This is a genomic window from Legionella maceachernii, assembly GCF_900167045.1.
Classification (GTDB): Bacteria; Pseudomonadota; Gammaproteobacteria; order Legionellales; family Legionellaceae; genus Tatlockia; species Tatlockia maceachernii.
This window is the reverse complement of sequence record NZ_FUXJ01000005.1, coordinates 1-57,671: the sequence shown is the minus strand read 5'-3', so window position 1 is coordinate 57,671 and position 57,671 is coordinate 1. Positions and strand designations below refer to the sequence as shown.

Below are 57,671 nucleotides of genomic sequence, written 5' to 3'. Positions count from 1 at the left end.
GGAAGATCTCGAGTTTTTAACCGTAGAAGGATTTTCAACTGGAGCACTGGTTAAAGCGAAAGTGGATGGTAATCATCAAGTATTAGGACTTAGCTTTGATCCTTCCTATACCGAGTGGAATGATCAAGATAAAACTTGTCGATTGATTGTCGAAGCAATTAACAATGGATTATATAAAGTTGATCTCGCCATAGAAACTGAGATTTCTACCATAAAATATGAATATGTGGGCGAAGTTATCCGCGCTATGGAGAAAAAGAAAGACTAATTCTAAACTTCAGTGGCGCATAGCGCCACTGAGTGTCAACTACTGCAATTCGATCCTATAGAATTTTTTATTTCCAATTCATCACAAAATAGCCTATTTGTGCAAATTTGAGCTATACCTTATATAAGCAATCCCATAGTAACACGATCAAGGAAATATCATGAGAAAAGCTCTGCTATGGATGTTAGCAGTTACTTCGACCTGTTTTTCTCTGTCCACTCATAAACATTTGCACGAAAAGGCGGTAACTGATAAAGATAGCGATAGAATTATAAAAATAATAGCGATGATTAGCCCTGAGCTTATTTCTCCCCAAACAACCAATAAAACCATGGCAGAAATAGCCAACATGCTTATGGCAAGTACATTAAATACCCCTGTCATCGAGAAAGTATTAAAAACGTTAAAGTGTGCCAATGAATACAATGTCATTCATAACAATATTTTAACCATTATCGACTATTCACTGCCTTCCAGTGAAAAGCGATTGTGGGTGTTTGATTTATATGAAAAAAAACTGCTGTTCCATACCTATGTCTCGCACGGTATTAAATCGGGAACCCTACTATCAACAAGTTTCTCAAACAAATACAACAGCAAATCAAGCAGTATCGGAGTGTACAAAACTGAAGATACTTACTACGGCCGCGATGGTCTTTCTTTAAAATTGGATGGGCTTGATGCTGGCTTTAATGATAATGCCTCTAATCGATCTGTCGTAATGCATGGCGGATGGTATGTAAGTGAAGATTTCATCAAAAAATACGGCAGAGCAGGCCGCAGCTGGGGATGTCCTGCACTACCTCTTGCTCTTACCTCAGCCATTATTAATACGATTAAAGGCGATTCGTTGTTTGTCATTTATTACCCAAGTGACAAATGGTTCCTTAAATCAAAATTCCTCAATTGTGATAATCTGTCGCCTACTCGATATGCTGCAGTTGTCGATACAGAAATCAAATCGGCAGAACAGGAGCAAAGAGAACCGGTTCTTTTTGCCAATATTAATAGCAAAAATTTAGGTACCGAACCAATCCTTGTCATGGCAGCGGTTGATTATGAGCGTGTATTTCATACTAAAGCACCTTTAGGTCGAATGCTTCGACGTCAAATTAACAACATGGAATACATTGCGCTGAGTAATACAGAACTTGAAAATCTAATCATTAATAATAACAAAGAGGCACTCAATACTGTGTATTTTGTTATCCCAGTCGTTAAAATGGTACGAGGGTATTACGCAACAGAAATGCACATTGTTGATTTAGGAAAAATAAAAGAAGTCAGACTCAATATAGAGCCCTCACAAAACCTGGCCTCCGTAAAAAGTTATACCGTGGATTTTGAAGCCAAACCATCCATTAGGCTTCGAGCAACAAATGAATTTATTCGCTGGTTAGGATTGTAATAATGAGCAATAAAGCCAAAACAATTTTAATGAAGATTCAACAAGAAAAACCCTTCTTATTGAATATTATTAATTACTATCCCATGGATCTGATTGCAAGTGGATTACGCAGCATCGGTGTATTTCCATTAATGAGCAACGCCGAACAAGAAATTGATGAACTTCTTGATTTAGCGCGTGCGGTTGTAATCAATTTGGGTAAACTGGACGATAGTTTTGTTGAGCTCTGCAATCGCATTTGTCAAAGTGCAAATGCAAGTAGCAAGCCGATCGTCCTCGACCCTGTTGGTGCGGGTGTAAGTCGTTATCGAACGGATGTTGCACTGAATTTTATTAAAAATCATAACATTTCGGTTGTGCGGGGCTATTCAAACGAACTTGCAAGCCTTTTAACTGAGAAAATTACGGTTCCTAATCAGAAAATTTCGGATGATAATTTAGTCATAGAAAACGCGAAAAAATTATCGGAAAAATACAATATTGCCTTAATAGTCAGCGGAAAATTTAACACCGTTATCGATGGAAATAAGATGGATAAATTCAATTTTGACTCCTCTTTGCTACAAAAAGTAGCAGGCATCGACAGTCTTCTTTCTGCTATTATTGGTGCCTTTCATACCGTTGAAAGCGACAGGTTTACAGCAGCTCGATCAGCCATTGGATTCTACGGAAATTGTGTTGGTTCCGTCACTTGCAGAGCACAAGGTCCAGCGTCTTTGAAAACAGCCCTTATTGATAAATTATACACTAATGCTTCGCAAGTAATGGAGTGGTGACAAAGTAAATTCAAACCAATCACTTTCAGCGAACAACTCATTACCCTAAATGATGTTCTTCTTTCCATGATTTAAATAAATTAATCATTCCTTCATTGAAGAAAGGGATATCGTCCGGTTTACGACTAGTGACTAGATTTTCATCCAAAACAACAGGTTCATCTACCCATTTTGCCCCCGCATTGATGAGATCAATTTTAATGGATAACCATGACGTAACCTTATGATTTTTTACAGCATCAGCATTAATTAATAACCAAGGGCCATGACATATTGCAGCAATCGGTTTTCTTTTATCATTTATTTCCTTCACAAAATTAATGGCTTCAGGAATCGTTCGTAATTTGTCTGGGTTTATCACTCCACCTGGTAACAATAAAGCATCATAATCTTCAGCACTGGCTTCTTTTAATGGCACATCGACTGTAAAGGTATCCCCTACTTCCAAGTGATTCCACCCTTGGACAAATTCCTTTTCTGGAGAAATTAGAAAAGTTTCAGCACCTTCTTTTTGCAACGCTTTTCGTGGCTTTTCCAGTTCAACTTCTTCGAAACCATTAGCTGCTAAAATTGCTATTTTTAATCCATTTAATTTGTTCATTATTAATCTCCTTTTTATACTTACGTATTCATAACAATGAAATATTTTATGGTTGGTAAATTAATTATTCTCATCTATAGTTTATAGTATACTTTATAATGCAAGGATAACATTATGCCTAATCAAAGGAATGAAAATAATACTGAAAATCTCTCATCCGCGCTTCAATCCTTGATGCAACTTAACCTTCAAATAATGCAAAATATGTATCAAATTGAAATAATGGACTTCATTAATAAACCGGAAAAGCTGCTCGAAAATCAGGTCAAATTGGCGCTAAAAAATAACCTTCTTTTCATGGAATACGCGAGAAAATCTTTCGATATTTTTTCAAAAATATTACTGGAACAAAATCCGGCTTTTTCTAATCTTCAACAGGGAATGAATTATTTGAAATCCGCTACTACAGCACTATCAACACCGGATATAGCGCTAGGAAATGCCACTAAATCCTTATTCTCTCCTTCTACCGATATGGATCCTCTTGATATAGCTCGATCAACCGCACAAATGGCGCTAAGAAGTCCCTCTAAAAATGAAACAAAAACAATAAAAACCAAATCCCAGAATGACATGAGAAAGGCGAAAAACAGTAAAAAATAAGTCGTTACGAGAAGCTCATCGCCTTAAGATATCGCGCGTAAAGCGCGATACTCAAAGGTTTTAATTTCGTGTGGAACTCTTGCGGTTGTCCATGTGCGTGGATATCGATTCAAGAGGTAGAATGGATGACTGTTACAGCTTCCCTCTTTTACCCTGCTCCCTCGGTTAACCTTGGGAGCAGAGCAAAGTCAAAAACACTTCTGTTACAGAAATTTGATCAGCTTAGTTTTAATTTTCTCGTTTGCAGTGCATTCCCCATTTAGCACCTAGACAACAGAAAAGCGCACCAATAAAGAAGAAACCAAACACAAGAAACGCTCCCCAAACTAAGGCGCTAGAAGAGGTGCGCACTACGATCACTTGGCTTCCTTCTGTTGTTAAGGCACTTGGCTGCACGGTTAATGGAGAAGCCGTCGCTGTGTTGGATGGCGCATTGGTTGGATTAGCCGTTGAATTGCTCGCTCCTTTCGAAGTTGATTGAGGGTTGGTTACTGAAGCTGTTGTTTCCTGAGGAGCTACAGAGGATTGCGAAGAACCTGTTGTATTCACTATTGGGGGTGATGCAGGATTAGAATAAGTAGAGACGTAAGCACTCATGTGGGTTGTGAGTACAGCGCTGAGTATTAAAATGATTGCCCAGGTCGTAAAGCCATACAGGACACCCAAATTCCGGCGAGGACAGTACAATCGACCTAAATAGCCAGCAGTATACCCTGCAACTAACATGGAAATAATAATGCTAATTAAAACGCCAATAGAGCCACTTAAAGCCACCATACCCATTCTATTAGCGCCCATATTGACCATGCTAAGACCTATTGCAGCACCTAAAAGCCCTAAAAGAAAACTCAAACCCACTCCCACAATGGCACCTGTAAAAATGGCTGTCCAGGAGATGCGCTTAGCTGCATTGAAGTTTCCAACATTCAGCGTTGTGGAAACAGTTTCATTTTCGATTGTCATGATAAATATCCTTATATTGCTTTAAGTTCCTTATGGACAAAAGATGAGATCTTTAAGTTTATTCATTATGGCCTTGTATTTAATACTAGTTTAACGATGGAGTTCTTTCAAATTTGTTGTGTCTAAAGCTCTAAACGGACAGACACCTCCTGCTCTTTTAGCCGACATTCAACGTTATGCTTAATGACAGCAACTAAATCGATTAATCCAGCTCTCTCAAGCGATTGATAAAAAATAGAAGCTGGAGGCGTTTGGCCAAAATCCGTTTTATAGAAATTCAAACCGTTTGTAGGTTTGGAGGCGTACACGATGAAACACATGACTGATTCAAAAGCTTCATCCCATTGCTTATTTTTATGATGTTCACTCAATTGAAGCCGTAATTTGGTTAACTCTGCTTCCTTTTGCTCACTGTTACTTACCTGAAAATTCAAACTGTCACAGGCCTCATTCATTGCAAGCATCACATATTCACAGGTTTCTTCATTCAATTTTTCCACGCCTATGATTTTATTTTCTAAAAGCGTTTGAAGCGTCTTATAACCAGTTGAACTGATACAAACTTCACCGATTCGTCCATCACAATTCAATAAGGTCACGGAAATGTGGTTCATTCTTAGAAAAGAAATAAGATCAATAAATGCGCTACCCAATTCGCCCGTTTCTCTCGTTACCCTTAGAATGACGCTATCTTCCTTTTCTTCGACACGCAAAAGATCAGGATTGCTTACGAATTCGTTGAGCCAAGATTTTGCTGCTTCAAAAGGCGGAGGTTCGACAGTTAAATTAGCTTCATGGTCATGCAGGGCAGCAAAATAACCTGGATTAGGCTCTACAATAGGACGATACCTTTGCAAATAGCGATAGGCCTGCACAAGGCTGACCCCATAAGTCTCCATCATATAAAGAATAGCCAAAGTGGCACTTCGTGACATTCCCATTTGGCAATTAATTAAAACTTTTTTCCTAGCTTCTCTTGCTTGATTTATTTTTTTAAAAATGTCTTGAGAACGGATTTGCTCCACCAATTCTGGAAAATTCATTCCATTGTCTTCAATGGTAATCGTATGGTGATGACTATCCAACTGGATGAATTGATTGTTTTTTCTAAACTCGGAAAGATCGATAATTAAGTCATACTTAGGGTACTCGTCCCCTCTATCGTAGTGACCGTATAAAGAATACACGCTTCCTATAAATAAATTCTCTAGGAATTCTTGGGCCCACGCGGAGGGGCTACTCACATAATGCGTGATGCTTAGTCGCTCTTCACCGTAAACAAATGAGGTATCGGTGAAACGCATCATGCATAACCTACTGAAATTTTCACTTATTTCTTTGCTTAAAGACCAAGGCGTTCGTTGAATAATTTCTTTCATTTTTAACCTTTTTATTTCGACTATACAATGGATCTAAATTTAAACAAAGCGACTATGCTTTATTATGGTAAAATGAATCTCTACGAAATTTAAAATGCATTATGAAACCCAATCAAACGATAAAAAACCGTGGAGCACTGAGTAATCCTGAAGGTCGCTTTGAAATCACTCAACATGAAAATGTTGATGATGGTTGGCCTATTGAGGAAGAAATACTTCCTCCTTTAATGACTGAATTATGGGTTGAAAAAGCAAAAACGATTATCAGCCACAACGACTCTCCGGATTTGGGCTTCGAGCAATCGATTAATCCCTATAGAGGCTGTGAACACGGATGCATCTATTGCTACGCAAGACCAAGTCATGCTTACCTGAATTTATCTCCTGGCTTGGATTTTGAGACAAAAATTTTTTATAAGGCTGATGCTGCCAATCTGTTGGAAAAAGAACTCAATAAGCCTCGTTATGTGTGTAAACCCATCGTTTTGGGAGCAAACACAGATCCTTATCAACCTGCTGAAGCCAAACTCAAAGTGACCCGTAGCCTTTTAGAAGTCTTACATCAGTATCAACATCCTGTATCCATCATCACTAAAAATGCATTAATAGAGCGTGACCTCGATCTTCTAGTATCCATGGCTCAGCAAAATTTAGTAAAAGTTGCTGTTAGCCTTACCACCCTTTCGCCACAGCTTAAACACATTATGGAACCTCGCACAACGACGCCTGCAGGTCGATTACGAACAATCAAACACTTATCTGAAAATCAAATTCCTGTTCGCGTTATGACAGCACCTGTGATACCTATGGTTAATGACATGGAATTGGAAAAAATTCTGCAAGCAGCAAGCGAAGCAGGTGCTCGACATGCCAGTTATGTACTCATTCGCTTACCTCATGAAGTCAAAGATTTATTTAAAGAATGGCTCACGCAACATTTTCCACAAAGGGCCGAACACATCATGAGCATTATTCGCCAAATGCGAGGAGGAAAAGACTATGATTCTACCTTTGGTAAGCGAATGCGTGGGGAAGGAGAATATGCAAATTTATTAGCGACGCGGTTTCGTTTGGCGTGTAAGCGATTTAATCTCAATACCCTCCCATCGACTGAATTAGCACTGGATAAATTTAGAAAAAAAGAATCCGTCGGATTTACACAATTAAGCCTATGGGATGAAGAAATGTTTTAATTTTTTGCAATTTTTCCTTTTAACTTGCAATTTTTTTTGATACCTTAACCCTTTTTCAACTCATTAGGTAAAATCATGCGCTCTAGAATCGCCTATACACGAGAACAACTTATCGCTCTCAGAAATGCTGAAACAGGAAATCCACAATTTAGAAATGCCTATAATCCTACTATATTTAGACCTGGCGCTTTTGCGTGTGTTCCTACTAAGCCCCTTGATTCTCGTGATAATAAATCTGAGCCGGATGATTGTGCACCGATGATTTGTATATCCTAATTCCACGCGATAATGAATAAAATTTTTGCCCAGTCCTATACTTTAATAACACTCAAATAACGAAAAGGAATCGGATTATGGGTAAATTCGTTATCCGTTTGCTGCTTTTGTTATTCGCTCTTTCATCTTGGGCAGCAGAGATGACTACCGAAGAGATTCAAGATCAGCAAAACGATCAGCAATTATGCGAGCAGCAACGCGTTAATCAATGTTTGACGACCTGTGAAAAAGCCAACGGTAATCATTGTATGCAAGCATGCGAAGAAAATGCTAAACACGAGTGTCGCCAAGCGGGCGAATAATGGCTTTTTCGTTATTAACGGATATAACGTTTTAATCGATGGTTTTATAGCCTCTGCGAATAACTCTTTCTTTTTTCTCTTTATCACTTTTTTCAAACTCAGAGCCTTCTAAATTAGTGGGTTTTGGTTTTACACAATGTTTATTTTCCCTTTCAACAGCAGAAGGCTGAGGATTTAAATAACTTTTTGTGCCCATTGCGAAACTCCATTTGAACTTTAATAGAAGTATAGAGCATCCTTTTGGGGTTAATGGCTCTCTTTTTTGATTGAGCCAACAAAAAGGAGCATCTCTTAAAATTCTTTCATGCGAGTAGAGACCTAAGGACCGACATTTTGTCCCACTTGACGCGTACCTGTTCTTCTAACATTAAAGCGATTATTCCTTTGAACTATCGAACTGGCATTCACAGGCTGAAGAATGCCCCAAGCGCTCGCGACACCAAAAGAAGCAATGGATTCCACATTAAATCCTCCTCTTTCGCCAATATTATTATCTACCGCACTTACCGCAGGATTTATCAACCCAGGATTAGTGGCATTGTTTATACCAATCGCTGTAGCGGAAGCATTTAAACCTAACTGTCTATTTGCATTCGTTGCCTTAATAAAAAATGCGGAGCGATTCACGATACTTCGAGAAAAATCTTTTACCCAAATGCCCTGCGCTGTTACATCACTGGCCAGGCTAGATTGATTAGCAAAATTGCCTCCTATATCCAATTCACTGCGCAAGAACCATAGTGTGCTATTGCTGTTAACCTCGACTCCTGTTGCAATCGTTTGTGCTGCGCTGTTTGGGTCACTGTTTGCCCGTACAGTAATAAACGAACCATCAATATCGACACTGCCCATTCGCGTGACTTCAACACCTGTTAGCTTTCTGACATTATTATTTCCCACAAAAATCCGAGTAAAAGCTATCCCTGCTTCTCTTGCTCCTGCGACGGAAATGCCAGTAATATACCCATTCGAATCATTTGGCCTACCGATAGTAATTTCGCGAATAATATGATTATTTCTGCGGATAGTTAATGCAACGGTCTGACTCGATTGAGGAACGTTACTAGGAGAGAATTCAGCAGTGAATGAGCGGAATAGATTCTCATCGACGGACTTATCGATAGCCACATCTGCTAGAAGGTTATCGCCATTCATGTCAAGTCCCCCAATGAGCAGAGGTTTAAATTTGTCCTCTAGAGCTGGTAAAAGGTATCCATCCTCTCGCCCTTCAATAGCCTGCCCAGGATTCATACTAATTCGCTCACTAGCTCCGGGATCTAATACATAAATCCCTGAAGCGAGATAAAGATCACTCGTTGGATCTAACGCACTGATATTATCCACTACGGCTTGCGTTAGCTGTGTATTGTCACAGGGGTGTTCAGCGGTGCAATTTTCTAATTCTTTCGTTACGAGATAACGCTCGCCGCCAGGTTTAAAAAACCAAAGATGATCTTTCTCAACTAAAGATTGCCCATTATCCAGCCACCCTCTTTCATTGGGAATACTTGTTCCATTGTCGATTGTTGCCAGATTTCGTCGAATGGGCTCTAAAAGACGAGTCTCTATTCCTCGGGTAGAGGGTATCTCTCCAAAGCGTAAGCGCACTGAAAACATACACGTATTACGACGCACATTGTCATAGGAATCCTGTAATAAAAGCGTAATCCGTTGATTTAATGGATACTCAACGGTCCCTATAATCCCATTCATATGACCTAAGTCATGAAAATCAAAATAATACCCTCCTAAAGCAAGGCGCAGTTGGTTTTCTGAGAATAAGTAACCTAATTCTGCATCTACACCTTTTCCAGCAATCTCCGTGTCCACGAACAAATGATCAAATTGTTTATGCCCCGAAAATTTCACATAGCGAACATCACCCAACTCATCGGCCCATGCACTTTTTAAGGCTGAATGGCGTTTATTCGCAGGCAGATAACCGTTCACATGCCAATCCCAATGAGAATAAATTCCTTCTATCCCCGGATTAATTGACCAATAATTTTTTTTGTTCTTTGTCGTGTTGGTATCAAAAAATAAATAAGCACCCAGAACATGCTGAGCATTTAAAACTTGACGTGTCCCTGCGCTAATTCCCGTAAACCAACTCTGATCGCGCATGTATTTTGACTGAGCATTCGTGTAAATAAATCCGCGTTGATTGGTATAAAGAGGCCACATAAAGTCGCCATTAAATCCAGTTGTGGTCCCTGTTGTTCCCGAAGCCAATAGGCGTGCAGGAAGATTTAGATTGACTTTTTCTGCAAAAGTACCTGTGCATAAAAAGGAGGAAAGAGCCAGAAGCACCAAATATTTCATTATTTTTTTATGTAGTCTAAAGACTTAATATCAACTAAAAAACAACAATTAGTCAACTCTTTAGCAGACTTTTTTGGGATTAAAATTTTGAATGAAGCCTTAAAAGGAAGGGGATTCTATAAGCTTCGAGCCCTCTTTTTCTGGTGTATCTAACAGTGTTTGAGGCCGCGAAAACTCATTCGGTCGCTTTTTAAAAAAACCAACCAGAGCGCTAGTGGCACTGTATGCTCCTAACGCCACTCCATTGGAAGCGACAACTAAAGTCGTCTGAATCGTTGTTTCTTTGAGAAGCAGTCTAAATCCTCTAAGCACAAATTTTCCTTAACAACATTTTTATTTTCAATTTTATTCTATCTTATCATCGCCACTAAATATACCTTATTGACCAGAATTTAATCTATGTTTAAAAAAATCATTTATCTTTAATATTTTCTTAACATTTGCCAGCTATATTCTCTGCCGAATTTGAATTAACAAAACAGTAAAGGCATGAAAACAAAAACCGATTCCAATACTACAACCACTCAACCCATTTCTCCGAACACTTCAATGCCAGTAAGTGGCCCAACAGCAAGTTATCAATTAAGCCCTTCACTGTGGAAAATACTTAACTTTACAGTCGTCACCGGAACAACTTGTGGGACAGTGGTGCTATTTCAAAGCCCCATTAGAACAATACTTACCCATCTCACGATGCAGGGGACTTTGCCCCAATATTCCATGAGTTCAATTGGAATATTATCAGCTCTCCGTGAGCTGTATAAAGGGACTTTCTCATCGTTAACAGGCTCGGCAGCCCGAACAGCTTATGTGACCACCACCCGAAACAATAGACCCACTGAAGTTAAGGAAAATACCGCCTCTGAAGAGAATATACCCGGAATTCAATTTAACAAAGCGGGCTATGTCATGTCCGCTGCAGTGGGCGATTATGTTATTACACAAATCCCCAAATCCCTTTCACAATTGAAAAAAACACCCAATCTTTTACCCCCAGAGTTCAAATGGTGGTCAAGAAATAACCTTCGTCAGCTCTTTCTTGGAGGAGCTCCTGCAGAAATTGTTGCAGGAATAACTAATTATGGGGCCCTGTGTGTTCTCGAAGATGAACTCGCTAAAAGGCTACCGTTCGAAGACGGCAAAGTACGGCATTTAGTAGCAGGCGCTGCCAGTGGAATGTGTGCAGGAATTATTTCTTATCCGTTTGCCGTATTTAAAGATTATACGTTGGTGAATGCCACAGTCACTAACGGTCAATTGAAAATCGACAGTACTGCTACTATGTTCAAGAAAATAGCAACAACTGTCATGCAAAATCCCCAAGAAGCGATATCAAGCTTTTTAGCCAATTCCGCTAAGCAAGTATTTATTCGCTCACTCCTTACTGGAGGGGTCTTTTCGACCGTGGCTGTAATGGGTACAGCCTTAGGCACTGAGCCTTTAAGTTCAATTATTCCAAAACGCTTTCAGCCGTCTGGAACGAATTCGCAAGGATTTTTTTGTAATCGCAAAACCATTTCTAATGAACCCCCTTCTCCACAAGAGCATCAAGAGACGCAACCTCCCCCAACGGCAAAATAGCCAACCCAATTAGGTCATTTTCACTCTTTGTGGGAATGATCATTTTTGACGCAAATGGCAACAAGCTTTATATAACGGACTGATATCACTAGCATTTTTCAGATTTAAGATGAATGGTGGTCTGAGAAAAATGGTGTAGCAATCGAAAAAACAGGGAGTGATTTTTAACCTTAGGAGTAACTATTTTCTCTAATTGCTACATAGGAAAATAATATCATTTCAAAATTAAATAAACATTAAGCAATTTGTTTATTTTTAAATCAATTTGAATTGTTTGATTTTCCTTTATGACTTAATATTATTGTCACTCACACCAACCGAATTAGTTCTCGTGTTCAACGGTATCGCACATTCCCTAAACAGTTCTTTTTATCACTTAAGCTCAACAGACTGCAAATAAAAAGGCACAACACATTTCCAACCGAATTGCTTTTCAACCTTTTGCTTAAAGGCTACCGAACTTTGGGCTTGACCATGAGTAATAAACACTGTTTGCGGTGGCCGCTTAAAATGGGATAACCAGGTTAATAATTCTTGGTAGTCCGCATGAGCGGAAATACTGCTTATCACTTCCACCTGAGCCTGTATAGGAACCATTTGCCCATGAATTTTCAGTTCACGTTCTCCTTTTAGCAATCGCGCACCTCGAGTGCCACCTGCTTGATAACCGGTAAGAATAATGGTGTTTCGATGATCAGGTCCAAAGACTTTTAAATGATGCAAAATGCGTCCTCCCTCAAGCATTCCACTTGCGGAAATAATGATTTGCATTTTTTTTTGATAATCAATTTGTTTGGATTCTTCTGGCGTATTCACGTAAGTGGCCACAGAACAGAGTCCTTTGCACTGCTCAATGTCTAATCGGTGATCTTCCCTGTAGGTTCGCAAAATTTGAGTGGCATTAATGGCCATGGGGCTATCTAAAAAAACTGGAATATCGGGGATTTTTCCGCTTTTTTTAAGCAGATAAATGTAATAAAGGAGTGCTTGAGCCCGCCCTACCGCAAATGCAGGGATAATGACACTTCCGCCTCGCTGGGTGGTTTGGTTAATGATGTTGCCAAGCTGTAATAGCGGATCCGTTGCATCATGCAGGCGATCACCGTAGGTTGATTCCATGACTAAATAATCAATTTCATCAACCACCGTGGGTGCCTGCATTACAAGATCATGAGGACGGCCAATATCACCTGTGAATAGAACCGAAGTAGCGTCGTTTTTTATTTTGACAAAGGAAGCCCCTATGATATGCCCTGCGCGACTCAATTCGAAGGTACCCTGATTTAAGAGTGGATAAGAAATCCCAAAGTCAACGACTTCAAATTGCAATAGTGCTTTTCTTGCATCTAACTCAGTATAAAGAGGCAAAGCCGGTCTATGCTTAGAGAAACCTTGTTTATTGGCGAATTTAGCATCTGCCTCCTGAAGGTGCCCACTGTCTGGAAGCAAGATAGAAGACAGTGCCTTCGTACCCGGAGTCGCATAAATGGGTCCTTTAAATCCATTTTTTACGAGTAAGGGTAAATAGCCAGTGTGATCGATATGCGCATGCGTGACAATGACTGCATCAATCTCTCCAGGGTTAACAGGAAATCTTTCCCAGTTGCGAAGACGCAATTCTTTATACCCTTGGAAAAGACCACAATCAATCAAAATGACTTTAGAACCCATTTCTAATAAGTACTTTGAGCCCGTAACTGTCTGCGTCGCGCCTAAAAACGTGAGTTGCATCGCCCCTCCATGCATGTAGTATATTCCGTCATTCAATGATCAAAGGCGATCAGTTTAAGTCGTAAAGTCGCTGCTATTTTTGGATGATTTCGATGTAGTGTATATCAATGCCAAGATACCAGAGCAATACCCACCTGACTAGTATCCCACCCTAAACTTGAGCGTAGATAAACGGAAAAAATAGGCCCAACACCTCCCTGTATATCGGCAATGTAAAATATCATTAAACTTAAAGCGAGCAAGCTTCGACACGGTAGACTATCCATTCAATTACTCTTCTATAAAAAATAAGCATAAACCAAAATGGGAACTAGCGTTAACGGTGCACCCAGTTCTATAAATTCTAAAAATCCAAATCCCCTGACCCGCCGTTTTTCACTATTTTGGATAATGATGATGTTACTTGCTGCACCTAAGATCGATAAATTACCAGCGATTGTGCTTCCTACTGCCAATGCTAAAAGATGAGAATCTGGCAGCTGATGATGCAATAGCAACGGTAAATACAAGGCAACTAAAGGAACATTGGAAATAAATTGACTAAGAATAATGCTGATAATCAAAATCACAGGGATACGCGTGACAGTAAAATGAAAATGATTAATGTTCTCTTGAAAAAAACCACTTTCCCATACTGCTTGCATCAGCACAAACGTACTCGCAAAAAAAATGAGTGTTCCCCAATCGAGTTTTTTGATGAAAGTCCAACGCTGGTTACTTAACAACAGAGGTAATGCCGAGAAAAGTGCAATGTAACTAAAATTAATTTGTGCGTTTGTTTGGATAAAATCCATTGATATTTTGACGAACACTAAAACAAATAGGGTCGCTAAACTTAGTTTAACCAGAATAACTACACGAGGATTATTAATTGGTGCAGAAGGCGTTTTTTCAATACGCTCATTTAAGGTGTTCCTGAATTTAAAATAAATCAGTAAATAAATAAGGATAAGGCTAAGCAGCGTCGGAATGATTAAAGGACCAATAAAATCAAGAAAAGGAGAAGCCATTTCTCCCTTTACCGCAATCAGTAAATTTTGTGGATTCCCTATTGGACTAAGTACGCTTCCAATGGTGATTGAAAACGCTAAGGCAAATAACAGTGGCTTAATTAACTCTTTGTGGGCTTTACACAACTGTAAGATAATGGGCGTGCCAATAATTGCTATTGTATCATTCATTAATAGTGCTGCACTTAATCCTAGAATGAAAACAATAATCGCTAACGCTTGTTTCCCTGTATGCGCGTGATGAAAAATTCTATCAGTTAAATGCGCTAAATAACCACACTCTTCCGCAGCCTGCGAGATTAAGAAAACCCCAAATAAATAAAGCATTACCTCAGGCTCTATGGCATTAAGAGCGCTTGACGCGGTGATTTGCTGGAGTAATAAGACCGCCACGGCACCCACAGTCATCATTGTCCAAATAGGAATGACCACCCTAATTAATCGGCGCAAGGCAATAGCAAACAACACCATTAAAAGAATGATGACCGCTATAGGCATTCTTTTTTATCCCTTATATTCCTTATCTCATCGCTGTAATAATGCGTTTAACACGCTGAACAATCAAATGGATTTTTTAGAAATAAAAATCCATTGATCATCAAATGCTTTCTGATTCAGTTCACATCAGCTGAAGTATATTAGACGATGACTAATGGATTAATAAAATGCAAATTAATTCTTTAAGCCGAGAAGAATTGCAAGAGGCGATTCTTCAACTTGAGCAAGCACTTTATAACCATCAACAATGGCATAACGCCCTTATTCGTTCTCTTACATGTCGACTACCTGCGGATCAACATGACATGAGTCAAGACGCGCACAAAGAATGCCGATTTGGGCAATGGTATTATAGAAGTGCATCTGAGAAATTGCGCCAACTTCCTGGATTTTCGGCTTTAGGCGAAGAACATCTTAAAATGCATAAAGAAGCAACCAATTTATTATCTGCAATCGATAATGGCAGAACAATACAGCCTTTTGATTATGACAATTTTTCTAACGCCTTGGAAAAAGTGCGACTTGAAATATCCGCTTTGCAGCGAGAACTGGGTGAATTACTGTATAACCGTGATGCGCTGACTGGTGCAATTAACCGTACCAGTATGCTTGCGGTATTGCGAGAACAACAGAATTTGGTCAAGCGCAATATACAAGCGTGTAGCATCGTCATGCTGGATTTGGATCACTTCAAGAAAGTGAACGATCAGTACGGACATACTGCAGGGGATTATGTCCTAGCATCAATATCCCGGTTTATCATTGAACACTTGCGGCCCTACGATAAATTTTTCCGTGTGGGTGGGGAAGAATTTTTAATCTGCCTACAAAATGCCGATGCAAAATTTGCCTTAAAGATTATTAAACGCCTAGGCGAAGGAATTGCTTCGATGAAAATTAATGTCAATCAGAATGAGGCCATTCATGTTACCGTGTCTTTTGGAATAGCAGAGATTGAAAACGATATTACTGTTGAACAATCCATAGAACACGCTGATCAGGCTCTGTATAAGGCGAAAGCCGAAGGAAGGAATTGCGCACGAATTTGAAGCTAGTCTTTGATAGCCTCAAGCTGTTGGCTTTAGCCGCCACTGTATCGATATCTTTGCCAAACAAGACTAATATTTAATTACATACCACTAAAAACGATTACGAATATTGGCTTCGTAAAAATCTAAGGTTTAAATATGCCAAAACGAGTCAGTAAAATGGAATCTTACGAACATTTTGAGCAAAAAAGACTTGATGCTCTACAAGGGCTAAAGATCCTGGATACAGCACCAGAAGAAAGTTATGATCGACTCGTACAACTTGCCATCGATTTATTTCAAATTCCTATTTGTTATATTGCCTTTCTTGATGAAAAAAGGCAGTGGTTTAAATCAAAGCAGGGGTTAAAACAAAAACAAACTCCACGAAAGATTGCTTTTTGTAATGAAACCATCAAAGGAAGTAAGCCACTGATTATTAACGACACCTACCTTGATGAACGATTTGCTAATAGCCCTCTTGTACAGCATGATCCGCGCATTCGATTTTATGCTGGGGTTCCTTTGACCGACCCGCAAGGTTATAACGTAGGTACTTTCTGTTTGGCAGACACTATCCCTAAAAAACTAAGCGCAAAACAACTCGACCTTTTATTGAATTTGGCAAACATAGCCAAAGAACAGCTCAGTCTTCGTAATGCTAATCTTTTATTGCGAAAAATAAAAAAACAACTTGAATTACGTAATCAATTTATCCGGAAAGTATTTAGTTTTTACATGTCTGATGAGGTGGTGAATACTATTCTGCAATCTCCTGAACATCAGAAATTAGGCGGTCAAGAAAACAAAATAACGATTATGTTTAGCGACCTAAGAAATTTTACTCCTTTATCTGAGACACTTCCCGGCGAGAAACTGGTTGCTCTTTTGAATACCTATTTTACCAAGATGGTTCGGGTTATCGAAAAATATCAGGGAACAGTGGATGCCTTTATTGGGGATGCGATCATGGTTATTTTTGGTGCTCCCCACTCTTCTGGAAAGGACTCCTTGCGTGCTATAACTTGTGCTTTAGAAATGCAGCGCGAATTAAAAAAACTTAATTCTTTAAATAAAAAACTTAACTTACCTCATTTGGAAATGGGTATAGGAATTAATACAGGGATTGCTGTAGTGGGGAATATCGGTTCAAAAAAGCGCATGCAATACAGTGCCATTGGCTCTTCAGTGAATTTATCTGCGCGTATCCAAGAGCTCAGTCTTGGAGGCCAGATCTTGATTTCTGAATCGACCTATCAAGAGGTGGCAAAAGAAATTGAAACCAATGGACATCTACGGGTAAAAGTGAAAGGAATTGATTCACCAATCACTATCTATGACGTGGCTCGATTAATCACTTAGTGCTACTTGGCCACAATTAAGTGCCCATTTGCCCAAAATTCACGTCAATTAACCTAAATTTTTTGCGATCAGAATAAGACATAACAAACTGATAAAAGATTATTCCCTATGCGTTACAAGAAATCTCTTGGGGTTTAGAGCGCTTATTGCTTAATGTACTCTTACTCTGAAACCGTTAAAGTATAGGTATTGGGAGTTGCAAATTTCCAGAACATGGATTGTTCGAAGATGGATCTTGCGCAGGGATGCACATGCTCAGGAGGAAAATTTGCAACTCACCAAACTACGTAAGTCATAGTCCTTTCAGAAACCATGTGCTCTATTGATTTAGCCTTTTCTATAATAACTCATTAAAATCCTCAAAGACATATCTTAATCAGCAGACCCTTCACTCAATAAATTTTATCTATACTTGTTACAGACGCTTAATGGATTTTTCCAGAAAAAAAATGCTACACGACTACACCATCGAACGCATGAGCAAAGAGGAAATCCAGCTCGCGATTGACTGGGCTGCAAAAGAAGGATGGAATCCGGGTTTGCATGATGCAGAGTGCTTTTACGAGGCCGATCCTAATGGCTTTTTTGCAGGAAAGTTAAATGGCAAGATTGTTGCGATAGGCTCTGCTGTGATTTATGACGATTCGTTTGCATTCTGCGGTCTTTATGTGGTTGATGCACATTATCGAGGTCAACAGTATGGGCTGGCATTAACCAAACAGCGCTTAGCTTATATAGGAAAACGCAATGCTGGCTTAGATGGCGTGATTAACATGACGGATAAATATGCTCGTCTAGGCTATAAAATAGCACACCATAACATTCGCTATCGTGGTCAAGGGATTCAAACCCTAGCGAAACCCAATAGCGCGATTCAATCTCTGACGAAAATCAATTTCAATTTACTCGCCAACTACGATCGCCAACACTTCCCAACCTCAAGAGTAAACTTTCTTAAATGTTGGATTAATCAACCTGAGGGAGCCAGTTTAGGCTATTTTAAGGACAGTAAATTGCAGGGTTATGGAGTAATAAGAGCATGTCGCAAAGGGTATAAAATCGGTCCTTTATTTGCAGATAATGAAAAAATTGCCGACGAATTATTTTTAGCCTTGATAAAATACGCCCAAGACGATTTCTTTTATTTGGATATCCCAGAAAATAATCAAAATGCCCTCGCTCTGGTGAAACGTTATCGCCTTGAAAAGGTATTCGAAACTGCACGGATGTATTTAAGAGGCGAGCCTAAACTTCCTATTGAAGAAATTTACGGCATCACTTCTTTTGAGTTAGGATGAATCATCATGGCACGAATGCTAGTGGGTTACGGTGGAAACACGCCACAAATTCAATGGCCCCATCAAGCAAGGATAGCAATCAATTTTGTAATCAATTATGAAGAAGGTGCTGAGTTATCCCCTATTAATGGTGATAATTTTGCCGAGACATACGGTGGCGAATTTCCGCTCGTTCACAAAGCTGCAGGCGTACGCAGTCTCAGTATGGAATCTCTCTTCGAATACGGAAGCCGTGCGGGCATTTGGCGGTTGATTCGGCTGTTTGATGAAAAGAAAATTCCCGTCACTTTTTTTCTTACAGGTTTTGCCCTAAGCCTCAATCCAGCATTATCTGATTACCTTCGAAAGGCCAAACATGAGATCGCAGGGCACGGATGGCGATGGATTGATTATGAAACACTTTCACGTGCTGAGGAAAAAACCCATATCTTGCGTTGTGTTGAAACCTTAGAAGAACTGACTGGCCAACGCCCCAGAGGTTGGTATAGTGGTCGCCATAGTCAATATACGCGCGAATTATTATTAGAAATTGGCGGCTTTTTGTATGATTCGGATAACTACGCAGACGATTATCCCTATTTTGAGGCAAATCACCTCATTATTCCCTACACTTTAGACTGTAATGACTTTCGCTTCGGTACCACGCCTGGATTTGTTACAGCCGATGACTTTTTTAATCACTTAAAAAATACGTTTGATTATCTCTATCAAGAACAACGACAAACGATGATGTCCATTGGCCTACACCCGCGATTTAGTGGCCATCCTGGCCGTTGCATCGCGGTTAAGAAATTCATTGATTATATTAATCAATTCCCAGATATTTGGATTGCGCGTCGTCTCGATATTGCAACTCATTGGCATAGAACAGGGTGTGTTTAAAAGTCCATTTGCTCGCAAAACGCGGATAAATGCCCCTCTTTGCATCGCGCCTCTTGTATTATATTCAGTTAGAATCTATCGTATAGCCGATAGTAAATCTCAGTGGTAAAATGCCAATCCAAAGCCAAAATTTAAACAACAAGCCCTGGATTTCAATAGATGTAGCACTTAAAATCGCATGTTCGGATAGCGCAGGGCCATTTTGCTAAAATGGTTTATAATTAACATTAAATGTACACTTATAGCGAAAAAAGAGCATGCGGATTCCATTGACCGAGCCTAGATCATCGAGATACCTCTACATTAATCCTAATAACAATCGGGTACATCTTCGGGTGCCTTTTATTGCAGGACAGAACATCAGCACAGACAATACCTGTAAGTCAAATGTGGAGTTAAAAGCGTTTTTTGAGGATGGCGCCGCTTACGAGGAATTGGAATCTTATAAAAGCGCGCTCGAATTTGATATGTCATTGCTGGAAGAAGGAACCTCCCTACGTCAAGTGAAAGAGGAACGCTTGGCTCAAATAAACACCTACATGGAAGCCGTAATAGCGATGAGGGATAGCTATGGGCAATCGGTCATTCATTTTCTCACCAAACCCTCTAATTTATACAGCATTCAATTGCGACCTCGCGTGCAAGACCCTTACTCTGTGGTGGTGAATCCAGTATTTAATGTAAATCGGCGCAATGATGGGGCAGGAAATCCTCTATCTCCTTTGTACAATAGCATGCATCGTATTTTCCCTGAAGTGACGTTAGCACGCCCAGACCCACGCACTCAGTTAATTGGCTGCGTGTTGATAGCCTTACCAGAGGGTGCCGCATTTCAAGACATTCTGCGTGTTTTAAAAGAGCAGTGTCAAACACTATTTGGAATCGAAATTGATGTTCAGAACTATTTTAAACGCACCCTTGATGGGACTGTAAAACAAGAAATCAATCAAGCGCATATCAATGCGTTAATGGGATTTGGTGGAGATGCCACCGCAAAAGATTATATCGAGGCCCTTTTGGGTGTTTGCGCACCGGACCTTTCGACGTTACTTCAGGGGTCGCCGTTTTATCTTGGCACCTATACTAAAAAGGAAGAGAAAGCCGAGCGTTTGTCCATCTTGACGCAATTTTACTTAGGTGTGATGAATGTGTATTGCCGAGCACAAGGCATCAGTGATAAAAATTTCGGGATGATTCTGGATGCATCCCCTCAATTAAGCCAAGAGTTGGTCGAAACTGTGTCGCAAGCCTTAAGTGCGGGGGATGATGTGGAAGAAGCGCTTTGTGTTTTTTTCAACCTTCATGCAAGTAAGTTCGGGCTTTCTCATTCGTTAAGCGCAGAAGATAAAGATGCCATTCAACAAAAATTTGAAACAGGTTTTCGAACCGTCACGGCAACCAAAGAAAACCCACACATGGATGACTTCATGATATTAGACCTTGACGCCCGCGGAGAAAACGCAAAATTCATCACCCATCAAGGTTTAATTTGTACGGATTTTGCTAACATCGTGGACCCTACCTGTGCAAATCAAAAATACTTTGAGCAAATTCGAAAAGATGCGGCCATTCATCCTGAAGTCATCACACCCAAAAATGAATCTGTTATCACGGAGGTTGATATCGAACCAGAAGTGCTACTGGATAAATTGAGCGATGTCCAATGGGAAAGACTACCCAAAGAAGCCAAAGAAGCATGTCAAGCTTTACCGGGCTTCCAAGTCCGTCAAATCCTGGATGATGTGGCAAAAGGCAAACAAGACGAAGCCGATGCTATTTTGAAAGCATCCTCAGATATTCAGGCCCTTCTCAGAAAGTCCGGTAAGTTCACTGATTACTCCGGAAGAACCTTTCACTGTACCGCTTATGAATATGCCTATTGGGCGAAAGACACACACATGTGCCGGATGTTAGAGCGCCATATGGATGAGGAGACCAAGGCCCATCTTTTAATTCAGATAGAAAAGATAGAAGAAGAAGGATTAACTTACCAGCAGCATGGCAAGACCCTCACACATTCCAAACATTTTGATTTAACGCCGCTCATCGAAGCGCTCGAGCACTTTGTGAATAATTTTGATGAATGGTATTCGGCTAAAAATTGGCATGAGATAGATACTGCGTGGATGGCCGTGGGCAAAGCCCAGCGTGAAGTTCCTGCGCATGTCGCACAAGAATACTGTAGAAAAGACCGCTCTTTTGAGCCGAAACCATCTTTTAAAGAGGGTACATTCCCTAGGTCGTTGACTTTTTCTAATTATTGGGTGACAGGTACCAAAAAAGATTCGTGGTTTCCTTTGGCCTCTGCTTCTACTTCTGGTCTTGGTTTCGATTTTGCATTAATTCGGGGTGCGGGGCGCGCGCACGTTGGTCGGCCCCTTGAGTTGGTGGGACGGGGGCGGTGGTCGAGTATTGATTTGACTGCAGTCCGCCACCTTGATGAAGTAAGATCAGCCGAACTCACGCAGCTGCGTGAGAACCTAAGCCAGCAGGGTCGAACCATGGGTATGTCTGTGTAATATCGTAAAACAATTCAACCGCATAGGCCGATATTTTGCGATCTCGACAAACGTCTAAAAACCATCCCAATAATTCTTCATACTCCCAGCCTTGAGCCGACCTACCTCACCACTGATGCAAGTAACGCTTGATTCGGCCAGGATAGACCTCAAAGTCCACCATTTGTTTAACCTGCTCACGGGCATTTCGCAACGTCCGAAGGTGCGGAACGAAGTGCTTTTGCTCAAGTACTCATTGATCAATACTTGCCTAAACAATCTAATATCATCCGTTGTGATGAAATAATATTCATAATGAGATTGACCCACTTGATCAGGTGATACTTGTGTGTCGTTGGTGCCATCCAGAGGTTGCGTCTCCAGATTGTTGATGCCCAAAAAATGAAAATCTTTATCGATAGCGCCTATGCGATTTTTTTACGGGATAATCGTAGCCGTCTTTCGTGTAAAACATCCATTAACCGCTGCTTGCAGCCTTGCAGTTGGCGTTGGTTTTACAGAGGACAATAATGTCATCTTGATAACGAGATAAGTCACGTCCATCGTATCAAATGCATCATCCAATGGCTTCAGGTAAAGCGCAGTGTATAGGTGCCATTAATAATGGATTGAACACCTTCGGTTAACCAGTCTATCAACCGCAATTTCCCAAGTGTGACAGCCTATCGAATTATTTTTCAATTGGGTAAACGAAAAAACAGGAATTCAGATCGCGAGTAAAGTTCGATCTTATCAAGGCTTGATGGTTCATGTGTTTGGAAAATTAGCCGCAGCTTTGTTCATTATGCGAGAGCGGATGATGGCAGGTGTTTAGATTTTGGCTTGAGATTGGCATTAAAGATCATTACCATGAGTAATACTCTAAAAACGAAAGGAATAATTCATTATGTCTTGGAAACAAACAATTACACTCAGGCAACTCCAACAAAAAGGACGCCACTGCGAGACCATTGATGGCCATAAGATTTTATTGATCTGGAATAATAACTCAGTTCATGCCATCGCCTCCCAATGTCCACACTTCAAATTACCTTTGACTAAAGCCGTGATTACGGATGAAAACACTATAGTATGTCCTTTTCATAAAAGTGCCTTTAATCTTGAGTCAGGTAAACCCGAATGCTGGTCCCCTTGGCCACCCGCCCTGGGCACTGTACTGGGTAAGATCAGCAAGCCTAAAAACTTAAAAGTCTATCCTGTCCGCATTGACGAAGATATGATTACGGTGGATGTGACCTAACTTAAACTCCGAATAAGCGAGTGCAGACTGAGATAAAACCTACAGATACTTGCGCATAAGTAGAGTTTTACCCGACACTCGCTTGCGGCTCTTTTTAATGCCCTATCGCTTTTAAAAAAAATAGTTGTCCACAATCAGAGGTCGAATCATTAATTCCTAAATTATTTAAATTGACAATGAATTTTAAGCAAGAAATAATGGTTTTTTTAGATTGGAAAAGAGGTTGATAATTCCACAAAATGGACAAAGAAAAAGCAGTAATTATAATTCCTACTTACAATGAAGCAGCCATTATCGAAGAAACTATCGAAAAAGTTTTTCAGGAAGTCTCTGCTATTTCAAATTTGGATGTTCACTTATTAATTTTTGATAGTAATTCGAATGATGGTACCCAGGATATTTTGTATCAGCTGCAAAAAAAATATTCTAAGCTGCATGTAAAAACAGAGGAATCAAAGTCGGGTTTAGGCTCTGCTTATTTTCAGGCAATGACCCATGCCTTAAATGAATTGCATGCCGATATTATTGTAGAATTTGATGCTGATTTATCGCACCAACCCATCTATCTTCCTCCGATGTTTGAAGCTTTGCAAAACTATGACGTTGTCATTGGCAGTCGTTATATCGTTGGTGGTAGTATTGCAAAAAACTGGTGTTGGAATCGAAAAATTTTGTCCATTTTAGGTAATCAGATCGCTCGGTTAATATTAACAAGGAAATATAAAGACTTTACTAGTGGCTTTAGAGTAACGCGTAAAAATGCTTTACTTAAAGCATTACCTTCCTCGTTTATCTCTCCTAACTATGCTTACAAAATAGAGCTTTTATGGCTATTACACAAAAACAAGCTCGCTATTTTAGAGTATCCGATTCATTTTATTGATAGGCAAAAGGGAAAAAGTAAACTACCTGCTCACAGTATATTTGATTCAATTAGGGTGCTTTGGAATTTACGATTTAACGAACTAAAGCGCTATATACCCAAAATACTCAGAAATGCTAGTGTGTCGCAGTAATTTATGAAACTCCATTTTAAAGTTCCTATTATTCTTATAGCAGCTTCTATTCTGCTGAGAATTTTTTTTATTTTAAATACCAATTTATTGGTACAGGAAGCCTATTACTGGAATTATTCTAATCACCTGGATTTCAGCTATCTTGATCATCCTCCCATGGTTGCTCTGTTAATTAAATTGAGCACATTCATTTTTGGGGTGAATGAATGGGGAGTGCGATTTGCAACCATTCCTTGCTGGTTCCTAACGGTGTTTTTCAGTTACAAATTAGCAGAGTTAATTCAGCGAGGAACGGGAAAATATTCCATACTTTTATTATCCCTTCTTCCCTTTTTTTTCGTTCATTCCTTAATTATTACACCTGATATTCCTCTTATTCTATGCTGGGCTGCAACGTTATATTACCTTTATCAAGCCCTCATTTTGGAAAAATCAAATAGCTGGTATTGGGCTGGATTGTGGATTGGATTGGGGCTTATATCGAAATACACGATTGCCCTGCTTGGTTTTACAACATTTATTTATTTGATATTTTTCTCCCCCAAGTGGTTTAAACGCAAAGAACCTTATGTTTGCGCATTCATTGCGATTTTGCTTTTTTTACCTGTTATATACTGGAATTGGACTCATGAATGGGCTTCTTTTTTATTTCAAAGTAAACGAAGGTTGCAAAATCATTATGTTTTTTCTTTTCATGCATTAGTCGGATTACTTATCGTTTTTCTAACGCCAATAGGGATTTGGAATGGCTGGCAACTGATTTCCGATAAATACTCACAGGCTATAAAAATAAGCACTCAAAATAAGTGTTTTTTAAAGCTTTTTACTTTTATCCCTCTTCTCGTTTTTGCATCATTTAGTTTGTTTCATGAAATTAAATTAAATTGGATTGGCCCGAGCCTTTTGGCTCTTCTTCCTTGGATTCAAATCGAGATCCAGGAGCATAGGAATAAGAGTTGGACTTTTATTTTAGGTGTATTGTTGTTTGTTTATGCAAGCATTATCTTTTGTCTTGTCTCTGGAAAACCTCAAGCAATTTATCAATATGCTTTTGCAAAACAATTACCTTGGGAAAAGCTCACTTCGCAACTGCAATTGATTGCTGAAAACATAGAATTTAATGCCAAGAGCGCGCCGATTATTGTTCCTTTAGACACCTACAATATTGGCAGTGAATTAACTTTTTATCAGAAAAAATTTTTTGACCATGGGCAAACAAAAACCAGTTATCCCATTATTGGCTCGCATATTTTTGGCACTAACAGTTTAATGTATAAATATTGGAGTAATAGTAAAGAAACAGAGGGAAAAATTCTAATTTTAGTTGCCAAAGAACCCTACCGATTTAACAACCTGGAAATTTGGCAAAAAACGACTTTTCTTACACCTGTTTTAGAAATGAATATTAATAATGAATTAAATCCGGCTAACGATAATAAAATCTATTACCAAATCGTAAAAAAAGCATAGAGTTAATTCGAAAAAATATGGTTTCTCTTAAGAATAATATCCTTTCGCAATTGATAATTAAAACAAGAAAGAAAATACTGCTGCAAATTGGGAGGTAATACGCCGTTTTCAAGGTTTATTCCGGCAGGATTAATTTGAATTAGATTTTTTTTCGCGCTTTGATTCGTATTCATTGGGACTATTATCATTTGCAGGTTCATGCTTATCCCTTTTATTATTTCAGTGGCTGTAAACGGTAAAGGGCAATTTTGTGGCGGTTCGCCTGCGGCTAATTGCTCCAACAGCTGCTCAGGAATAGTGAGGTTTGCTTCGATAGGTTGTCCAGTATTGAGATTGAAATCGGCTTGAATCATACCGGTTGCATACTGGATCTGAATGGGAGCAACGGTTAGTTGCTGATTACTTCCTTGCAACATTGCCTCCATTAGAATGGGTAATTTCTGTGCACTAATTCCTATTATCGACTCCAAGGCCTGGGGATTGTTAAACGTCGCCTTTATTTGGCCATTCAGATGCTGTTGTTGATAGTGAGAATTCACCTCGATTTGATTATTTGCAAGAGTAAATTTCCCTACAAAATCGAATAACCCTTTTTCAAAACGCAGTGTCGCATCACCTTGTATGAGTTGATCTTTGTACGCACTATTCACAGCGATTTGAAATTGCTTTTTATCAGAAGAGAATTGATCAATTTTAATGGTAGCGATATGGATAGGAGCCGCCTTAGTTGCATAAATAATATTTAAATCATTTAAATCAATCTTATCTACACTGACATGGGTAGACTTCATTGGGGTTTGACTTACTGGATTTTTATCTTGTGAGAGAACAGTACGATTCTCCTCATTTTGATGTTTTTCTTCCGGTTTAGGAAAATTGGGTAAATTTAAGAAAACCTTGTCCGCATGAATACTATAGATGTGCAATTGCTTTCTAAAGAGATCTAACAGTGAAAAGTCAAGGTAGGCTTTGTCGACACTCAGTGCGATTTTTCCCTGATATTGGTAATTTAAGTCATTCACAGTAATTTTAGGGTAGGGAAAAGCTCTAACATCCAAAATAAAATAGAGGTTGGTGACATTGGGGTTTTCGGGTTTGAACATTGAGTGTACCAAACGATTTGCAACAAAATTCACCGCGAAATTAATTAATAAAACCAACAAGACAATAATTCCAACAGAAATAGTAACGATTTTTAACAACTGAGAGCTCCCTTCTACTTTCATGATTAATCACTCATTTCCCATTTCATTTAAAATTCTCACTCTTTTGGATTGCTCTGTTAATACTAGACTATCCCTATTGTCTTTTTCGAATCACACAGGCGATAAGAATGAACACGATATATATCGCCATTAACAACAGAAAATAAAGTACCCGAGAATACCCTCTCATCTCCCGATTAAGACCAGAGCTCACCTGAACCAAATTGTTCTTTGGGAGCATCTTTAAATTTCGGTAAGTTATCATCAGAATTAACAATCCTATCCCCATACCAAATATGCCTGACTGGTTTAAATGATTCTGGCATTGAACCTATAAAATGAAAATTAGTTGCATTAATGCCTATACCCTCCTGTTGGTTTGGATCAAGAGAGATACCGTAAATAAGAGAATGGCATGATTTACAAAGGAATAGCCTTGCATTGTTTCTAATCATTTCATCAAGTTTATCTATCCCTGCTGTGATGTGAAAACGTGATTTTAAATATCCTGCTGTCCATGCATAACCTTGCTTATCAGCATCCCTTTTTGATTGCGATGCTACTTCACGGCATTTGTTGCAATGACAATATTGAGTAAAGAATGGATCACCATCACAATAAAATTTTACTGCTCCGCAATAACATTCACCTAAATATTTATGCATATATCTTTTAAACCAAAAAGGGTTCTTTTCCGGTGGAATCGAACGATTATTTGTTGCTCGTTTACAATCTAACGATGTCTACTGGTTAAAAACCCCAAACTAAATTTTCCAAATCCTTCATGCTGTGCACTTTAGATTGCCAATTTGGAACTCTTACCTGAATGTTTAAATTGCTATACTTATGGAGTAGCATAAGTGCAGTTAACTGATGGCTTAATACCTCTGTCATTTCATGGGACAAATACCCATAAGCTGCCAAAAAGGCTTGTAGTAATTGCTTATCACCCTGTATAAGAAACGCACCAGGACCAAGCAAGTCATATTCTGGTAACCCCAGCATTGCATCTCCAAAATCGATCAATCCACAGATATGCCAAATACCATCCACTTGGTTTACTAAAAAATTCATAGGGGTATATTCTCCAGTTAAGAGAACTGGCTTTTCGAACTTCGGTAATTCCTCTTTAATTGAATTAAGGTAAGCAGGTAGCTGTTCCAGCAAAGGCTGAGAAAGTCCTTTGGCTCGATGTTGTTCTATACAATTCGTTATTTGTTTTTCAATAAATTTCGGCCAATGGCAATCGATGACCTCAAGTCCATCAGTCGATAAAGCATGCACTTCTCGAATAAGAGCTCCTAGCTCGTGAATAATGACAACTTTATTGCTGTGCTCCATATTTTGCCAAAGAGTTTCCAAAAGAGTACCTTCCACTCTGCTAATAATGAGGTAAGGCCAACCTTCTATTTCCCCTTCGTACTCAAGCCTGGGAGTCTTTATCGACAGTTTTCCTTCTAAGTGTCCCAACACCAATCGCTCACTGTCAAATTGATCGCGATGGAAAGGAGGAAAAACTTTAATGACTTTGTCTTTTCCATACGCAAAAACAATATTCGTTCCTTCAGAAAAGGACGTCAATAAAGCTTCGGGTAATTGCTCTTGGTGAATTACTGCCCTAACAATATCGTCCTCAATATGTCGCTTTAGTTTTTCATAATCTTCGTAGGTATGAATGGCAGGAAACTGTTGGTTACTCATAATCGCTTCTCTTTGCTTCGTGCGTTCAATCTTTTGCAATAACTTGGTTATACTTTGAAAAAAAATTAATGCTATCACACAGAATCGAACAAACATTCATTCTTGCCAAATGATGTGTCTCGCTAAGAATAGCTCACGCGAACTGATAGTAATACCTAGTTTCATTATGAACGGGTGCATCCCCTGGATCAAGCATTGGCTTTAATAGGCAATTACGAGATTGATTTATCTCGGCGATAAAAACGCTTTAATATTTTTCACGACCTCTTTCGGCTGTTCTAGGTAGAGTAAATGTCCAGCTTTATTGATAACTTTAACTTTTGCATTCGGTAGTTTCTGCAAATTCAACTGTTGCCACTCAAAGGGCAAAACAGGATCACTATCGCACCATAAGACTAAAGTAGGGATTGATAGTTCATTGAGTTTTGTATTAATCCTTTTATAAATCGTCTTTTTAATCCCCCAAATATTAGACGAGGCGCTAGGGAAGAACGGACAGCATGGCCAAAACCCGGTAGCTGGCTTATGGCGTACATCTCGTCGATAAAATGAGCTTCAATGGTTTGATTGTCGACAACATTCATATGCAAACTATCACGCACTCCGTTGCGATTGAGGGTAGTTAATATCCTATTAAGTAAGGGGATAGTTAATAAACGATATAAGAGTTTTATTTTTCTTGAAAATCCGGCATTAGATAACAAAATTAAATTTTTAATTCCTGCTCTCTTTTCCAAGACATATTGCAGTGCTAATCCTCCGCCAAAAGAATGACCTAGCAAACTAACCTGCTCCAAACTTAGCTTTGCCATGAATTGCTCTAATAATTCAAGATAGAACGAAATGGAATAGTGAAGCTTCGGTTTAGCAGAACGTCCTGCCCCTGGCAAATCTAAAAGAATCAACTTGTAATTTTCAGCGAGTAAAGGTGCGAGCTGATACCAATGCTCCAAAGAAGCGCCCAGACCATGAATTAAGACCAAAGTCTCGCTGCCATCGCCGAACGCTCTGTAACGAATAGACAAGTCATTAATCGCAACATATTTGTCAGGTGCATAATTTAAAGTGGAGCTCATGAGTTGAGTCCTATGCTGTGCTTGCCAAATAAACGTTTAGCAAGAATGTTTCGCGTTTGGCAGTACTCGATGAGTTGCTCAGACTGTACGATAGGCGCTGATTCAACAGTGTAATTGACACTCATCACATAATTGAGCCAAGGTTCCTGGCCCAAGGCATAAACGTAGACTTGTTTGCAATTAAAGGTATCCACTATATATTTTGCTTTGACAAAATCGGAGCCGTTTAAACGCCGGGATTGATCCATTTTGCGGTTCAATGGCTTTAGCAAAATAGCTTGATAAAGCCAGCTTAGTGGAGCACCATCACATTCCATACCGACAAATAAAAGATCTAAATCGCCAACAATCGGCTGTAAATGATCGTAAAGTGCAGGATCTAAATTATTCGAGTCAGCCGCACATAAGATCTTTTTATTTTCTATGTTAATAAAATGAGCAATCTTGGTTTGAATATGAAGATCGCCATGCTCGCCTAAAAAAGGGAGGCCTTGAATGAAGCCATTAGGGATATTTATTTTCTCTAACTCACCTAAACTGATGACTGATTTAAATCCCACCGATTCAAGCATTAATTTTAATGAGGGATCTTGAAGCATCCCTGCACCGTTGGCAGGCACTACAACAGTAGTAATTTTATGTCTCAACTGAAATAAATGCTCTAGTAAAACATGATCCTGATGGGCGTGCGTTAACAATACATAATCGATTTTAGGCGGCAGATCCGCATAGGTAAAACGTTCAATATCGCTTGGATATTCATAACTGATTACAGGATCTACCAAGATATTACATGCCTTAGATTCAATTAAAATACAAGCATGGCCAAAATAACGGACTCTAACCTCAGATTCATTGTCGATAGCCTGATAACGATTAGCGGGTTGTTCTGTGGTAAATAAATGATTTATCTGCTTAGTACTAAGCCCCAGCTGCTGCGATAGCTCTACTAACTCCTCATCATTTAAGGGCAAATCCCTGGCCTGAAATAATCGGTCATATAAGGGATCTGAAAAGGGCAAATTCAAGTGTACTTCCGAGTCTTTTGGCAATCGGGGCGTACTAAGACAAAAAGGACGATAGTCCTTATCGGTAGTCGATAACAGCATTGATTGCATCGAAGTTGTCGCAAGCTTCCCATGATAGAGCAAGGCCTCGATAAAACGAAAATGGGGCTGATTCGCTGCATCATAGTAAAGTTCAACATAACCTTTAAGGACTTCAGGAAGATCAACATACAGAGGTTCTAAAGACATTCCTTCAGGATGCTCTGCTAGCATCGTCGTTAGTTGTTTCAGGGCATCGGCGAACATGGCATGATGCCCTATCTTTTCCTTAGTTTGCTCAAATAACTGACCGATTTCTTCAGTACGTATTTCAGGATAATCAATAAAAGGTCCGCCAATATTTTCAGGATTTTTACAGGCTATTTGATGCATCTGCGGGGATTTAAGATAGCTTTCCATAATCTTCATATGCGTTTGAGTAAAAACCATTGCTGCGGTTGCCGGCGAGATAATATAGCTCCAAGCATACCAAAGATTGACTAAGGGTTCTGCAACCACATTTTGTCTTAAATAATAGTTCTGATTAGGCATTTACTATCTCCTGCGCAAAAATTTGTTCAATAATTTCTGCCAATTGATTAACAGCAGGCTCAGCAAAGATCGATAAATGATCCCCTAATGACATTTGATGAACAACAACCCGATCAGCAAATTGTTGCCATCCCCAATCAGGGCTATGCAATAGCACCTCAGGCCTAAAATCGTCATCATGTATCTCCGAGGCTTTAACCAGATGGAGAGGGTGCATTGCTTTGCCAGTCGGGCAGTAATTTTTATAAGCCAGGGTATTATTAATTAACACATCAACAAATTTTCTCACCACTTCCCTGTTAGTCGACGCGGGAATCACCCCTGCTGACACTAAAGCCTGCTTAAATAATTCATATTTCTCTTCTGAATTAGCTATGCTAAGCATTGCTGTATCTATCACTAATGGGGTCTGTAAATAGCGCTCCATATGTCGTAAAGCATAAAGAATCCACTCCTGGTTATTCACTGGAAAATGACTGGGCTTAGAGTCTTTGGTAGGCGCCATCATATCCAATAGAATAACTTGGCCAATATCTTCTTTCTTCCTTAGCGCTTGCACGAGTTCAAAGACCGTAATAGCACCCAAGGAATGACCTAAAAAGTGATAAGGCGGCTTTAAACCTGCTTCCTTAATCGCTTTGATGTAAGTCTCCACTATCTCTGAGATCTGATTTAGTGGAGAAAAATCATCGTAGAGCCCCAAAGCCTGAATACCAAAACAGGGTAATCCGATCTTTAGCTTTTTAACCAACGGATGGAAATAGATGATATTACCGCCTGTTCCAGGAATAAAAATCACCGATCCTTGCCCATTTTTTAGAGCATTAAGAGGTATGACGAGATTAGCAAGATTAGGTACAGGCTTGCTAAAAGAGATTTCCTCTTGTTGGCCTAGAGGCGCAATGATGCTATCCAACAGCAGATTAATAGTCGTATCCTTTAATTTCTTAGCCGGATAGTAAAGCGAGATTTCCAATTGTTCCTGTACAATCTGGGCAGTAATTTCAATTTCATATAAACGTTGCTGTTCAGCGTGCCGTTCCTGAGCATTTAACTCCTTAGTTAAACGAAACGGCGCATTCTGACTAATCGTCTGATCAATATTCCCCAGATAGTTAAAACAAACCTCAGCATTTTCTCTGTTAGAAAGCAACAGAGAATTCTGGGTACAGGCTAAAATTTGCTCATCAATCGATTGCGGAGTATTAAATTGAACATTAAAAGGAACAATGTTGGTAAACCAGCCGACTGTATTGCTTACATCAATACCAGACAAAATCAGGTCCCGTCCATGCCCTTCCACATCAATAGTTAGTGCGTCCAGGTTAAAAACCTCTTTAAAGGCTCTAAACACACTAGTCAGCAGGCAAGCTTGATTGATCGTTTTTAAATTTTTTAGAGGCAGGGAGCGAAACAGCAAACGTTCATCTTTTACCTGATTAGCCTTTTCTTCCGGATAATCGAAGTCTAAGGGTGTGCTAGCTCCTACCTGCTCTTGACCACTGGAACTCATGTTCCTGAGTGCCAGGCTCCAGTCCTTGAAGGAGGAGCTCAAGGCCGACAAACTCGGATTAACATTTTTTACTAATTGCTCATAAACGGTCATCAAACTATTAAAGATAATCCGCCATGAAACCCCATCCACGATCAAATGGTGGACAGAGAAAACAAGGTATTTTGCCTGTTGTTTAGAGTCAATAAAGCAAGCGACCTTAAAGACAGGACCCTTTTCTATATCAAAGCCAGCTTGAAAATCCTGCAATGTTTTATCGATACCAGTGTCTGCATAATCGAACAAAGAAAAGACCTGTTCAACGAAGGGCTCATGTTGCTGCTGATCGAGATAATACTGTGTCCATAAGCCATCCTTGTTTTTAAACCTGAGGCGAAAGGCATCATAATGTCTCATGACTATCATGAGTGCCTTAGCCAATAAATGGTTATCAACGTCTTGCGTCACTTCGAGGCAGATGCTTTGCAAGAAAAAATCAGGGAAAGCTAATTGCTGCCTAAAGAACCAACTTTGTATTGCTGTTAATGGGACTTCACCCTGCAATTCTTTAGCAACAATTTTTTCTTGTTGATCAGATTGCAGATAGCTTGCTAATTCGCTAATTGAGGGATGGATCAAGATATGATTAGGATTGACCGTGTATCCGGTTGCCTCTTTGAGTAAGGAAGACATCTGCAAAGCTGTTATTGAATCACCACCTAAGGCAAAAAAATCGCTATGACGGCCTAAGGTTTCCACCTTAAATAATTGTTGCCAGATAGCAGCGATACTCTGTTCTAAATCACCTTGTGGCGCTTCATAGAGACTTTCCTCTTCATAGAGAGAAAACTCTTTCAGTAAGCGCTTAGTATCGACTTTGCCATTACTAGTCAGCGGCCATTGCTTCATAGCAACAAAATGATGCGGAATGGCATAAGAAGGTAAAAGGCCGGAGGCATATTTTCGTAACTCAGCTGATGTTAAGGGCTCTTGGTTCAGATCATAATAGAATAAGACTAGTTTTTTATTAGAGTCTTCTTCAATGCACATTAGCTTGCTTGCACTCAATTTCTCCCATTGATTAAATGCATTTTCGATATCATGGGCTTCAATACGATAGCCATTTATTTTTATCTGCTTATCCTTACGCCCAATAAATTCTATGGCATTTTCCTCATTGCAACGGACTAGATCACCGGTCTTATACATCCGTTTATTTAAGTAAGGACTTACGATAAAACGCTCATCAGTGAGCTGGCTATCATTCAAATAACCTAAAGCAAGGCCATCGCCTGCAATATATAATTCGCCAATGGCACCTTTAGGAACTAAATTTAAACGCTCGTCTAAGATGTAGGCCTGTGTATTGTTAATAGGTCTCCCTATGGGAACAGAGCCCTTAAGGCGCTGATTGGCTGAAACAAGGTAAGTACAAGCAAAAGTTGTTGCCTCTGTTGGGCCATAGCCGTTGATTAAAGCATGATGCGGATAGCGCTGAATAAACTGGTTTACATGTTCCACGGATAAAATATCACCACCAGCAATAAGCTGCTTCACCGAGCTTAGATCCTCTAAATGATGTTGCACGAATAACTGAAAAAGCCCAGCAGTTAACCATAAAATCGTTACCTGATGGCGACTAAGCAATTCTGCCATACCATCCATTGAATTAAGGCCTGCATCGGGGATGACGAGTTTGGCTCCATTTAACAAACAAGCCCAGATTTCAAAAGTAGTCGCGTCAAAACTTACAGCGGCCAATTGAATGAATACATCCTCAGGCTTGATATTTACATAGTTAGCATTCTGGCAAAGGCGTAAAACACCGCGATGAGCAATCATAACGCCTTTCGGTTTACCTGTGGTCCCTGAGGTATAACAGATATAGGCCAGATCATCTGGTTGTATAGTCGGTAGCTCGAATTGCTTAGACTCTGTTGCAATTGCTGATGCCTGCTCATCCAGACAGAGTAAACTGCCGTTTGCTGGTGGCAACTCATCGGCCAACTCGCTATTACTTACAATAATTGCAGCCAGAGCATCCTCCAAGATAGCCGCTGTTCGACTCACCGGATTTTTAGTATCTAAAATCAGATAAGCCGCTCCCAATTTAACAATAGCTAACAGCGTAGTGATTAAATCGATAGAGCGCTCAAGGAAAACCGCTATAACCATTCCCTGCCCTACCCCCATCGCACTCAAGTAATTAGCTAGCTGATTACTCTGCTCATCTAATTGTTGATAACTCCAGGTCTCGTGCTCACTAATTAATGCGGTTGCTTCTGGATTTTCTGCCACCCGCTGAGCAAACACCGAGGTGATTGACAGGTTTTCAAGAGGAATATTCACACAAGGGAATAATTCATTGGCTAACTCATTTTTTTCCTCGGCGCTTAAAATATCATTGAGGGAAAATACTAATTGATTATTGTTAAGAATGAGCTGAATCATGGCTTGATAATAGCTCAGCCAAGAAGCAATAGTAGTCTCTGAAAAACACTCGCTACGATAATCACAATCGAGAATTAATCGGTCACCTAGATTTAATAGATTAAAATCTAAATCAAAGACCTTATGCTGCACCTCCTGTTCTTCAATCTGAACATCAATATGAGCTAAGGCTTGAATATTAAGTGGGCGATCTAAATTAAAAATCACTTTGATCATCTCACTAGGATTGCTAAACCCTTGTTCAGCCAGGGCTTCCGTTAAAGACCCAAAGGGATAAGCCTGGTGCTCAAAGGCATCAAGTAAGGTTCCCTTAATTTTCATTAGATAAGACTGAAAGGATTCCCCCTGCTCGTAATGGCAAATAATGGGTAATAAATAAGTACAATAACCAACCAGAATATTATCATCTTTGTGTGTACGTCCCGATACCGGAATACCAACCATAATGGTTTCTTGTTGCGTTATAAAATGCAGCAAGTAACTATAAGTCGCAAAGAGCAACATAAATAAGGTACTTTTTTGTTCACCGGCAATTCTATTAAGTAATTCTAGTTGCTCACTATTGAATTGGAGACTTTGTCGTCTGGCCTGCGATGAAAATTGATTAGAAAGGGGCTGCTTATAAGGTAACTGTGTTCTGGGGATGCCATTTTGAAATTGCTTAAGCCAAAACTCCTTATGGGTTGCCATTTCAGCAGACAAGAGGCGTTCTTGACGCAGGTGGATAAAGGTATCAAAACCCATTAATTGATCGTCGACACTAAGAGGCTTATTCAGACTGCGCGCAGTATAGTATTGCGAAATATCCTTTAAAATAACCCCAATTGACCAGCCGTCAATAAGAATATGATTGACGACAAGAACCAAGATATGTTGTTCCGCTGAAAAACTTAATAAAAGAGCACGAATGGGCAGATCCTTGTTCAAGTTGAAGGGCTGGTCACGAAAGGCTGTTATTTGACTGTTAATCTCATTCGCCGGTTGTCTGAGCAGCGAGAATTTATAATCCGCTAAAATTCGCTGGCTTAAGCCCCCTTCATTGATCACCGTTCGCAATGCTGGGTGACGCTTAATAGCATAGTGGATACTCTGCTCTAAATGATCAACATTTAATAAGCCCTTAAATTTTAGAACACAGGCTTCGTTATAAGCGAGATAGGCTGTTGGATTTATCCTATTTAAAGCAAAGATTTGTCTTTGCTCGCGAGTGAGCGGGTATTCAATCGCTTTATCGCCTTGTGGCAAATCCTTCAGCTCATTAATATAAATTAAACCTTTTTGAGCTTTATCAGGGTCAATGCCAAAATCAATAAAGCAGGCTATTTCATCAACGCCAGCCCTATAGAGTTGATTAATAATAGGTTGTACTGACTGCGGAGAACCTATTAAGGCACTATTTTTAACGTAGTTATCGTAGGCCTTGGCTAAAATGAAATCCTTATCTTCTTCACTAAGCGTATCCACATCAATATTTAGTTGCTCGTTGGCAATCAAATTCTTAAACAGGCCGACAGAGGACTTCAAGTAATCACAAAAGGGTTTACGCGCTGTATTCACCGCCAGTTGCGCATCAGCATCGAGATAGGTATGGAGTAACACTGTCACATTCCCCATCTGAGGCGCATAACCATGAGCCTTGAGGCTTTCCCTGTAAACAGCAATATTTCTTCTTAAATCCTCAATGCTTTGCCCCAGAAGATTAGTGAGTATTCCCGCACCCATCTGCCCTGCTTTTTTATACATGTCTGTGGAGTTGACAATAGTGAGCCATATAGGAAGCTCCTTTTGTTTAGGCATAGGATAGAGTTTTATGTCCCTAGGCTTACCCTTAACTCCGTCAACCTTAACCGAATTACCTCGCCATAAATCCTGAATAACAGGAATTGCATCTAACATGACATCACGTTGCTGGCCATAGGTATTTTGCGCAAGAATAAAATCATCAGGATGCCAGCCTGAGGCAAAAGCGATACCCGTCCGGCCATTGGATAAATTGTCAATAATCGCCCAGTCCTCAGCGACTCGAATAGGGTGATGGAGAGGTAAGACTACACTACCAGCACGTAAGTTAATGTTCTGGGTCACTTGACTTATCGCCGAACAAAGCACTGAAGGATTAGGTGACAAACCACCGAATTCATGGAAATGGCGCTCTGGCAACCAAACAGCAGAAAAACCATGGCTATCAGCAAAACGAGAAGCGGATAAGACTAAATCATATTTGGATTCATTATAGTCATTACTATAGGTCCCAAAAAAAGAAATACCAATTTTGAGTTTTGCCTTTTCTGTCTCAGGGTTTTCCTCGATATGCTGCCCTAATTGAGCTAACTTCGACTGGCTTCTCTCCCAAAACCGTGTCTGCTGTTGTGTTTTGCTGGAAGTGCTTTGCTGATGAATACCGTAGATCGTTTTTAAATGAGATTTAATGCTGACCGACGGAAAAGCCAGACTGGCATTGAGCACAGCAGGGATCTTTCCAGGGAAAAAGCCATTAGAACGCAGTTGCATCAAAGTATCCTGAACGGCACCAACAAAATAATCCAGATCAGCTTCCGTATGTGCAGTGGAGATATAACAGGTTCTTCCTTCCCAAATATAAATCCCTCGATGAATCATCCCCGCATAGAATAAATCCATTTCCAAAGGCTGATATAAATAACTCGCATTCCCCGGCATGGTAAAACGGAACATGGTTCCAAAATTAACTACTTTTAAGGGGTAATCCTCGGCACCTAAAAAGGCATTAACCCTTGAAACCAGTGATTCGGCTCTTTGATTTAATTCTTCCTGTAAACTCGGACCCTCTTCTTTTAAATAACGAAGGACAGCCTCAGCGGCGGCCATGGTCAAAGGGTTTTGGTTAAAAGTGCCGCCAAAGAAGGTAGTCTCTTTTTGCGGATAACTTTCATCACCAAATTCCCAGGCTCCGCCATCTAAACAGTCAAGGAAATCACCTCGAGCTGCGACTACACCAATCGGTAGCCCTGATGCAATCAGCTTGCCATAAGTGACGATATCAGCCTGAACACCAAACCAGGCCTGCGCGCCGCCCTGATGAATCCTGAAACCGTTAACCATTTCATCAAAAATGAGTATGAGCTTGCATTCCTCAGTGAGCTGCCTTAATTGCTTTAGGAAATCTCGGGGTTGTAAATCAGGTTGACGGCTTTGTACCGGTTCAACGAGTATGGCCGCGATTTCGTCTGCGTGCTGACGAATATAGGCAAAACCCGCCTCATCAGCATAAGGCAGAACAACAACATCTTGAATTAAGGCTTCAGAAATACCCGGCCCAATTGGAAAAGACTCATAGCCATCGTCCTTTTTGCGAGAAAAAGCAAGCGTGTGATCAGAATGACCATGATAGGAGCTTGAGAAACTAATGATTTTATTCTTTTGACTATAAGCCCTTGCTATGCGAATTGCCGTATCAACCGCATGGGTACCCGAATTGCAAAAGGCAACCCGAGTCATACCTGTCATTTTTTTTATTAAATTTCCTGCTAACAAGGAGAGATGCGATTGCGGCCCAATCGCATAACCTTCAGAAATTTTGTCTTTCAAAGCCTTATCAAGAAAGGCCGGGCTGTGGCCAAAGAAATGAACCCCATAGCCTAGGCAATAGTCAATATACTCATTACCATCGATATCCCAAATGTGGGAACCCGCTGCTTGTTTGCAAACAATTGGATAAAGAATCTCTTTAGTTTCCAAACGGAAACCGACTGAATTACGAAAATCGGCAATCACTTGCCGCGATTGTTCCATCTGCGCTTTGGATTGTTTAGTTCTCTTGTTGTAATCCGCAATAAACTGCTCCAAGAACGACTGTTGCTCTTTGCTTAACTCACGACGTTGGGTTTGAATCGCCGCCCAAGGCCTTGTTGAAGTTGGGGCAGGTTTCCCCCTTACCGCTTTTCCAGTGCTTTGCGCCGCTCTGTTTACTGGAGTTGTACTTGACTGTTTATTAAGCACGGCCAGCTGTTGTGTAAATAATTGTTCCATAACCCTTAATTGCTGGCTGATGATCTGCTCTGCACCACTGCTTTGCAGGGGCAGCTCATTTTTCCCCTCTCCCCAGACCTGGGGAGAAGATGATGAGGGGCTGCAGGTTCGATCTTCATTCCTAATATTTGCCTCAGAGGGGCTGAGTTCCTCAGCAGGATTAGGGGGTGTGATAGCCGTTGTTTCTACTGCTGTTATTACCTCTTTTTTAACCGGACGATGCTTGGCAATATACGCTGCTAAGGCAGACAACGTATTAAATTCTTCAAATAACTGTCGGACTGATAATTTGAGCTGAAATAATTTTTCCACCATCTCAATTGCTTCAACCAGAACAATAGAATCTGCTCCAAGCTCCAGCAATGAACTATTACTATCTAACTCCTGTGGCTTAGCGCCCAAGAGTTTAGCAAGATTAATTTTCAATTGTTCCAAGACAAGGTCTGTATCATTCATAGTATTTACTTCCATTACATCGTCTCTGTTGCTATACCAATAAGGTTTGTGTCGAAAGGGGTAAGTGGGTAAAAGGCATTTCTGGCTATCGGGATAGAGTGCATTAAGTTCAAGTCTGTAACCACTTAAAAACAATTCCACTAACAATTGACCTTGTTGCTCCGTATCCATTGGTTCGGTTATGGAACCGCGTTGTGTTGTTCCATTAAGCTCAATTCCCTGCTCCTTTAATTGTTGTGCATCAAATACCTTGGGCTTAATCTCAGCCTTAACCGCTTTGATCATTCCTGAATGGATTGATTGTAGAAAGTCAAGAAGTGTGGATCGCTCCCTGAAAGTCGTCGCAGCACGATAAGCAAATTGCGCTCTCCCGCAATTGCTCGTAAAACAAAAATCCATTAAATCGATTTCAGGAAAATCAGTTAAATAACTGTGCAGAGCTCCTGCCTTTTGTTTGAGAGCCCACTCATCTTTCGCCGACAAGGTAAATAAATGCAGGGCCCGTGTTTTTTTCACAGCAGGCTTTTCTGGTAGATAATCCGTGATTATCGCATGAGCATTGGTACCACTCATGCCAAAAGAACTTATCCCGGCATAGCGCTGTTGCTTGGTTTTAGGCCAGGGCAAATTATTTTGCACTACTGCTATGTTGGCATTTTGCCAATCAATATGGGGATTTAAGCTCCGGCTATGTAAGCTTTGTGGCAGTAATTCGTATTTTAAAGAGAGAATAACCTTGATTAGGCTGGCGATACCCGCTGCCGCTTCCAAATGGCCGATATTACCCTTAACTGAACCTATTTTTAACTGCTTATTATTGTTTTTAAAAATTCCAGCTAGAGCGTCAACCTCAATGGGATCACCCAACTCAGTTCCCGTGCCATGTGCTTCGATGTAATCAATCATCTCAGGTCTTAATTGCGCTTTTTCCAAGGCCTTACTAATTAGATCGCGTTGGGCATAGCCATTAGGCACAGTAAGACCGCTGCTTTCACCATTATGATTGACATGAGTTGCCTTAATGACCGCTAAAATATTGTCTTGTGATGTGAGGGCATCAGCTAAACGCTTCAAAATGACAACGCCACAGCCTTCACCACGACCAAATCCATCCGCATCGGCAGCAAAGGCTTTACTACAGCCACTAGGTGATAGCGCTCTCAGGCGCGATAAACCAATCATGGTTTTCGGCGATAAAATTAATTGAACACCAGCAACTATCGCCTGATCGGATTCGCCAAGCGCTAAGCTATTACAGGCAAGATGCAAAGCAGTTAGAGAGGAAGAACAAGCAGTGTCAACTGCCATGCAAGGCCCTCTTAGGCCCAAATAATAAGCCAGACGCCCTGCTGCAAAACTAAAGCTGTTACCCGAGTTTGCATAGGTATCAATTTGCTCATCGGATAATTCATCCAGCTGGCGCTGCAAATAATCAATTTGTCCAATTCCCAGGAAAACACCGGTTTGGCTATCGTTTAAACGATTGAAATCAATACCAGCATTTTCCAGGGCTTGCCAACTTACTTCCAATAACAAACGGTGTTGTGGATCGAGGCTTTCTGTTTCTCGGTTGGACAGATTAAAAAACGCCGGGTCAAAATCCAGGGGATTAGTGATTAAATGAGCATATTTAGTATTAATCTTGCCTTTGGAGGCAGGCGAGGCATCATAATAGCTCGAAATATCAAAACGATCCTGAGGGATTTCAGTGACTGTGCTTTGGCCTTTCTGTAAAAGCTCCCAAAACTGTTCTGGCGTATTGGCATTACCAGGAAAACGGCAAGCCATACCAACAATAGCAATATCGTCTTGATGCTTTTTTAAAGACTCAACTTCTAACTTTAATTTTTTAATAATCAAAGCGGATTTTTGTAAGGGGCTTAATTCTTCATTAGTCATAACAATGCCATTTATAATTGTTCAAATTCTGCAGCGATCAGTGCAGCTAAATCGTCTTCACTAAGTGCCCTAACATCCCCGTCATGTCCGGAGTAGTGAGACATCTCCTGAATGCCGAGGACCCACTCACTGCGTTCAGGACGACGGAGGTCTTTTTGCGTCTGGCATAAATCCACAATAACCTGACTTAACTTAACCACCGTACTCGCATTAAAAAAGGCAGTGACTGGCAAATTAATCGCTAGCTCCTTATCCACCTCTTCTTTAATATCCACAGCCATTAAAGAGTCCAAGCCTAATTCATTAAAACCGGTATTTAAGGGCAATTGCTCGACTGGGCAATTTATTTTGTTCGCAATGCGTTGCTGCAGAAACTCGATGATCAGATCTAACTGTGTTGCCGGACTCTGTTGTGCTAAATGCGCGCGGAATTCATTGCTATTTGCTTTCTCAGCCGCAACTGGCTTCGTTAAGATCAACTGTTGTTGTAAAGGAGTTAACAACTCTGTCTTGATGTTATCTAAGTCCATTGGTTGTAAAATAACCTGCGCTGGATCTAATTGATAGATATTTTCCAGAGCCTTCCTAAAGAAAGTAGGCGAAATTTTCTGAATATTGATGCGCTCAAATAGCCCCTGATTTTTTAGCGCCTCCGACTTGGCCATACCTAAATTATCAAGGCTGCCCAATAAGATACTGGTTGACTTAAGTCTCTGTCGCTGCCTATAAACGCTGAGATGATTTTGAAAGGCATTCGCAGCGGCATAATTAGCCTGTCCTAAGGGACCAAACAAGGCACTAAGTGAAGAAAACATCAGAAAGAAATCAAGTTGCCAACCAAGCTGTAAGCTAAGTAGGTGCAGATTCCAACTTCCCTGAACCTTAGCGCGAGCCAGAGCACTATATTTCTCCAGGCTTTGATTCAGCAATAAAGCATCATCGACCAAACCAGCAGCATGAATCATCCCCTTAACCGCTCTATTCTGTGCCCAAGGTCTCAGAGCCAAGGATAAGGAAGCAAAATCAGCAAGATCGCATTGAATATAATCTAATTTGCCCTTGAAATGGACCAACTCAAAATCAGGTTTATGGCGACCAATCACAATAAAGTGCTCAGCCCCAGCATCGACTAATTGCTGCAAGACTAATTGACCCACAGCGCCAGAACCGCCAGCAATAACATAAATATCCCCGGGTTGCGGCTTATATTGCACTAAGCGTTCTTCCTTGATAGCAAGCAGTTTTTGTTGCCTAATCCCTTGCCTATCCAGCGATACATGCAATGGCTCTTTAGCCTGGCTAATCAGCGCAACGATTTTCAATAAGTCAGAGGAACTTGCTGTTTCACTATGAATACAGCCTCCCCAGTGTCTGGGAATTTCCGTAGCCATCACCGCAGCCAGACCGCTAAGCTCACCATGGAGAGGATTTATTGGCTTGAAATCAGAAAGCGCATCGCTTAGGAGCCAAAGTTTTCCTTGAAGGTTATTTTTCGATAAAAATTGCCCTAGATGCAGTAAAACAGCATACGACATCTTTTGTTGCGCTATAATATCTTGTTCCTTATCGGCTATTTCCCCAGAATTAATAGACAAAGCATGGATTATAAAAATTGCCTTATCTTGGTTTTCAGCATAAATTCTATTCAATAATGTCCAATCGTTATTAGCAAAATCCTGAGCATCAACCAAGAAAATACAATTCAGATCCGCTAAGCTTTCTGTCCATAAATCCAATTCGCTTTGCCTGACAAGCACAATAAACAACTGACCATCAGTTGTTAAGCTGAGCTTAGGGTTAAGCTGGCTGGGTTGCCATTGAATTTCATAGAGATAGTCAGGCTGCTGCTTGGCTTTCGCCAGGTTATAGTCCTGTCTGTCAAAGGCATAACCAGGAATAGCGATACGAAAAAGAGGAACATCCTTATAATAATTAGCCCAGTTTATTGTCACACCCTCTGTATAACAAAAACCAATCAAAGACATTAAAAGATTATCCTGGCCATTAAAGGAGAATTGCTTCCCGTCGCCCCAGACCTGAGGAGTTCGAAGTTCGCTAGGCTGCTCTCTAATCATTGTAAGAAGAACCTCCTCGCCACAAACTGATGTTTGCTCCCAGCGGGCAAAATTTAATAAGGCCTTTTGCAGCTGCTCAAGATCATCATAACCTTTAATCTTCAGCTGCCCTTGTTTAAGTTGAAGCTCAGAGCTTTCCAATGTCAAAAAGCCGATAGCCTGTTCCAAATCCAAGTAACCACCCAGGCAAGCAGCAACTAAGAGTCCCAGGCCATGCCCAGAAACAATAGAAGGATAGATGCCTATTCGTTTCAGGTATTGCGCTAAAGCGAACTGGTTAACAAAATCCACTTGCATCTCATTAGGAAAAGCACCCAAAAGCTGCAGATAATGTTGTCGCAATTTTTTATAGAGGGCTTCTTGCTCCCATTGATGTGCTATTTTGTCACCATATGGGCTTTTATGAGGAAAGTAAAATTCAAGCTCACTACTCTCCTTTATAGGGTCTGGCAGATCCAAGGGTTGGCTGAGCTGAGCAATTAAGCTTGCTCTGTCCTTAGCATAAAAAAATAAGCGATAAGGAAAATCGCTACGGCCAGCATTGGCAGTAAAACAAAAATTTGCTAATTGCCTATCATCTAGGTCACTTAGAGCAAGATGATAAGCGGTCTTTATATCTTTTAAGGACTTGAGAGATTTTGCACTTAGTTTTAAACCAAAAGGCTTAGTCCATGTAGGTATAGCGCTGTCAGCCTCTGTAGCTTGCTGCAGGATTGCATGAGCGTTGGTCCCCCCAAAACCAAAAGAACTGACCCCTGCCCTGCGAACCTCAACTGAATCCCAAGATTTAACTGTCTTATTGATATATAAAAAGCTGTTTTCAATTTCACAGGCCGGATTTAAGCTTTCACAATTGATTTGCGGTGGAATCTGCGCCTTGTGCAAGGCCATGATGGTTTTAATCGTTCCGATAATGCCAGAAGCCGTATTAAGATGGCCAATATTCGCTTTGACTGAGCCTAGGGCACAGCTGGCTATCTTGTTTTGTGCAAAAACCTGTTTCAAGGCCGCTATTTCAATGGGATCACCTAATTTGGTGCCTGTACCATGGGCTTCAATATAACTAATGCTTTCAGGTTCAATCTGTGCAACCGCCAAGGCCTCAGAAATCACAGCAGCCTGGCTTGCAACATTGGGAGCAATAAAACTGACCTTACGATGGCCATCATTATTAATTGCAGTTCCCTTTATCAGGGCATAAATCGAGTCTCTGTCACGGATAGCATCTTCATAGCGTTTGAGTACCACAACCCCAACACCATCGCCAATTACAGTGCCACTCGCATCTGCGGCAAAGGGACGGCAGTGTCCATCTTCCGAAAGAATCATCCCTTCCTGGTAGGTATAGGGTTCATTTTGCGGAAAAATAAGCGAGACCCCACCGGCTAAGGCACCATCCAACTCGCCATTCAATAAAGCCTGACAGGCCAGGTGCAAGGCCACTAAGGAGGTAGAACAAGCCGTCTGCACACCCACGGCCTGCCCTGATAAATTTAATTTATAGGCCACTCTGGTCGCGAGATAATCCTTATCATTCGCTAGCATCAGTTGAAATTTTTGCGCATGGCTTAGCTTATCTGAATAGCTATGAATATTGTCCAACAAGTAAGTCGGAAACGCACAACCAGCATAAATACCAAACAAACCCGGCGTCGAATCAGGGGCATAACCAGCCATCTCCAGAGCATGCCAGCAGGTCTCTAAAAAAATGCGCTGCTGCGGATCTAATAGCTCTGCTTCAAAACGACTATAGTTAAAAAAATTAGCATCAAATTCAGTCGCGCCAGAAAAGGCCATGACCGTCGAAATTTGATTGTCAGCCTTGATGGTTGTTTCAACCAAGGCGTCCTCTGCTTTACAAAGCATGCTCCAGAAAGCCTCTGCTGAGCTTGCTCCAGGAACACGGCAAGAATATCCAATAACAGCGATATCATTTTCACTAGAATTCATCAGCAAGGTTCTCCATTTCTAATTGACTCTGAGATAAACGTTTAGATCGACGGTTGCGTCGCTGCTCCCTCCCGGGCATAGAGCGATTAAGAGTTGTCGCGCTTGCAGACAGTTGGCTGGCAATCATCGAAGCTAGGGTAGCAATCGTGGGGCTATTAAATAGTTGCGCAATGGAGATGTCGACAGCAAAGGACTGCATTAACTGTTCTTTGATACGAATAATGTCGAGAGAACTACCGCCTAAATCAAAAAAATTGCTATCAATGCTAATATCTTCGTGGTTTAAAACCTCTTGCCAAATTTTTTTAGTTTTCGCAATAATTTCAAGAGGAGTCCTCTGCACGGTATCGTCTAAATCTGAATCCAGAACTGCTTTTCGTTGTTGCAGCTGGATTTGATGCTGGATAGCCTGAGGATAGTAACCAGAGGGTTTAATCAGTATTTCAAAGCGTTGGCCGCTCTGACCTTGTAGTGCCAATTGCCTAGTCGTTAAATCATCGCTGGCTTCGCTCCGATAAGCCCATAGAGTGCTTAGCCTCCTCGGTTGGCTAGCGATCATTTGCATAATATAGGGTTTAGAGCAATCCAGCCCAATATACAAATGCGGTTCCCAATGAGCTAAAGCCATAGTCATGGCAAGCAAGCCCTGTTGATTACTAATCAAATGAAAGCCTTTATTTTTTGCTAGCTCTTTGTACTCATAGTCTTTTCCCATTCCTGCATCTCGCCACATTGACCAAGATAGGATGCGGTAGTGAATGTTGCCTTTACTAAATAGGCTATGAATTGTTGAGTTAAAAATTTGATTGGCAATGGCATAAGCCGCTGAGCCCACTCCACCAAAGAAACTATTCACAGAAGAAAAGGCAATAAACACAGCCTCTTTTTTGCTACTTAGAAAGGCATGAATTGCAGCAAGACCGGCAATTTTTGCCTTGATCACTTGCATAATGTCCAAGGCTGATTCTTCGCTTAGCAAGCGCTGTGGAAAAGATCCTGCGAGGTGAATAATGCCTTGCAAAGGCTGCGCCCATAAATTCTCATAATGCTCACAGAGTTGACGAAGCAGTTCCAGGGTCAGACCATTGAGATCGACAGCCTGGTATGCACATTGGACGCCATTATTGCGTAGCCAGTCCAATTCTGTCGCAACAATCTCGGCACTTTTCCTTCCAAAGATAAGAACATGGGCGGCATGGCGCTGACTAAGCTCTTGACATAGTTCTTTGCCGATCCCCCCCAAGCCCCCTATGACTAAATAAAACCCCTTGGTTTTAAACAGGATCTTATTATTATTGTCTGATGGGGGTATTATCTTGCATAAACTTAGGGCATAGCGTTGTGAACTGCGATAGGCAACGAGATTTCTTCGGGTTAAGGCACCGGCTTCCTGTTTAAGGATGGTAGCTAAAGCAGGAATATCGTCTATATCAATTAAACGGCAATGCAAGGCAGTAGTTTCCAGGCTCATTGTTTTTAATAAACTTGCTAAGCCACTATACATACTCTGCTCACTATCACCCTCCACCACTTGAAACTTTTTATAGGTAAAGACATAAAGTTGCAGGGAAAGACCATTGAGCGTTAAGGGAGATAGAGATTGATAGAGTTTAAGAAGTCCATCATAAATACTCTCAATTGCAAGGCTAGTTCTTGTGAGGTCAACCACGATAATCGCCTGATTTTCAATGTACGTTTTGTTATGTGGCCCGGACTTTATATCCAGAAAACCCCAGCTGTCACCGTCATCCCGAACATACTGAGAGATCGCCGGAATTAGCGCTCTGCCATTTTCAGGAGCTGTCTCAGTGCGTTCGACATGATGCAAGTCTTTAAGAGAAATAAAATGAATTCTGGATTCAGGATTTTCTCTAATAAGATCCTTAGACAATCGCCATTTTTGCTTATAAAACCAATCAGGAATAACCTCCTTGGTTAAGAAATGTTTATCAAGCTGAATCGATTGCGGATAGCCCCCCTTCAGGAAATTATTTTTCATTTCCTGACGTTGGATTTTGCCACTGGTTGTTTTTTTAAAGTCGTCAAGGGTTAGAGGAATAATATGACGTGCAAAAACCGCAAGGTGTTTTGAAACGCTTTGCCTAATTTGGATAATAGTTTGTAGTTGTTCATCCGGATCGGAAGACTCCGGTACAAAAAATAAGGCCAGTGTTTCAGAGCCTGAATCCCTGTCTGGTACACCACAGGCTGCTGTGAAAGTAGGTTTGACACCAGGAAGGGTATTTACCAGGTCTTCAATTTCATAACAATAAAAATTGGTCCCGTTAATGATAATTGTTTCTTTTTGCCGTCCGGTTAAATATAAACAACCTTGGTAAATAAAGCCCAAATCACCACTGTCAAACCATCCATCCTCTTGAAAAGCTTCTTGGTTAGCTGCCGAATTCGCATAATATCCGGGCGTAATCACTGCACCATGAATTTGAAAGCGACCAATCACCAACTCAGGAAGAATCCTATTTTGAGCATCGGTAATACGAATAGCCACGCCTGGCATTACTGTACCTAAATTAACGAAACCAATGGCATCATCGCCTTCCTCACTTAACTCCAGATGACCTGAGAGCGAGGTTTTCTTAATAAACAAGGTACTGGTAGACGAAGAATAATCGTTTAAATAGGTCATACAGGTACAAGCTTCTGCCATACCAAAGGCCGGCTGCATTACGGCTTGTTCAACCCCATACCTTGCCACCCTATGAAGAAAGAGATCACAGACCAACTTCGTGACCTGCTCTCCCGCATTCATGAGTTTTTTAAGGGAAGCTAATTGCCAGGTTTTTCCATGCTCTTTTTTTAGTGCCTCACTTAATAATTTAAAACCAAAATTGGGTGACCAACTGTGAGTGACAGCATGCTTTTCAATCAGATCCAGCCAAAGGAGAGGCTCAGCAATGATCAGTTCCGTAAGCACTTCAATCTGGGTACAACCCAGGTAAACATTCTTTAAATGATAGGTAAGGATTGGGACAACATGATCCAATGGCAGCCAGTTTAAGCAAATATCTTCCTTTCTGTAGCCATTAGTTTGGCTTGAGCCATGAATATGGGCAATGATCCCTCGATGGGTTTCCTGAATGCATTTAGGCTTACCGGTTGAACCAGAAGTTAACTGATAAAAAACCACATCCGTTGGCTTCGCTGAATATATGAGCTCAGAGGCTGTGGGATACTCCAATTGTTCAACCGTCTCTACTTTAAAATCCATTCCCGGATAAAGCTCGGTTAACTGCGCAACCTCAACTTGATTAGCCTGACCGCTAATAAGCAGGGGTTGCTCTAACAACAGCCAGACATGTAACAATTTTTCGACAACAGCATTGCTCTTAGAGTAATTAGGGGGAATAGCAACTGTTACCGGAATGATCCCACCAAGAATTGCAGCCCAAAATACTGCAAGATGATCAGCCAGGTTGGGAATTTGTAAAATAATTTTATTTTGTGGTTTAAGCCCCCTTGCCTGCAAACCGGAAAGAATATGCAATGCTCTTTGGTATAAGGAGCCATAGCTTTGAAAATAAACGCCCTTGCGATTGTAATGATAGATGCCCTTTTCTGGAAATTGTTTCGCAGTTAAACAAAAGGCCTCGGTTAAGGTGATTGGGGCTTGGGATGGAATGATAAGTTCAGGGCCATGAACCAAAGCCTGCGGTCCAGCAGCCTCCTGCTCTAGAGTTAAGTAATGTTGATTGGCTACTACAGAATCATTTTGTTGGCTAAATTCGTGTAAATGAAGCAAAGCCGAGGCATTCATTTGTTCTCGAGTTAAGAGCTTCACATCTGAAAATCCTGTAGCTTGCCTGATTTTTTCCAGGATATATTGCTTGTCGTCTTCCTTTAAACAGGCTTCCTGCTCGAGAGCATGCCAGGCACAATCACCGTTATCCAATAAAGGAAATTGATACACCTGAATAGCCTGGATTTCGGCTGGCAATGATCGTGTATCCAAGAGCTCGTCAGCAACAAAATACATAACATTGTGCCAGCCCCCTTCCTTATGCTTTTTGCTGATTAACTTGCATGACTTTATTTTGTTATTTGCTTTTAAAAATTGTCGCTCAAAAATAGTTGTGTCATATAACTCATCATTAATGACACAGTGGTTATGGAGTAACTCGTAACAAAAACGCACTAAATCGGCGGGCGTTGTCCTGGTAACCATTAACCTGTTTAAGGACTGGCGATAAAAATCAGCATGCTCATAGCGTGCAAGAGGAGGCAACATTTCTGCTGCTGCAAGCTGAGCGATAAATAATTGTTCGACATTTTGTTGGGCGTTAATTATCAACTGGCGATAAACCAACTTAAATTGCTGGATCCAAAATTCTGCCTCTGTCTTTTTGAATAAAGAACGATTGAAATAGAGTTCAAAATGATAGCTCTCAGCGGTAGGCGAAATAATTAATAAAATAGGTTCATGAATTCCACGAATTGATGGCAACAAAAACAACTCCTCACCAATATGCTGACGAAATAATTGCATCGCCTGGCTAACATCCTGATGCCAGACAAACATTGCCTGTGTGGCGAGTGCTGACTTGGTCTTAGTCATTTCAGACAAAGCAAGGCTTTGATGACTCAATCCTTGGACAATTGTTTGTGCTAGCTGTTGGCAACAGCTTTGGAGACTTTGTTGTTCATCGATCACTGTAGGTATAGGAATAACATTCGCTAGAAAACCGATTATTTTTTTGCTCCACAAGACATTACGATTTAGTGCTGGTGTAGCAACAATCACATTGGGCTCGCCGGTGGAGAAAAATTGCAGCAGGTTAAATACCGCTAAAAACAAGCTATAGGGAGTTAACCCATTATCCCGGGCAAAGGCCTTTAATGCTGGCTGCAATTCATATTCATCAAAGGAGAAATAATGGTAGTCAGTGGAATTAATCTCCTGTGGTTGATCTTGCCTTCTTGTTAGCTCTTGGAAGCTTTCCTGCCAGAATAGTCTATCTGCGACTTTCTCAGGACTACTGTTGTATTTGCTTTGTTCATGAATGAATCGTTCATAATTGTCTTCAATGCTCAATGATTCACCGCTCACTAAAGTCGCTAGCTGCTCTAACAAGATTTGATAGGCACTGTGATCGACAGCAATATGGTGAACAACCAGGACAAAATAACGCTGGTCTTCGGCTTTAAAGATAGCTGCTCGCAGAGGAAGTTCTTTAGACAGATCAAAGGGAACATCGACATAAGCTTTTAGATCGGTAGACAAGTTTTCAAGGGTTGAGTGAATAGTGGTTATCTGGAACTCAACTGAAGGCAGTCTAAACTGACGAAGTTCCTGATCCTTATCACTGCGATATACCGATCTCAATACGCGATGGCTCTGTATTAATTGCAAAAGGCTAGTGGATAACTGTTCTTGTTTTAGTTCTTTATTAAGCCTGAAGGTCTTAACCAAATTATGAATTTCATTATTATGAAGTCGAGACAGAGACCAAAGTGCGCGCTGCCCTGCTGTTGTGGGCAAACCGAGATCCTGATCCTGCTTTTCTGTCAGCCAGGAAACTAATGGCTCTTTTTGTGCAGTTAGCGCAGCGATTAACTCAGGGGTTAGAGCAGATTTATTCCCTGTTAGGTGCAAGTTAGAGCCTTTAACTGCAATTTTTATGTCCTTTGCCAAGAGCTCATCGTAAAGTTGATACAGACTTTTCATAAGATAATCTCTATTTTTTCTTCTTGTGTACAAAGGGGTGAAGGGGCTTCTCTAGAGTTGTGGTCTTCTAATAAGCCAAGGAGCTTGTTAAAAGTCATGTGCTGATAAAATTGCTCTGCTGGAATTTGGCAATAATAGATTTCATAGAGATAACTACCCAATTCAGCGATCTGAACTGAATCAAAGCCCAAGGTTTGTAAGCTCTGCTGTTTGTTTTGTTCATCCATCTCCAAATCAACAATTTTTTTGCATAAAAGCTCTAACGTTTTTTCCAGATCTTTGGAATTAGCACGTAGTTCTTCAATAGAGATTGTTGGCCGGCTAATCGGTGTTTGCTTTTGCCATTGGGCAATAGTCTGCAATTGATTTTCTAAATACAAGGATTTAGTACGCAAACGCATGATTTTACCACTGGAGGTTTTTGGCAGTGTCAGGGGTCTTATCAAAACAATGGCATGGGCAACAATTCCTAAAGCCGATCCAACCTCCTCTTGAATCGATTGCAACAGCTCATTTGTATTTAACCCTTTGAGGTACTGGCGCTTAACTTCCTGCACAATGACCAGACGCTCCTCCCCCTCATGTTCAATAGAAAAACAGGCGCCGGCACCAGGAACTAAAGCAGGGTTTCTTTGTACTAATTGTTCTATGTCTTGAGGTACATAATTTTTCCCTCGGATAATAATCAATTCCTTTGCTCTACCAACAATGAATAATTGATTGTTATAAATAAAACCTAGATCACCTGTTTTAAAATAGTCATTTTCCCGAGCGGCTTTTCGCCAATAGCCGTCTGACACACTTTCGCCAGCAATACAGATCTCACCAATTTGACCCGTGACTTCAACCTGGCTAGCTGGATCGATTATTTTAATTTTAAACTCATTGTTTAATTGCCCAGAACTCACTAAGGTTCTGCCCCCAGCCTGCTCCACTATTTGGCCCATAGCCAAAAATTGCTTATCAAAACTTGCCTGCAGCGGCCTTTCTTGCCGCGGACAACCACTGACAAATAAAGTAGCCTCCGCCATACCATAACAAGGCAAGAAAGCTTCCCTAACAAAGCCTGCCGGAGCAAATTTATTATAAAAACGCTCCAGAGTAGCAGCCTGGACTACCTCTGACCCATTAAAAGCAACTCGCCAAGAAGATAGATCGAGAGTCTTGACCTCCTCATCACTAATTCGTTCAACACAAAAATCATAGGAGAAATTGGGACCACCACTGCACACTGCCTTGTATTTTGAAATAATATAGAGCCAGTTCAGTGGCTTACGCAAAAAAGTTGTCGGAGCCATTAATACCGCTCTTCCACCACAAAATATCGGCTGAATAATATTACCGATTAATCCCATATCGTGAAAAAAAGGTAACCAGCCGACGATAGTTGAATCAGCGTCAAGTTGAAACGAATCTTGTATTAAGGTTTCGTTATGAAAGATATTCCTATGTTTGACAATAACGCCCTTAGGATCAGCCGTTGAACCCGAGGTATATTGCAAAAAAGCAATATCCTCAGGTAAGCCACAAGAAAGCGCTGATGAATTGGTATTTTGCTCTGCCTCGCAGCAATTAAGTACGCTTATATTTCTTTGACGAAACTGTTCCGAAAGCGATGCACTCAAATCATCATCTGTGAGGAGAAAACTCGCATTGGAATCTTCAATAATCGCTAAAAAACGCTTTAAATTTTTATCAACAATACGCGCTGAATAACAAGGAACAGGAATGCTGCCTGCGTAGAGGCAAGCAAAAAAAGCAATGATGAAGTCTAATCCAGGATTAAACATTAGTAAGACCGTCTTTCCCTGCGCTGACTTGTTTACTAAGTAAGAGGCAAAGTTTTTTGACCTTTTTATGAGTTGGCTGTAAGTACAATGAGAGGTTTCCTGCAGCATATCATTCAAAAAAGAATAGGCAATCTTATCGGGATAGGCTTGGGCATTACGCTCAATGACTGATAGTAGAGTTTGACTAATCTCGGTCATACTTTAATTTCCGGTTAAAACTGTGTTAAAACTTTTTATCAAGATAGCTTTGTCGGTCTATTGAAAAATAACCAACATTCGAAATATCTTTATAGGTTGCAAAATGACTAAATTTCATACCTAGCTTGTCGAGTAATTTGATGCAGGGCTTATTTTCCATACGCGCAACAGCGATTAGCTGCTGATGATCCGGATTGTTAAACCAGTTATCCATCAGACTCTCGGCAGTTTCATAACCATAACCTTGATTCCAATAAGCCACTTTAAAGGCAAAAGCAATTTCTACCTCTTGGGCATTAGGATCTAATCCTAGATGAATAATACCTGCGCGCCCTATAAATTCCTCGGTTTCTTTATGAAGTACGGCATAAAGTCCAAAGCCAAATTGCTGCTGATGAGCAATACACAAATCAAGCGTTGCTTTTACCTCATCAGCTTTGCGAACACCATGACCAATATATTTCATTACCGCAACATCAGCCTGAAGAGTACACAATTCAGCAAAATCTTCATGGCATAGAGGCCGCAAGATTAATCGGTTTGTCCTAATTGATTGCATGAATATCATCCGTATCTATGAAAAAACAGCTAGAAACAACAAATTGAAATACTAACTCGCGCTTTAATTAATTTAGCTTTAAGCATTCTTTATCCAAAACTGTGCTAATTTAACATATGCTTTGCAAAAAGAAATGGGAGTAAGCAAAAATACAACAGATAGATGATTCTATGACTAGACAATACTAGTGGAGTTTGTTACAAATCTTTACAGCACTTTATAATTTTTTTTGTTCAATTGCTAAGTTTAAGCCAAAATTGGTCAGCTAGAGCGTCCTTAGAAAATCCCATTGGCTCCATCAATGTTCCTCCGGGTAGGAAACTCCTTCGATAATTGACCATTCCTTTTTCTTCCGTTGGTTGGTCTCAAGAGATATTAATCATGGTGTTTAATAAATAAACCTTGATTACGCTTTGCTGCATCAAGGCTACGATGGCTGGGAAATTCAGAACTGTAAATATGAGTAAAGTGGATTTCATTTTGTAATGCAGCCTCGCAATATATTCATAATCAATGCGGAATTTGGAAAACAAGTTTTAAAACTTTATACTCCTTGCAAAAAATTCGGTGATGTAATTGCTAACGCTTTAGTTGTTGTTCATGTTGAAGTAATTATTATTCACCGTTTAGAGAAAGATTTAATAGAAAAACATTTTAATAGGATTCCGAAAAATATTATTTAGGCTACAAAAACGATGCTAATAAAACCCGACCTTAAAGAGGAAAAAATCATCGCGTGTTTAAGAGATGCGTATGGATTGCCTATGGAAAAGATAGCGTTTCTGCCTCTCGGTGCTGATTTCAATACAGCTGTTTATCAGGCCACTACAAGCAGCCAGGTGGATTACTTCCTAAAGTTACGACGTGATGAATTTATTGACGCTTCAGTTTCAGTACCTAAATATTTGGCTTCCTTGGGCATCAAGCAAGTAATTCCGCCTCTTGCAACCAAAACAAGGCAACTTTGGACAAACTTGGCATCCTTTAAGGCAATTCTCTACTCCTATGTCGAGGGTCATAATGGAGTAGAATCCAAGCTATCAGAAGATCAGTGGGTTCAATTTGGGTCGGTAATTAAAAAGCTTCACAGCACCAATATTCCAAACGCTCTAACAAATGGCATACCAAGGGAAGTATTTTCTTCCAAATGGAGAGAAACCGTCAAAGCATTTCTTATATGCATTGAAAATGAGGTTTTTGTAGAGGCTGTTGCCGTAAAAATGGCAGAATTCCTGAAATCCAAAAGTAGCGAAATACGCAAACTTGTTGAGCGCGCTGAAAAGCTTGCAATCATACTCCGAAAACACCCCCGCGAATACATTTTATGCCACGCAGATATCCATGGCTGGAACTTGATTGTTGATAAAGAAGGTGCTCTTTACATTGTCGACTGGGATACCCTTATCTTTGCCCCGAAAGAACGTGATTTGATGTTTATCGGTGCTGGTATTTGGGACAGTGGTCGCACGGCAGCTGAAGAGGAATTACTCTTTTATCAGGGCTATGGCCAAACAAAGATAAATCAGGATGCCATTTGCTACTATCGTTTCGAACGTATTATTCAAGATATCGGCGAATATTGTGAATACATCTTTCTATCTGATGAGGGTGGAGACGATCGGATGCAATGCCTTGAACACTTACAATCCGTTTTTCTACTGAATGGTGCATTAGACAGAGCTTATCAGTCCTACAAGGTGAGAAAATACAATATCAATCAATAAGTTATAGGTTAATTCACTGGCTCATTGTATGTTCAGCAAGCGTAATCTTGATGAAGCAAAGCGTAATCAAGGTTTCATTCTCCGAAGCATAAATTATCAACATTCTTAATTTTCGAACTTGCTCAATTTTCGTTTATCAGGCCTCTATGAGCATAATGATGGAAGGAAGAATGTGGCCAATCATGTAAATCATCTACACTAAGCCATGTTTGATTGGATTGTAATGAATATAATTAACATGATTTTCAAAATCTTTCATATCTTTGATCGCATGTTCCCAAAATCGACGTTGCCAAAGAGGATACTCATTGTGCCTCGTTTTGGTTAATGCAATTCCTGATTTATGAACCGATCTTGAGAATTGCGCTTTGATTTTTTTCCACCGCTGCGAGTAATTCCAATCATTTTTGGGTAACTCCCAAATCATATGAAGATGTTCAGGTAAGATTACATAAGCTTTTATCCAAAATGGATGCTGGGCTTTAACTTTTTGAACTGCTTCTTTGAGCAAATTAACCCTCTCTATTAACAGCTCTGATTTTCTATTTTGCAAGGTTACAGTAAAGAAAAATGTTCCTCCTGGTAGGTAACTCCTTCGATAATTGACCATTCTTTTCCTCTCCGTTGGTTGGACTGAAGAGATATTAATCGATGGGTTCTAACAAATAAACCTTGATTACGCTTTGCTGCATCAAGGCTGCACCGGCTAATGCCGCCTTTAATAGTTCTTTATTAAGGGGGTAAGAATACCGTCTTTCCCTGTGAGAGATTGCCCAGACTTTAACTGGCTTAACGCCTCTGGTTTGAACTCATTGAAATCAAAATTCGATAAATCTATTTTCTTCTTATTCATGTATACCTCTTTTAACTGTTAAATTATAAACAAATTAAAAGAGATGACACAGTTATTTAAACATTACCGGAACCTTTTTTCCTTTCTTTTAAAACAGCATTTGAACGGGAATGGTCGATTTTCAGAGTCAAGAATTTATCTTTCGCTTTAATAACCTTCCACCCCACAAGAAGTCCTCGTAGAACGAGTATTTGAGCGTTTAGCCTGTTCCTTATCCTGCAGATAAGTATTTGTTTCTGATAATGTTTTCAAAACTAACTCATCCTCTTATAAACATAGTAGTTTTGCGTGGGACAGTGTGGTACTGTTGGAACAATAGCATGTCTATGTGATATGGTGGTACAGGTGAAACAATAGCAAGCTAGCCTTCAATCCCATAACATTCAAATTAGTTATGGGACGAAATTCTCTAGTTATAATCTGCTTGTCTCAACTACTCCCTTTGTCCCACTCTTTATAACTCTTCAAAACTTGTAGAAAACGTGTATAAAAATTTCAAAATATAAGTTTGATATTATATAACGTAGAGGCTATATTTTAAATTAAGGATTAATCTTTAATGTGGAGCGTCTTAACGGTTGAACGATTTGATGCGTGGTTTTTATCGCTTGATAAATCGCAACAAATAAGCGTGTAATGCCCCCTAATTAAACCGGTCCACGAGTTATTAACAAAAAAAACAAGTAAGGACTAGTAACATGACTATATCTACACTAATCGAACCAAACGAATGATCTTGCCCGGGAAAATCGGACACATTGCTAAGCGACCAATTTGACTTCAAATTTTGCTGGTGTTTGATAACCCAACATGGAATGGAGTCGTTTCCGATTGTAATAGATTTCAATATATTCGAATATATGATTTTTAGCTGTAGCTCTTGTTGCAAACTTTTCTCCATGGATTGCTTCAACTTTAAAGCTGTGGTTCCAACTTTCCATAGCAGCATTATCATAGCAATCGCCCCGTTTACTCATGCTACAAACAAGCTCATGACGGTTTAAGAGTTTCTGATAATCATAGGAACAATATTGGCTGCCGCGGTCAGAGTGGATAATAAGACCTCGAGGAGGCTTACGTTCCCATAGAGCCATCTGTAGTGCATCCATGACCAACTGCTTTGTCATACGCTCTGACAGAGCCCATCCGACCACTTTACGTGAGTACAAATCCATCACAACAGCAAGGTAAAGCCATCCTTCTTCTGTCCAACAATAGGTGATATCA

40 protein-coding genes and 1 pseudogene (1 of these 41 running past the window's edge) are annotated in these 57,671 nt (G+C 40.3%); 18 read left to right on the top strand and 23 right to left on the bottom strand.

From position 1 onward, the window contains the following. The 3 genes from B5D33_RS04775 to thiM form a co-directional block, all read left to right on the top strand. Positions 1 to 268 carry the 3' portion of a YbaB/EbfC family nucleoid-associated protein gene (locus tag B5D33_RS04775; RefSeq protein WP_058452921.1) on the top strand. Its footprint begins 119 nt before the window's first position, so only the last 268 of its 387 coding nucleotides appear in the window; its start codon lies off the left edge, out of view; the stop codon is at positions 266 to 268. A 160-nt stretch (positions 269 to 428) separates the two neighbouring features. Then, positions 429 to 1,676 carry a murein L,D-transpeptidase catalytic domain family protein gene (locus B5D33_RS04770; RefSeq protein ID WP_058452920.1) on the top strand — a complete coding sequence of 416 codons (1,248 nt, stop codon included), beginning with the start codon at positions 429 to 431 and terminating at the stop codon, positions 1,674 to 1,676. A gap of 2 nt (positions 1,677 to 1,678) precedes the next feature. Continuing rightward, complete coding sequence (gene thiM, locus B5D33_RS04765; RefSeq protein WP_058452919.1) at positions 1,679 to 2,452, top strand: hydroxyethylthiazole kinase; 774 nt, start codon at positions 1,679 to 1,681, stop codon at positions 2,450 to 2,452. 40 nt (positions 2,453 to 2,492) lie between these two features. Here the strand turns inward: thiM and B5D33_RS04760 are convergent, their stop codons facing one another. Beyond that, the gene (locus B5D33_RS04760) at positions 2,493 to 3,053 is read right to left on the bottom strand and encodes a type 1 glutamine amidotransferase domain-containing protein (protein WP_058452918.1); all 561 of its coding nucleotides are present in this window, start codon (positions 3,051 to 3,053) and stop codon (positions 2,493 to 2,495) included. A gap of 114 nt (positions 3,054 to 3,167) precedes the next feature. Here B5D33_RS04760 and B5D33_RS04755 point away from each other — a divergent pair, with 114 nt between their 5' ends. Further along, positions 3,168 to 3,656 carry a hypothetical protein gene (locus tag B5D33_RS04755; protein ID WP_058452917.1) on the top strand — a complete coding sequence of 163 codons (489 nt, stop codon included), beginning with the start codon at positions 3,168 to 3,170 and terminating at the stop codon, positions 3,654 to 3,656. A 228-nt stretch (positions 3,657 to 3,884) separates the two neighbouring features. Here the strand turns inward: B5D33_RS04755 and B5D33_RS04750 are convergent, their stop codons facing one another. Both B5D33_RS04750 and B5D33_RS04745 read right to left on the bottom strand, forming a co-directional pair. After that, positions 3,885 to 4,619: a superantigen-like protein SSL4 gene (locus B5D33_RS04750; RefSeq protein WP_058452916.1), complete on the bottom strand. Its 735-nt coding sequence runs from the start codon at positions 4,617 to 4,619 to the stop codon at positions 3,885 to 3,887. A gap of 122 nt (positions 4,620 to 4,741) precedes the next feature. Then, positions 4,742 to 5,998, bottom strand: a complete 1,257-nt coding sequence (locus B5D33_RS04745) for a dual specificity protein phosphatase family protein (RefSeq protein WP_058452915.1) — start codon at positions 5,996 to 5,998, stop codon at positions 4,742 to 4,744. A 101-nt stretch (positions 5,999 to 6,099) separates the two neighbouring features. Between B5D33_RS04745 and B5D33_RS04740 the strand changes: the two genes are divergently transcribed. The 3 genes from B5D33_RS04740 (at position 6,100) to B5D33_RS04735 (ending at position 7,769) form a co-directional block, all read left to right on the top strand. Next, on the top strand, positions 6,100 to 7,191 hold the full coding sequence (locus tag B5D33_RS04740; protein WP_058452914.1) for a PA0069 family radical SAM protein: 1,092 nt from the start codon (positions 6,100 to 6,102) through the stop codon (positions 7,189 to 7,191). Between the two features lie 75 nt (positions 7,192 to 7,266). Beyond that, positions 7,267 to 7,467 (top strand): hypothetical protein, encoded by a 201-nt coding sequence (locus B5D33_RS16285; protein WP_133140971.1) that lies wholly within the window; start codon positions 7,267 to 7,269, stop codon positions 7,465 to 7,467. A gap of 77 nt (positions 7,468 to 7,544) precedes the next feature. Further along, on the top strand, positions 7,545 to 7,769 hold the full coding sequence (locus tag B5D33_RS04735) for a hypothetical protein (RefSeq protein WP_058452913.1): 225 nt from the start codon (positions 7,545 to 7,547) through the stop codon (positions 7,767 to 7,769). 31 nt (positions 7,770 to 7,800) lie between these two features. Here the strand turns inward: B5D33_RS04735 and B5D33_RS16555 are convergent, their stop codons facing one another. The 3 genes from B5D33_RS16555 to B5D33_RS04725 form a co-directional block, all read right to left on the bottom strand. Further along, entirely contained in the window at positions 7,801 to 7,965 is a 165-nt protein-coding gene (locus B5D33_RS16555; RefSeq protein WP_156415017.1) for a hypothetical protein, read from the bottom strand. Between the two features lie 122 nt (positions 7,966 to 8,087). Continuing rightward, complete coding sequence (locus B5D33_RS04730; protein WP_133140972.1) at positions 8,088 to 10,091, bottom strand: hypothetical protein; 2,004 nt, start codon at positions 10,089 to 10,091, stop codon at positions 8,088 to 8,090. 99 nt (positions 10,092 to 10,190) lie between these two features. Next, complete coding sequence (locus tag B5D33_RS04725; RefSeq protein ID WP_058452911.1) at positions 10,191 to 10,403, bottom strand: hypothetical protein; 213 nt, start codon at positions 10,401 to 10,403, stop codon at positions 10,191 to 10,193. A 177-nt stretch (positions 10,404 to 10,580) separates the two neighbouring features. Between B5D33_RS04725 and B5D33_RS04720 the strand changes: the two genes are divergently transcribed. Continuing rightward, positions 10,581 to 11,672 carry a hypothetical protein gene (locus B5D33_RS04720; RefSeq protein ID WP_058452910.1) on the top strand — a complete coding sequence of 364 codons (1,092 nt, stop codon included), beginning with the start codon at positions 10,581 to 10,583 and terminating at the stop codon, positions 11,670 to 11,672. A 372-nt stretch (positions 11,673 to 12,044) separates the two neighbouring features. Here B5D33_RS04720 and B5D33_RS04715 read toward each other — a convergent pair whose 3' ends face one another. The 3 genes from B5D33_RS04715 to B5D33_RS04710 form a co-directional block, all read right to left on the bottom strand. Beyond that, the gene (locus B5D33_RS04715) at positions 12,045 to 13,403 is read right to left on the bottom strand and encodes an MBL fold metallo-hydrolase RNA specificity domain-containing protein (protein WP_058452909.1); all 1,359 of its coding nucleotides are present in this window, start codon (positions 13,401 to 13,403) and stop codon (positions 12,045 to 12,047) included. 104 nt (positions 13,404 to 13,507) lie between these two features. Further along, positions 13,508 to 13,669 carry a hypothetical protein gene (locus tag B5D33_RS16550; RefSeq protein ID WP_156415016.1) on the bottom strand — a complete coding sequence of 54 codons (162 nt, stop codon included), beginning with the start codon at positions 13,667 to 13,669 and terminating at the stop codon, positions 13,508 to 13,510. Between the two features lie 12 nt (positions 13,670 to 13,681). Next, positions 13,682 to 14,911, bottom strand: coding sequence for an SLC13 family permease (locus tag B5D33_RS04710; RefSeq protein ID WP_058452908.1), 1,230 nt, complete (start codon positions 14,909 to 14,911; stop codon positions 13,682 to 13,684). A gap of 167 nt (positions 14,912 to 15,078) precedes the next feature. Between B5D33_RS04710 and B5D33_RS04705 the strand changes: the two genes are divergently transcribed. From B5D33_RS04705 to B5D33_RS04665, 8 genes are all read left to right on the top strand, one after another. Further along, complete coding sequence (locus tag B5D33_RS04705) at positions 15,079 to 15,960, top strand: diguanylate cyclase (RefSeq protein WP_058452907.1); 882 nt, start codon at positions 15,079 to 15,081, stop codon at positions 15,958 to 15,960. 138 nt (positions 15,961 to 16,098) lie between these two features. Beyond that, positions 16,099 to 17,301: an adenylate/guanylate cyclase domain-containing protein gene (locus B5D33_RS04700; RefSeq protein ID WP_058452906.1), complete on the top strand. Its 1,203-nt coding sequence runs from the start codon at positions 16,099 to 16,101 to the stop codon at positions 17,299 to 17,301. Between the two features lie 449 nt (positions 17,302 to 17,750). Continuing rightward, on the top strand, positions 17,751 to 18,599 hold the full coding sequence (locus tag B5D33_RS04695; protein WP_058453065.1) for a GNAT family N-acetyltransferase: 849 nt from the start codon (positions 17,751 to 17,753) through the stop codon (positions 18,597 to 18,599). A 6-nt stretch (positions 18,600 to 18,605) separates the two neighbouring features. Further along, a complete protein-coding gene (locus tag B5D33_RS04690) occupies positions 18,606 to 19,481 on the top strand; it encodes a polysaccharide deacetylase family protein (RefSeq protein ID WP_058452905.1) in 876 nt (291 codons plus the stop codon). A 257-nt stretch (positions 19,482 to 19,738) separates the two neighbouring features. Continuing rightward, positions 19,739 to 22,000 (top strand): hypothetical protein, encoded by a 2,262-nt coding sequence (locus tag B5D33_RS04685; protein ID WP_058452904.1) that lies wholly within the window; start codon positions 19,739 to 19,741, stop codon positions 21,998 to 22,000. 886 nt (positions 22,001 to 22,886) lie between these two features. After that, positions 22,887 to 23,240 carry a Rieske (2Fe-2S) protein gene (locus tag B5D33_RS04675; protein WP_058452903.1) on the top strand — a complete coding sequence of 118 codons (354 nt, stop codon included), beginning with the start codon at positions 22,887 to 22,889 and terminating at the stop codon, positions 23,238 to 23,240. A gap of 239 nt (positions 23,241 to 23,479) precedes the next feature. Continuing rightward, positions 23,480 to 24,256, top strand: a complete 777-nt coding sequence (locus B5D33_RS04670; protein WP_058452902.1) for a polyprenol monophosphomannose synthase — start codon at positions 23,480 to 23,482, stop codon at positions 24,254 to 24,256. 3 nt (positions 24,257 to 24,259) lie between these two features. Further along, positions 24,260 to 25,726 (top strand): glycosyltransferase family 39 protein, encoded by a 1,467-nt coding sequence (locus B5D33_RS04665; RefSeq protein WP_058452901.1) that lies wholly within the window; start codon positions 24,260 to 24,262, stop codon positions 25,724 to 25,726. A 2-nt stretch (positions 25,727 to 25,728) separates the two neighbouring features. Here B5D33_RS04665 and B5D33_RS04660 read toward each other — a convergent pair whose 3' ends face one another. From B5D33_RS04660 to B5D33_RS04610, 11 genes are all read right to left on the bottom strand, one after another. Beyond that, a complete protein-coding gene (locus B5D33_RS04660) occupies positions 25,729 to 26,928 on the bottom strand; it encodes an AsmA family protein (protein ID WP_139364743.1) in 1,200 nt (399 codons plus the stop codon). Between the two features lie 200 nt (positions 26,929 to 27,128). After that, a complete protein-coding gene (locus tag B5D33_RS04655; RefSeq protein WP_058452899.1) occupies positions 27,129 to 27,596 on the bottom strand; it encodes a GFA family protein in 468 nt (155 codons plus the stop codon). Positions 27,597 to 27,681: 85 nt separating this feature from the next. Further along, positions 27,682 to 28,632, bottom strand: coding sequence for a phosphotransferase family protein (locus tag B5D33_RS04650; RefSeq protein WP_058453064.1), 951 nt, complete (start codon positions 28,630 to 28,632; stop codon positions 27,682 to 27,684). Between the two features lie 225 nt (positions 28,633 to 28,857). Continuing rightward, entirely contained in the window at positions 28,858 to 29,040 is a 183-nt protein-coding gene (locus B5D33_RS17040) for an alpha/beta fold hydrolase (RefSeq protein ID WP_411550294.1), read from the bottom strand. Next, entirely contained in the window at positions 29,028 to 29,708 is a 681-nt protein-coding gene (locus tag B5D33_RS04640) for an alpha/beta fold hydrolase (protein WP_058452898.1), read from the bottom strand. Before B5D33_RS04640 ends, B5D33_RS17040 begins: the two co-directional genes overlap by 13 nt. Then, positions 29,705 to 31,306, bottom strand: a complete 1,602-nt coding sequence (locus tag B5D33_RS04635) for an MBL fold metallo-hydrolase (protein WP_058452897.1) — start codon at positions 31,304 to 31,306, stop codon at positions 29,705 to 29,707. The genes B5D33_RS04640 and B5D33_RS04635 overlap by 4 nt, the downstream gene beginning before the upstream one ends. Continuing rightward, a complete protein-coding gene (locus B5D33_RS04630) occupies positions 31,299 to 41,612 on the bottom strand; it encodes a non-ribosomal peptide synthetase (protein WP_058452896.1) in 10,314 nt (3,437 codons plus the stop codon). The genes B5D33_RS04635 and B5D33_RS04630 overlap by 8 nt, the downstream gene beginning before the upstream one ends. Positions 41,613 to 41,623: 11 nt before the next feature. Next, positions 41,624 to 45,637, bottom strand: a complete 4,014-nt coding sequence (locus B5D33_RS04625; protein ID WP_058452895.1) for a type I polyketide synthase — start codon at positions 45,635 to 45,637, stop codon at positions 41,624 to 41,626. Next, positions 45,627 to 51,320: an SDR family NAD(P)-dependent oxidoreductase gene (locus B5D33_RS04620; protein ID WP_058452894.1), complete on the bottom strand. Its 5,694-nt coding sequence runs from the start codon at positions 51,318 to 51,320 to the stop codon at positions 45,627 to 45,629. The genes B5D33_RS04625 and B5D33_RS04620 overlap by 11 nt, the downstream gene beginning before the upstream one ends. Next, positions 51,317 to 53,308: an AMP-binding protein gene (locus tag B5D33_RS04615; RefSeq protein ID WP_058452893.1), complete on the bottom strand. Its 1,992-nt coding sequence runs from the start codon at positions 53,306 to 53,308 to the stop codon at positions 51,317 to 51,319. Before B5D33_RS04615 ends, B5D33_RS04620 begins: the two co-directional genes overlap by 4 nt. 25 nt (positions 53,309 to 53,333) lie before the next feature. Beyond that, positions 53,334 to 53,867, bottom strand: coding sequence for a GNAT family N-acetyltransferase (locus B5D33_RS04610; RefSeq protein WP_058452892.1), 534 nt, complete (start codon positions 53,865 to 53,867; stop codon positions 53,334 to 53,336). Between the two features lie 485 nt (positions 53,868 to 54,352). On the opposite strand from B5D33_RS04610, the gene B5D33_RS04605 reads away from it, so the two are divergent. Both B5D33_RS04605 and B5D33_RS04600 read left to right on the top strand, forming a co-directional pair. Beyond that, on the top strand, positions 54,353 to 54,550 hold the full coding sequence (locus B5D33_RS04605; protein WP_058452891.1) for a hypothetical protein: 198 nt from the start codon (positions 54,353 to 54,355) through the stop codon (positions 54,548 to 54,550). A gap of 81 nt (positions 54,551 to 54,631) precedes the next feature. After that, on the top strand, positions 54,632 to 55,591 hold the full coding sequence (locus B5D33_RS04600) for an aminoglycoside phosphotransferase family protein (RefSeq protein ID WP_234802461.1): 960 nt from the start codon (positions 54,632 to 54,634) through the stop codon (positions 55,589 to 55,591). A gap of 193 nt (positions 55,592 to 55,784) precedes the next feature. On the opposite strand, the gene B5D33_RS04595 is transcribed toward B5D33_RS04600, so the two are convergent. The 3 genes and pseudogenes from B5D33_RS04595 to B5D33_RS04590 all read right to left on the bottom strand — a co-directional run. Beyond that, positions 55,785 to 56,201 (bottom strand): REP-associated tyrosine transposase, encoded by a 417-nt coding sequence (locus tag B5D33_RS04595; protein ID WP_234802460.1) that lies wholly within the window; start codon positions 56,199 to 56,201, stop codon positions 55,785 to 55,787. A 117-nt stretch (positions 56,202 to 56,318) separates the two neighbouring features. Beyond that, a pseudogene (locus B5D33_RS17115) lies at positions 56,319 to 56,444 on the bottom strand (IS256 family transposase); the annotation flags it as partial. Between the two features lie 761 nt (positions 56,445 to 57,205). Next, the coding region (locus B5D33_RS04590) for an IS3 family transposase (RefSeq protein ID WP_139364742.1) at positions 57,206 to 57,671 on the bottom strand (466 nt) is incomplete at its 5' end.

What these genes read in the sequence shown, in the direction of transcription:
- B5D33_RS04690 (WP_058452905.1), top strand. Translation starts at nt 18,606, where the DNA reads ATGGCACGAATGCTAGTGGGTTACGGTGGAAACACGCCACAAATTCAA.
- B5D33_RS16550 (WP_156415016.1), bottom strand. Translation starts at nt 13,669, where the DNA reads ATGGATAGTCTACCGTGTCGAAGCTTGCTCGCTTTAAGTTTAATGATA.
- B5D33_RS04595 (WP_234802460.1), bottom strand. Translation starts at nt 56,201, where the DNA reads ATGGTCAATTATCGAAGGAGTTACCTACCAGGAGGAACATTTTTCTTT.
- B5D33_RS04630 (WP_058452896.1), bottom strand. Translation starts at nt 41,612, where the DNA reads ATGACTAATGAAGAATTAAGCCCCTTACAAAAATCCGCTTTGATTATT.
- B5D33_RS04770 (WP_058452920.1), top strand. Translation starts at nt 429, where the DNA reads ATGAGAAAAGCTCTGCTATGGATGTTAGCAGTTACTTCGACCTGTTTT.
- B5D33_RS04705 (WP_058452907.1), top strand. Translation starts at nt 15,079, where the DNA reads ATGCAAATTAATTCTTTAAGCCGAGAAGAATTGCAAGAGGCGATTCTT.
- B5D33_RS04730 (WP_133140972.1), bottom strand. Translation starts at nt 10,091, where the DNA reads ATGAAATATTTGGTGCTTCTGGCTCTTTCCTCCTTTTTATGCACAGGT.
- B5D33_RS04760 (WP_058452918.1), bottom strand. Translation starts at nt 3,053, where the DNA reads ATGAACAAATTAAATGGATTAAAAATAGCAATTTTAGCAGCTAATGGT.
- B5D33_RS04745 (WP_058452915.1), bottom strand. Translation starts at nt 5,998, where the DNA reads ATGAAAGAAATTATTCAACGAACGCCTTGGTCTTTAAGCAAAGAAATA.
- B5D33_RS04715 (WP_058452909.1), bottom strand. Translation starts at nt 13,403, where the DNA reads ATGCAACTCACGTTTTTAGGCGCGACGCAGACAGTTACGGGCTCAAAG.
- B5D33_RS04610 (WP_058452892.1), bottom strand. Translation starts at nt 53,867, where the DNA reads ATGCAATCAATTAGGACAAACCGATTAATCTTGCGGCCTCTATGCCAT.
- B5D33_RS04750 (WP_058452916.1), bottom strand. Translation starts at nt 4,619, where the DNA reads ATGACAATCGAAAATGAAACTGTTTCCACAACGCTGAATGTTGGAAAC.
- B5D33_RS04755 (WP_058452917.1), top strand. Translation starts at nt 3,168, where the DNA reads ATGCCTAATCAAAGGAATGAAAATAATACTGAAAATCTCTCATCCGCG.
- B5D33_RS04670 (WP_058452902.1), top strand. Translation starts at nt 23,480, where the DNA reads ATGGACAAAGAAAAAGCAGTAATTATAATTCCTACTTACAATGAAGCA.
- B5D33_RS04605 (WP_058452891.1), top strand. Translation starts at nt 54,353, where the DNA reads ATGCAGCCTCGCAATATATTCATAATCAATGCGGAATTTGGAAAACAA.
- B5D33_RS04635 (WP_058452897.1), bottom strand. Translation starts at nt 31,306, where the DNA reads ATGCCTAATCAGAACTATTATTTAAGACAAAATGTGGTTGCAGAACCC.
- B5D33_RS04615 (WP_058452893.1), bottom strand. Translation starts at nt 53,308, where the DNA reads ATGACCGAGATTAGTCAAACTCTACTATCAGTCATTGAGCGTAATGCC.
- B5D33_RS04665 (WP_058452901.1), top strand. Translation starts at nt 24,260, where the DNA reads ATGAAACTCCATTTTAAAGTTCCTATTATTCTTATAGCAGCTTCTATT.
- B5D33_RS04625 (WP_058452895.1), bottom strand. Translation starts at nt 45,637, where the DNA reads ATGAATTCTAGTGAAAATGATATCGCTGTTATTGGATATTCTTGCCGT.
- B5D33_RS04600 (WP_234802461.1), top strand. Translation starts at nt 54,632, where the DNA reads ATGGAAAAGATAGCGTTTCTGCCTCTCGGTGCTGATTTCAATACAGCT.
- B5D33_RS16285 (WP_133140971.1), top strand. Translation starts at nt 7,267, where the DNA reads ATGCGCTCTAGAATCGCCTATACACGAGAACAACTTATCGCTCTCAGA.
- B5D33_RS04720 (WP_058452910.1), top strand. Translation starts at nt 10,581, where the DNA reads ATGAAAACAAAAACCGATTCCAATACTACAACCACTCAACCCATTTCT.
- B5D33_RS04650 (WP_058453064.1), bottom strand. Translation starts at nt 28,632, where the DNA reads ATGAGTAACCAACAGTTTCCTGCCATTCATACCTACGAAGATTATGAA.
- B5D33_RS04675 (WP_058452903.1), top strand. Translation starts at nt 22,887, where the DNA reads ATGTCTTGGAAACAAACAATTACACTCAGGCAACTCCAACAAAAAGGA.
- B5D33_RS04685 (WP_058452904.1), top strand. Translation starts at nt 19,739, where the DNA reads ATGCGGATTCCATTGACCGAGCCTAGATCATCGAGATACCTCTACATT.
- B5D33_RS04640 (WP_058452898.1), bottom strand. Translation starts at nt 29,708, where the DNA reads ATGAGCTCCACTTTAAATTATGCACCTGACAAATATGTTGCGATTAAT.
- B5D33_RS04700 (WP_058452906.1), top strand. Translation starts at nt 16,099, where the DNA reads ATGCCAAAACGAGTCAGTAAAATGGAATCTTACGAACATTTTGAGCAA.
- B5D33_RS16555 (WP_156415017.1), bottom strand. Translation starts at nt 7,965, where the DNA reads ATGGGCACAAAAAGTTATTTAAATCCTCAGCCTTCTGCTGTTGAAAGG.
- thiM (WP_058452919.1), top strand. Translation starts at nt 1,679, where the DNA reads ATGAGCAATAAAGCCAAAACAATTTTAATGAAGATTCAACAAGAAAAA.
- B5D33_RS04655 (WP_058452899.1), bottom strand. Translation starts at nt 27,596, where the DNA reads ATGCATAAATATTTAGGTGAATGTTATTGCGGAGCAGTAAAATTTTAT.
- B5D33_RS04695 (WP_058453065.1), top strand. Translation starts at nt 17,751, where the DNA reads ATGCTACACGACTACACCATCGAACGCATGAGCAAAGAGGAAATCCAG.
- B5D33_RS04710 (WP_058452908.1), bottom strand. Translation starts at nt 14,911, where the DNA reads ATGCCTATAGCGGTCATCATTCTTTTAATGGTGTTGTTTGCTATTGCC.
- B5D33_RS04620 (WP_058452894.1), bottom strand. Translation starts at nt 51,320, where the DNA reads ATGAAAAGTCTGTATCAACTTTACGATGAGCTCTTGGCAAAGGACATA.
- B5D33_RS04735 (WP_058452913.1), top strand. Translation starts at nt 7,545, where the DNA reads ATGGGTAAATTCGTTATCCGTTTGCTGCTTTTGTTATTCGCTCTTTCA.
- B5D33_RS04740 (WP_058452914.1), top strand. Translation starts at nt 6,100, where the DNA reads ATGAAACCCAATCAAACGATAAAAAACCGTGGAGCACTGAGTAATCCT.